55 protein-coding genes (2 of these 55 running past the window's edge) are annotated in these 57671 nt (G+C 48.3%); 5 read left to right on the forward strand and 50 right to left on the reverse strand.

Going from position 1 to position 57671, the window contains the following annotated elements; all coding sequences use genetic code 11:
• The 20 genes from ribF to LBCZ_RS07525 form a co-directional block, all read right to left on the reverse strand.
• Positions 1–685, reverse strand: the 5' portion of a protein-coding gene (gene ribF, locus LBCZ_RS07430; RefSeq protein WP_025012471.1) for a riboflavin biosynthesis protein RibF. The gene continues 260 nt to the left of window position 1, outside the view; 685 of the gene's 945 nt are visible here — the first part of the coding sequence; it begins with the start codon at positions 683–685; its stop codon lies off the left edge, out of view.
• Between the two features lie 5 nt (positions 686–690).
• Complete coding sequence (truB, locus tag LBCZ_RS07435; protein ID WP_039639072.1) at positions 691–1599, reverse strand: tRNA pseudouridine(55) synthase TruB; 909 nt, start codon at positions 1597–1599, stop codon at positions 691–693.
• A gap of 54 nt (positions 1600–1653) precedes the next feature.
• A complete protein-coding gene (locus tag LBCZ_RS07440) occupies positions 1654–2445 on the reverse strand; it encodes a TerC family protein (RefSeq protein WP_025012470.1) in 792 nt (263 codons plus the stop codon).
• Positions 2446–2572: 127 nt separating this feature from the next.
• The gene (gene rbfA, locus LBCZ_RS07445; RefSeq protein WP_003565780.1) at positions 2573–2926 is read right to left on the reverse strand and encodes a 30S ribosome-binding factor RbfA; all 354 of its coding nucleotides are present in this window, start codon (positions 2924–2926) and stop codon (positions 2573–2575) included.
• 203 nt (positions 2927–3129) lie between these two features.
• Positions 3130–5913 (reverse strand): translation initiation factor IF-2, encoded by a 2784-nt coding sequence (infB, locus tag LBCZ_RS07450; protein ID WP_025012469.1) that lies wholly within the window; start codon positions 5911–5913, stop codon positions 3130–3132.
• A gap of 20 nt (positions 5914–5933) precedes the next feature.
• Positions 5934–6233: a YlxQ-related RNA-binding protein gene (locus tag LBCZ_RS07455; protein ID WP_025012468.1), complete on the reverse strand. Its 300-nt coding sequence runs from the start codon at positions 6231–6233 to the stop codon at positions 5934–5936.
• 2 nt (positions 6234–6235) lie between these two features.
• Positions 6236–6529, reverse strand: a complete 294-nt coding sequence (rnpM, locus tag LBCZ_RS07460; RefSeq protein WP_010488102.1) for an RNase P modulator RnpM — start codon at positions 6527–6529, stop codon at positions 6236–6238.
• A gap of 11 nt (positions 6530–6540) precedes the next feature.
• On the reverse strand, positions 6541–7752 hold the full coding sequence (gene nusA / locus LBCZ_RS07465) for a transcription termination factor NusA (protein ID WP_025012467.1): 1212 nt from the start codon (positions 7750–7752) through the stop codon (positions 6541–6543).
• Positions 7753–7768: 16 nt separating this feature from the next.
• A complete protein-coding gene (rimP, locus tag LBCZ_RS07470; protein WP_025012466.1) occupies positions 7769–8248 on the reverse strand; it encodes a ribosome maturation factor RimP in 480 nt (159 codons plus the stop codon).
• 252 nt (positions 8249–8500) lie between these two features.
• Positions 8501–12835, reverse strand: coding sequence for a PolC-type DNA polymerase III (locus LBCZ_RS07475; RefSeq protein WP_025012465.1), 4335 nt, complete (start codon positions 12833–12835; stop codon positions 8501–8503).
• A gap of 128 nt (positions 12836–12963) precedes the next feature.
• Positions 12964–14694 carry a proline--tRNA ligase gene (locus LBCZ_RS07480; RefSeq protein WP_039639073.1) on the reverse strand — a complete coding sequence of 577 codons (1731 nt, stop codon included), beginning with the start codon at positions 14692–14694 and terminating at the stop codon, positions 12964–12966.
• A gap of 23 nt (positions 14695–14717) precedes the next feature.
• The gene (gene rseP / locus LBCZ_RS07485; RefSeq protein ID WP_025012464.1) at positions 14718–15959 is read right to left on the reverse strand and encodes an RIP metalloprotease RseP; all 1242 of its coding nucleotides are present in this window, start codon (positions 15957–15959) and stop codon (positions 14718–14720) included.
• A 16-nt stretch (positions 15960–15975) separates the two neighbouring features.
• Positions 15976–16764: a phosphatidate cytidylyltransferase gene (locus LBCZ_RS07490; protein WP_010488089.1), complete on the reverse strand. Its 789-nt coding sequence runs from the start codon at positions 16762–16764 to the stop codon at positions 15976–15978.
• A 35-nt stretch (positions 16765–16799) separates the two neighbouring features.
• Positions 16800–17552 (reverse strand): isoprenyl transferase, encoded by a 753-nt coding sequence (locus LBCZ_RS07495; RefSeq protein WP_025012463.1) that lies wholly within the window; start codon positions 17550–17552, stop codon positions 16800–16802.
• A gap of 513 nt (positions 17553–18065) precedes the next feature.
• Positions 18066–18623, reverse strand: a complete 558-nt coding sequence (gene frr, locus LBCZ_RS07500; RefSeq protein WP_025012462.1) for a ribosome recycling factor — start codon at positions 18621–18623, stop codon at positions 18066–18068.
• The gene (gene pyrH, locus LBCZ_RS07505; RefSeq protein WP_010488080.1) at positions 18623–19342 is read right to left on the reverse strand and encodes a UMP kinase; all 720 of its coding nucleotides are present in this window, start codon (positions 19340–19342) and stop codon (positions 18623–18625) included. Before pyrH ends, frr begins: the two co-directional genes overlap by 1 nt.
• 226 nt (positions 19343–19568) lie before the next feature.
• Complete coding sequence (gene tsf, locus LBCZ_RS07510) at positions 19569–20450, reverse strand: translation elongation factor Ts (RefSeq protein WP_039639079.1); 882 nt, start codon at positions 20448–20450, stop codon at positions 19569–19571.
• Between the two features lie 84 nt (positions 20451–20534).
• Positions 20535–21323 carry a 30S ribosomal protein S2 gene (gene rpsB, locus LBCZ_RS07515; protein WP_010488078.1) on the reverse strand — a complete coding sequence of 263 codons (789 nt, stop codon included), beginning with the start codon at positions 21321–21323 and terminating at the stop codon, positions 20535–20537.
• A 155-nt stretch (positions 21324–21478) separates the two neighbouring features.
• Positions 21479–21745, reverse strand: a complete 267-nt coding sequence (locus tag LBCZ_RS07520; RefSeq protein ID WP_025012461.1) for a GIY-YIG nuclease family protein — start codon at positions 21743–21745, stop codon at positions 21479–21481.
• Positions 21735–22469, reverse strand: coding sequence for a tRNA1(Val) (adenine(37)-N6)-methyltransferase (locus tag LBCZ_RS07525; RefSeq protein ID WP_032958368.1), 735 nt, complete (start codon positions 22467–22469; stop codon positions 21735–21737). The genes LBCZ_RS07520 and LBCZ_RS07525 overlap by 11 nt, the downstream gene beginning before the upstream one ends.
• 82 nt (positions 22470–22551) lie before the next feature.
• Here LBCZ_RS07525 and LBCZ_RS07530 point away from each other — a divergent pair, with 82 nt between their 5' ends.
• The 3 genes from LBCZ_RS07530 to LBCZ_RS07540 all read left to right on the forward strand — a co-directional run bounded on the left by LBCZ_RS07530 (position 22552) and on the right by LBCZ_RS07540 (position 25603).
• Positions 22552–23202, forward strand: a complete 651-nt coding sequence (locus LBCZ_RS07530) for a lysophospholipid acyltransferase family protein (protein WP_025012459.1) — start codon at positions 22552–22554, stop codon at positions 23200–23202.
• A 185-nt stretch (positions 23203–23387) separates the two neighbouring features.
• Positions 23388–24782: an amino acid permease gene (locus LBCZ_RS07535; RefSeq protein ID WP_025012458.1), complete on the forward strand. Its 1395-nt coding sequence runs from the start codon at positions 23388–23390 to the stop codon at positions 24780–24782.
• Positions 24783–24820: 38 nt separating this feature from the next.
• Positions 24821–25603 (forward strand): DUF1003 domain-containing protein, encoded by a 783-nt coding sequence (locus LBCZ_RS07540; protein ID WP_025012457.1) that lies wholly within the window; start codon positions 24821–24823, stop codon positions 25601–25603.
• 82 nt (positions 25604–25685) lie between these two features.
• On the opposite strand, the gene LBCZ_RS07545 is transcribed toward LBCZ_RS07540, so the two are convergent.
• From LBCZ_RS07545 to LBCZ_RS07600, 12 genes are all read right to left on the reverse strand, one after another.
• Complete coding sequence (locus tag LBCZ_RS07545; RefSeq protein ID WP_025012456.1) at positions 25686–27494, reverse strand: ABC transporter ATP-binding protein; 1809 nt, start codon at positions 27492–27494, stop codon at positions 25686–25688.
• Positions 27484–29241 (reverse strand): ABC transporter ATP-binding protein, encoded by a 1758-nt coding sequence (locus LBCZ_RS07550; RefSeq protein ID WP_025012455.1) that lies wholly within the window; start codon positions 29239–29241, stop codon positions 27484–27486. The genes LBCZ_RS07545 and LBCZ_RS07550 overlap by 11 nt, the downstream gene beginning before the upstream one ends.
• A gap of 190 nt (positions 29242–29431) precedes the next feature.
• Positions 29432–29653, reverse strand: a complete 222-nt coding sequence (locus LBCZ_RS07555) for a YneF family protein (protein ID WP_010488061.1) — start codon at positions 29651–29653, stop codon at positions 29432–29434.
• 60 nt (positions 29654–29713) lie between these two features.
• Positions 29714–29959 (reverse strand): DUF896 domain-containing protein, encoded by a 246-nt coding sequence (locus tag LBCZ_RS07560; RefSeq protein WP_010488059.1) that lies wholly within the window; start codon positions 29957–29959, stop codon positions 29714–29716.
• Between the two features lie 31 nt (positions 29960–29990).
• Positions 29991–30167 (reverse strand): hypothetical protein, encoded by a 177-nt coding sequence (locus LBCZ_RS16115; protein WP_010488057.1) that lies wholly within the window; start codon positions 30165–30167, stop codon positions 29991–29993.
• 244 nt (positions 30168–30411) lie between these two features.
• A complete protein-coding gene (gene rplS / locus LBCZ_RS07570) occupies positions 30412–30759 on the reverse strand; it encodes a 50S ribosomal protein L19 (protein ID WP_010488055.1) in 348 nt (115 codons plus the stop codon).
• Positions 30760–30959: 200 nt separating this feature from the next.
• Complete coding sequence (gene trmD / locus LBCZ_RS07575; RefSeq protein WP_025012454.1) at positions 30960–31748, reverse strand: tRNA (guanosine(37)-N1)-methyltransferase TrmD; 789 nt, start codon at positions 31746–31748, stop codon at positions 30960–30962.
• Positions 31738–32256 carry a ribosome maturation factor RimM gene (gene rimM / locus LBCZ_RS07580; protein WP_025012453.1) on the reverse strand — a complete coding sequence of 173 codons (519 nt, stop codon included), beginning with the start codon at positions 32254–32256 and terminating at the stop codon, positions 31738–31740. Before rimM ends, trmD begins: the two co-directional genes overlap by 11 nt.
• Before the next feature lie 69 nt (positions 32257–32325).
• Entirely contained in the window at positions 32326–32580 is a 255-nt protein-coding gene (locus LBCZ_RS07585; RefSeq protein WP_025012452.1) for a KH domain-containing protein, read from the reverse strand.
• A 12-nt stretch (positions 32581–32592) separates the two neighbouring features.
• A complete protein-coding gene (gene rpsP, locus LBCZ_RS07590) occupies positions 32593–32868 on the reverse strand; it encodes a 30S ribosomal protein S16 (protein ID WP_003564756.1) in 276 nt (91 codons plus the stop codon).
• Positions 32869–32963: 95 nt separating this feature from the next.
• A complete protein-coding gene (ffh, locus tag LBCZ_RS07595; RefSeq protein WP_039639084.1) occupies positions 32964–34400 on the reverse strand; it encodes a signal recognition particle protein in 1437 nt (478 codons plus the stop codon).
• A gap of 12 nt (positions 34401–34412) precedes the next feature.
• Positions 34413–34754 carry a putative DNA-binding protein gene (locus LBCZ_RS07600; protein WP_025012451.1) on the reverse strand — a complete coding sequence of 114 codons (342 nt, stop codon included), beginning with the start codon at positions 34752–34754 and terminating at the stop codon, positions 34413–34415.
• A 241-nt stretch (positions 34755–34995) separates the two neighbouring features.
• On the opposite strand from LBCZ_RS07600, the gene LBCZ_RS07605 reads away from it, so the two are divergent.
• Positions 34996–35187 carry a hypothetical protein gene (locus tag LBCZ_RS07605; RefSeq protein WP_025012450.1) on the forward strand — a complete coding sequence of 64 codons (192 nt, stop codon included), beginning with the start codon at positions 34996–34998 and terminating at the stop codon, positions 35185–35187.
• 124 nt (positions 35188–35311) lie between these two features.
• Positions 35312–35626, forward strand: coding sequence for a hypothetical protein (locus tag LBCZ_RS07610; protein WP_010488042.1), 315 nt, complete (start codon positions 35312–35314; stop codon positions 35624–35626).
• 213 nt (positions 35627–35839) lie between these two features.
• On the opposite strand, the gene ftsY is transcribed toward LBCZ_RS07610, so the two are convergent.
• From ftsY to pknB, 18 genes are all read right to left on the reverse strand, one after another.
• Positions 35840–36835, reverse strand: coding sequence for a signal recognition particle-docking protein FtsY (ftsY, locus tag LBCZ_RS07615; RefSeq protein ID WP_025012449.1), 996 nt, complete (start codon positions 36833–36835; stop codon positions 35840–35842).
• Positions 36835–40389, reverse strand: a complete 3555-nt coding sequence (gene smc / locus LBCZ_RS07620; RefSeq protein ID WP_039639086.1) for a chromosome segregation protein SMC — start codon at positions 40387–40389, stop codon at positions 36835–36837. Before smc ends, ftsY begins: the two co-directional genes overlap by 1 nt.
• Before the next feature lie 19 nt (positions 40390–40408).
• Positions 40409–41104 carry a ribonuclease III gene (gene rnc, locus LBCZ_RS07625; RefSeq protein WP_010488038.1) on the reverse strand — a complete coding sequence of 232 codons (696 nt, stop codon included), beginning with the start codon at positions 41102–41104 and terminating at the stop codon, positions 40409–40411.
• A 91-nt stretch (positions 41105–41195) separates the two neighbouring features.
• Positions 41196–42986, reverse strand: coding sequence for an oligopeptide ABC transporter substrate-binding protein (locus LBCZ_RS07630; RefSeq protein WP_025012448.1), 1791 nt, complete (start codon positions 42984–42986; stop codon positions 41196–41198).
• A gap of 192 nt (positions 42987–43178) precedes the next feature.
• On the reverse strand, positions 43179–44090 hold the full coding sequence (locus tag LBCZ_RS07635; RefSeq protein ID WP_025012447.1) for an ABC transporter permease: 912 nt from the start codon (positions 44088–44090) through the stop codon (positions 43179–43181).
• Between the two features lie 16 nt (positions 44091–44106).
• Positions 44107–45069, reverse strand: coding sequence for an oligopeptide ABC transporter permease (gene opp4B / locus LBCZ_RS07640; RefSeq protein ID WP_025012446.1), 963 nt, complete (start codon positions 45067–45069; stop codon positions 44107–44109).
• Positions 45069–46022, reverse strand: coding sequence for an ABC transporter ATP-binding protein (locus LBCZ_RS07645; RefSeq protein WP_025012445.1), 954 nt, complete (start codon positions 46020–46022; stop codon positions 45069–45071). The genes opp4B and LBCZ_RS07645 overlap by 1 nt, the downstream gene beginning before the upstream one ends.
• 2 nt (positions 46023–46024) lie before the next feature.
• A complete protein-coding gene (locus tag LBCZ_RS07650) occupies positions 46025–47047 on the reverse strand; it encodes an ABC transporter ATP-binding protein (RefSeq protein WP_025012444.1) in 1023 nt (340 codons plus the stop codon).
• Between the two features lie 457 nt (positions 47048–47504).
• Entirely contained in the window at positions 47505–47747 is a 243-nt protein-coding gene (acpP, locus tag LBCZ_RS07655) for an acyl carrier protein (RefSeq protein ID WP_025012443.1), read from the reverse strand.
• Positions 47748–47777: 30 nt separating this feature from the next.
• Complete coding sequence (gene plsX / locus LBCZ_RS07660) at positions 47778–48827, reverse strand: phosphate acyltransferase PlsX (RefSeq protein ID WP_025012442.1); 1050 nt, start codon at positions 48825–48827, stop codon at positions 47778–47780.
• A 23-nt stretch (positions 48828–48850) separates the two neighbouring features.
• On the reverse strand, positions 48851–50890 hold the full coding sequence (gene recG, locus LBCZ_RS07665) for an ATP-dependent DNA helicase RecG (protein WP_025012441.1): 2040 nt from the start codon (positions 50888–50890) through the stop codon (positions 48851–48853).
• Positions 50891–50999: 109 nt separating this feature from the next.
• A complete protein-coding gene (locus LBCZ_RS07670; protein WP_025012440.1) occupies positions 51000–52676 on the reverse strand; it encodes a DAK2 domain-containing protein in 1677 nt (558 codons plus the stop codon).
• Between the two features lie 60 nt (positions 52677–52736).
• Positions 52737–53099, reverse strand: a complete 363-nt coding sequence (locus LBCZ_RS07675) for an Asp23/Gls24 family envelope stress response protein (RefSeq protein WP_010488017.1) — start codon at positions 53097–53099, stop codon at positions 52737–52739.
• 222 nt (positions 53100–53321) lie between these two features.
• A complete protein-coding gene (rpmB, locus tag LBCZ_RS07680; protein ID WP_010488015.1) occupies positions 53322–53507 on the reverse strand; it encodes a 50S ribosomal protein L28 in 186 nt (61 codons plus the stop codon).
• A 155-nt stretch (positions 53508–53662) separates the two neighbouring features.
• Positions 53663–54331, reverse strand: coding sequence for a thiamine diphosphokinase (locus LBCZ_RS07685; RefSeq protein ID WP_025012439.1), 669 nt, complete (start codon positions 54329–54331; stop codon positions 53663–53665).
• Positions 54328–54978 (reverse strand): ribulose-phosphate 3-epimerase, encoded by a 651-nt coding sequence (gene rpe / locus LBCZ_RS07690; RefSeq protein ID WP_025012438.1) that lies wholly within the window; start codon positions 54976–54978, stop codon positions 54328–54330. Before rpe ends, LBCZ_RS07685 begins: the two co-directional genes overlap by 4 nt.
• 59 nt (positions 54979–55037) lie before the next feature.
• Positions 55038–55943, reverse strand: a complete 906-nt coding sequence (gene rsgA / locus LBCZ_RS07695) for a ribosome small subunit-dependent GTPase A (protein ID WP_025012437.1) — start codon at positions 55941–55943, stop codon at positions 55038–55040.
• Positions 55940–57671: the 3' portion of a Stk1 family PASTA domain-containing Ser/Thr kinase gene (gene pknB, locus LBCZ_RS07700; RefSeq protein ID WP_025012436.1), read on the reverse strand. The gene runs 260 nt beyond the window's last position; the window shows 1732 of its 1992 coding nt (coding positions 261–1992); its start codon lies beyond the right edge, outside the window; its stop codon occupies positions 55940–55942. The genes rsgA and pknB overlap by 4 nt, the downstream gene beginning before the upstream one ends.

The following is a 57671-nucleotide window of genomic DNA, read 5'->3' on the forward strand; positions in this document are numbered from 1 at the left end:
CATAAATCCCGATGCCAGGAAGCCACTGCTGACCTAATGTTGCCAGATTAATGGTCGGAAAGCCAAGTTCTCGACCACGGGCTTCGCCATGCACCACTTTGCCAGTCGTTAAATAAGCGTACCCTAATAGCTCGTTTGCCGTATCTATATCACCTTGATCCAACGCATCACGAATCCGGGTCGAACTGACTTTTGCACCATCTTCGGCCAACTTAGGTACGCTAACAACTTCAAACCTGCCATGCGCGTAGTCGGGCAACAACGCCATATTGGCAATCGCGCGTTTACCGTAAGTATAGTCAAAACCGGCCACAACTGTATCGGCTTTCAGGCCCACCAAATACTGATCCACAAACGCTTGCGGCGATAAGGCAGCAAATTCTGGTGTAAAGTGAACAAAATACAACAAATCCACGCCTAATTGCCGCATTAAATCAATCTTTTCGTCACGCGTTGACAGATACTGAATCGTTGTTTTACTAACGCCGCGATAGACAACAGCCGGATGAATATCAAATGTCATCACGGCTAACGGCAATTTTTGGGCTAAAGCAATTTGCTTTCCTGCTTTAATCACGGCTTGATGACCGCGATGTACGCCATCAAAGAAACCCAGCGTTAAAACAATGGGCTGTGGCGGCGCCGCTGATGCTTGCAACGGCGGGTGAATATCAATGACTTCCATCAAAATTATCTCTCATTCTTCTCATTTGCTAAAAACATAATATCCGGGCGATACTGGTGTTTTTCGAACCGATAAATGGCTTTCAAAACGCCATCGTAATGTAGCCGAACCCGTGGTCCATCCAACTGAAGGGTCAAAAATCGGCCGTGTCGGACATCGTCATACTGGTCGTCTGTCAAATCAACTTTCGGCAACTCAGCAAACGCAACATCAATCGGTTGGATCACTGACGCTAAGGTGCCGTCAGCAATATGTTGCCCCAAGGCTTCAAGACTGACCGCTTGGGCTAATGTAAAGCCGCCGCTTTTAATCCGCGTCAATTGGCTCATTACCGCAGCGACGCCTAGCGATTGGCCAACATCAACTGCCAAGGTTCGGATATAGGTCCCCTTAGACACCGCAGCCTCAAAACGAAAACGTTGGATCCCTTGAGTTGCATTGAAAACCGGTTCACTGGTTCGCTCAAACCGTTTTACCGTTACCTGACGTTTTGGCCGTTCAACTGTCTCGCCGGCCCGGGCATATTCATACAGTCGCCTGCCGTTGACTTTGACTGCTGAAAACATTGGCGGTACTTGGGTAATCTCGCCTGTCCATTGCGTGAGCACCTGATCCAGTTCAAGCACCGCGACCGGCTCGACCAGCGGCGTTCGCTTCACCACCTCACCATCAAGATCTTCAGTGGTCGTTGCAAAGCCAAGTGTGATTTCGCCGGTATAAATTTTGCCACTGGCCATTAATTGGGGCACAGCTTTGGTTGCCGCGCCAATCGCGAGCGGCAAAACACCGTCAACGTTTGGGTCAAGCGTGCCGGAATGACCGATTTTTTTAATGTGAAGAAGCTTGCGTGCATGATAAACGGCATCGGCACTGGTCATGCCGGTCGGTTTATACAGCGGAAGAATGCCGTTCATGAATTCGGCTCCTTTCAGTTTTCGGAATTAAAAAACGTTAATTGTTGTATCTCATCAAGCTTTGGGCTTGGTATACATGCTGCGATGGTGCTTGGCATGGACCGCATGGCGCCATCCCGCCCAAATGAAAATCAGCACGACCGAAATCGAAAAGAGCCAGTCCGGCGTTTTAACGTTGATCATAGGCAAACTCAATCCAAGCTTGATGGCAATGAGACCAACAAGGACATACGCCGCGGTTTCCAATTCAGGTACCCGGTCAATGAAGGTCGTGATCACTTGGGCAACGATCCGCATCGCCAAAATACCCAAGCAACCGCCGATTAAAACAATGACCGGATTACTGGAGACGGCCAAAGCTGCCAAGATTGAATCCACCGAGAAAACAATATCGAGGCTTTCAATTTGAAAAACCGTACCCCATAAACCATGGGCACGTTTAGCCTTTTTGTCTGTACTACTTTTAGGATGACGAACCGCATAAAAATAGCTGGCACTCATCCATACCAGATACAAAGCGCCAAGTGCCTTAATCGGCCAAAACTGTAATAAGTAAGTTCCCAGTCCGATGGCAATGAAGCGAAACAGATACGCCCCACCCATGCCATACATCAAGGCCTTTTTACGGTCCGACTCAGCCTTAAGCTGTTCGGTCTGGGCAGCGAGAACAACCGCATTATCAACGGAGAGCATACATTCTAAAAGGATTAAGCTAAAAATCGTGACTAAGCCACTGACCGAAAAAGCCAGCTGCCAGTTGTGGATAGAAAAGAATGGTCCGTATAAGGCCCCTAAAAACTTGATCGTGATTCTTCCCTTCTCAATGCTTATTATTATACCGTTCAAGCCAGGAAAGCTAAAGCGGCTATTGCGAGAAAAAGAAGACTGCTCGTTGCATGATGATGTTATTGAAAATTGGTGCACCAAAAAAGGATCCAGTCTTTGCGACTGAACCCTTTCTGGTTGAACAACGCTATTCTAAATTCTTGCGCCGCACTTCGTTAATTAACTGATCAATACGGGCACCATACTGAACGGATTTGTCTTGAGCAAATTCGATTTCCGGCACCTTGAACAGCCGAATCCGCTGCCCGACTTCACGCCGAATCAGTCCACTGGCTTTATCCAAACCGGTTTGGGCTGCTTCGACTTTATCAGGTGCATCATCGAGAATACTGTAGAAAATGGTGGCATGTTGCAGATCACCGGTCAGTTTGACTCCGGTAATCGTCACGCCTTTGACCCGCGGATCGTTAACATCCTTTAACAAGATATCATCAACTTCACGTTGGATCTGAGTCTCAACTCGACCGATACGATGCTTCATCTGCGAATTACCTCCTGTTGAGCGTGAGCCGGCGCGCTTAGAAGCCGAAGTGTAAGTGGCCTTGGGCGTGATGGCGCTCTTTGCCATTGCGACCAAGGTCCTTACACGCAGGCTTCTGCGCCGGCGAACGCGTTATGGTGGAGCGTTCGTCAACTTTTCACAGCCAGCAAACGCCTTTCCCTTAAATGACTTCCGTACACTGTTTACTTAACCGGTACTTCTTCCATTGTAAAGGCCTCGATCTGATCACCGACTTTAATATCATTATAATTCTCAATGGTCAGCCCGAGTTCAAAGCCTTGGCGAACCTGCTTGACATCATCTTTAAACCGACGAAGTGAACCAAGTTTGCCTTCATACTTGACAATACCATCACGGATGAGGCGAACGCCGGCATCGCGGGTAATATACCCGGAGTCAACGTAACCACCGACAACCGTGCCGACTTTGGAAACCGGAATCGTTTCACGAACGGTGACCGTACCGATAACCTTCTCTTCATAAGTTGGCTCCAGCATACCCTTCATCGCAGACTCGACTTCTTCGATTGCCTTGTAGATGACACTGTGCAAGCGAATATCAACATCATCTTGTTCCGCCTGCGCCTTAGCCATTGCTGTCGGCCGAACATTGAAGCCAATGATGATGGCATTACTTGCTGCAGCCAGTGTCACATCACTTTCATTAATCGCACCAACTGCTTGGTGGATAATGTTGACCCGAACGCCTTTGACTTCAATCTTCTCAAGACTACCTGCCAAAGCTTCAACAGATCCTTGGACATCCGCCTTAATGATGACGTCAACTTCTTTGAGTTGACCCTCTTTCATTGTTTCAAACAGATTATCCAAAGTGACATGGGTCGTGTTCTTACGTTCTTCTTCTTGAGCCCGTTTTGCCCGTTCTTCACCGGCAGCCCGTGCAGTCCGTTCATCCGCAAAGACAACGAACTTATCAGCGGATTGAGGCACGTCGTTAAGCCCAGTAATTTCGACTGGCATGGATGGCAACGCATCCTTGACCCGGCGACCATGATCGTTGGTCATGGCACGTACACGGCCAAAGGTATTTCCGACAACAATCGGATCGCCGGTATGCAAGGTCCCTTGTTGAACCAAAACCGTTGCAACCGGTCCCTTACCTTTATCCAAACGTGCTTCGATGACCGTACCGACAGCTCGCTGATCAGGGTTAGCCTTCAATTCGAGCACATCCGCTTCCAGTAAGATCATTTCCAATAATTCGTCAATGTTCTTACCGAATTTAGCTGAGATTTTGACAAAAATCGTGTCGCCGCCCCAGTCTTCTGGAATCAGCCCATATTCGGTCAATTGCTCCATGACGTGTTCCGGATTAGCACCTGGTTTATCGATTTTGTTGACCGCCACAATGATCGGCGCCTTGGCAGCCTGGGCGTGATGAATCGCTTCAATCGTTTGCGGCATCACACCATCGTCAGCAGCAACCACAAGGACAACAATATCGGTAATATCGGCACCGCGCGCCCGCATGTTGGTGAAGGCCGCATGCCCCGGAGTATCAAGGAACGTAATCAACCGATCGCGTAATTTAACCTGATACGCGCCAATATGCTGCGTAATGCCACCGGCTTCGCCTTCAGTCACGTGCGTATGCCGTAACTTGTCCAGCAAGGTTGTTTTACCATGGTCAACGTGCCCCATGATCGTCACAACTGGCGGCCGTGGCTGCAAGTTGTCTTGGCTCTTGTTTTCTTCTTCGAACACTTTGTCCAAATCGGAAATGTCTTCATGAACCTTTTCCTTCGCGTCAATACCATAATCGGTAGCCAAAAGTTCGATGGTATCTTTGTCCAGACTCTGGTTCTGGTTGACCATCACGCCCAACATAAACAGTTTCTTGATTAATTCAGCTGGTTCACGATGAAGAATCTTGCCCAGTTCCTGAGCATTCATCCCAACTTCATAATTCAAGACTTCTGGTAACGGCCGCTCTTTGCGCTGTGGCATTTCCTTCTTCGGCTGGCTCTGCTGACGGCGCTTGTTCTTCTTGTTGCGCCGGTTGCTGTTGCGGTTAAACCCGTTGCGATTCCCAAAGCTGTTGCCGCGACCAAAGTTGTTATTCCCACCACCGCGCCGACTATTGCGGTTGTCCTGACTGCCGACCGTTGCTGGTTTGGCAGCTGGCGTAACGGCAGCCGGTTTTGTAAAGCGTTGATTGGTTTTTGCAGCTGGTTGTTCGGTGCGAGGACGCTGTTCTGTCCGTTGCGGCCGTTGTTCCGTCTGTGGCCGCTGTTTTGCACGAGTCGATTCAGAGCGTTCAGGACGTTTACTCGCTACAGCCGGTTTAGCTTCTTGTTGACGCTTTGGCTGTTTCCGTTCGGATTCCGGCTTGACGAATTTCCCGCCATTTCCGGCGACCGGACGCGGATTACCGTTAGCTGCGGTCGGGCGGCCGGCACGTGGCATTGGGCCGGTCACACGCTGGTTGTCAAACCGGCGATTACGATCGCGCCGATTGCGATCATTCGGCCGATTGTTATTCGCAGAACGGTTGTTATTGTTGCTGCGATTGGTGTTCCGGTTTCCTGTCTTAGCAGCCGCTGCCGGTTGCTCGCCACCGCGGTTGTGATTCCCGGACTTATGCGCTGTCTGGGTGCCCCGTGGCCGCAAAATCGTTGACTTACTTAAAATGATTTTACCGTCAGCAGTTTTGTTGGACCGTGCCGGCTTATGCTCATGCCGGGTCGGTTTTTCTGCAGCTGCATGCTGATTATCTTTAGCACTTGTAGACGCTGCTGACTTGGTCGGTTTAGCAGCCGCGGATGTTGAAGGTGTTTTAGCTGCTGAAGACTTGCTCAACACCCCTTTGATTTTTGCTTCCTGATCTTGATCGATCGAGGACATGTGATTCTTGACTTCGATACCCAAGTTCTTGGCGATATCGATCACGTCTTTATTATCGACGTGCATTTCTTTGGCAAATTCATAAACGCGTTTTTTGCCCATTTCTTCACGCTCCCTGCAATTTAGGTGAGCAGCTCTTGCATCTTCTTGGCGAAGCCTGCATCTGCCACGGCAATGATTGAACGATCACTACCGATAGCCTGTGATAAGTCCATTTTGGAGAATACTGTCACCAAAGGAACTTTATAGTAGCTGCTTTTATCGGAAAACTTCTTGCGGGTATTGGCACTTGCATCACTGGCGACAAACACCAGCTTTGCATCACCGGAACGAATCACTCCTAACACCAGTTGGTCACCGGTGGTTAAGCGACTGGCGCGGCGGGCCAATCCCAATAAATTCAAAACGGCTTGTTTTTGCATGGTTACTTGCCGAATAGTTCCTGACGCGCCTTTTGGTGATCGACATAAGCAAAAAGATCATCATAAAAGGTCGGGTCAATGGTGATACCGAAGGCTGCGTCAATCAGTTTCTTTCCCTTGGCCTGTTTCACAGCATCAGGATTCAACGCTACATATGCGCCCCGTCCTGCTGCTTTGCCAGTCGGATCGATTGCAACAACATTTTCCTTGTTCTTAACGATGCGAACAAGTTCTTTTTTGGGCATCATCGTATTGCTTAGCAAGTCCTTGCGCATTGGAATCTTACGCTTTTTCATGGCTCGCCTCCTTATGCCTGTGACTGGTCATCAGCGTTTGGGGTGACCGGTGTTGCCTCGGATGTGTCATCCGATTGTTCGGCTTCGGTTGGTTCATCGCTAGCTGCCTCGGTGTTGTCGACCTGATCATCTGACGCCTCTGCTGCTTCAGCTTCCGCCTCTGACAACTCATCGTCATCCACGAATTCAACTTCGGATTCTGGCTTAATATCGATCTTATAACCAGTCAACTTTGCGGCAAGCCGCGCATTTTGACCTTTTTTACCGATGGCCAGTGACAGCTGATAATCAGGAACGATCACGGTTGCCGAACGGTCATTATCTTCATCGTTGAACTGAACCGCGATGACCTGGGCCGGATTCAAGGCATTGGCGATGTAATCGGCAGGATCTTCTTCCCATTGAACAACATCCATATTTTCGCCTGACAACTCATTGACTACCGCCTGCACCCGAGCACCGCGCGGGCCAACCGTTGTGCCGACAGCATCGACAGCATCATTAGTCGCCCGAACCGCAATCTTCGTCCGATCGCCAGGTTCACGCGCAATGTTGACAATTTCAACCGTACCGTCGAAAATCTCCGGAACTTCTTGCTCAAACAAGCGTTTAACCAAGCCCGGATGCGTTCGACTAACGAAGACTTGCGGGCCTTTGCTGGTATTTTCGACCTTGGTCACATAAACCTTGATGCGATCGTGTGCCTCATACTTCTCGTTTGGCATCTGATCTTGGCGGCCTAAAACGGCTTCGATCTTACCTAAGTTAACGTAGATGAACCGATTATCGCGCCGCTCGACGACCCCTTGTAAAATTTCATCTTCATACTGAGAATACTCATCATAGACAATACTGCGTTCGGCTTCCCGCACACGCTGCATAATCACCTGCTTGGCAGTTTGGGCAGCGATTCGTCCGAAGTCCTTCGGGGTGACTTCGAATTTGATTTTGTCGCCGATTTCGTAAGCCTTATTGATTGCCAAAGCTTCCTTGAGGCTTACTTCCAGTCGCGAATCAAAAACTTCATCAGTTACCTCTTTGACAGCATAGACATGGATGTCGCCTTGTTTAGGATCAAATTCCACATCGACATTTTGCGCCTGATTGTAATTACGCTTATACGCGGAAACCAGTGCGGCTTCCAAAGCTTCGATCACAACCTCTTTCTTAACGCCTTTTTCTTGCTCTAAGGCGTCAAGTGCTTGGATCATTTCCTTTGACATGCTTTTCTTACCTCCACTAGAATTCGATCGCCAACCGTGCAGAAGCGATCAATTTTCGGTCGATGACCTGATCGAATTTGCGGCTTTTATCTTTAACCGTTAATGTCAACTGGTCAGGTTTCAGATCTTTCAAAGTACCTTCGAAGATTTTCTTACCGTCCAGCTTCTTGAATAGCGAGACATGAATGTAGTCGCCGACTGCCTGCTCATAATCCATCTCACGTTTCAACGGTCGCTCGGCACCGGGACTGGACACTTCAAGGAAGTATTGTTGCGGAATCGGATCCGGGTCCATACTGTCCAGTTTCTCGGACAAAGCTTCGCTGACCAACACACATTCATCCAGTGTGATGCCACCTGGCTTGTCGATATACACCCGCAAGTACCAGCCGCCGCCTTCCTTCACAAATTCGACATCCGTGAGGTAAAAATGATGGTCGTCCAAAATCGGTTTGACCAAAGCGGTCACGGTTTCAACAACCGATTGCGTACTCAAGCCACCGCCTCCTTTATTGTTCACTCAAGACTTTTGATTCTAACGGTTGCCAGACAAACATCATGACGTTCGCCAATAAAAAGAGTGAGCATCGCTGCTCACTCACCGCCAGAACCTTACTTTACTATTGCTACAATACCATAGATAGCCGCCACTTGCAAACAGGCAGTCCGTTGTGGTAGTAAGCGTCACTACCAACTTCACATGATTTTGCTACTTTTAGGTTATGCCACCATCATATTGCCTGACAATTTAAAATAATCCGTCAAAAAGCGAGAGTTGGTTCTCGTCTGGTAAATCGTCTAGCACATGGTTGGTAGTCATGTAATCAATCAGTGTCTTGGAGACTTTACCACGATTGGCAAGATCTTCTTTAGACAGGAACGGTTTCTCTTCGCGGGCAGCAACAATCTGTTTCGCAACGTTATCGCCCAACCCCGGAACCGCACGGAACGGCGCCAGAATCGTGTGATCATCTTGAATCAGAAAATCATGCGAATCAGACTTAGTGACATCAATCATTTTAATCTTGAAGCCGCGTTCCAGACATTCGTTGGCAATCTCCAGCACGGTCAGGAGTTGCTTCTCTTTCGTCGAAGCATCCATCCCTTTGTCAGTGATTTCCTTCATGGCGGCCTTAACCGCTTCTTTGCCGTGGCTCATCGCGGCCAGGTCAAAGTCTTCCGCACGCACGGAGAAGTAAGCCGTGTAGTACACCAGCGGATAATGAACCTTGAACCAGGCAATTCGTAACGCCATCAAAATATAAGCCGTAGCATGGGCCTTCGGGAACATATACTTGATCTTCAAGCAGGAATCGATGTACCAGTCCGGCACATTTTCATTTTCCCGCATGGTTTTTTGCCAATCATCCGGAATCCCGCGCCCTTTACGTACGTGTTCCATAATCTTAAAAGCCATCGAGTCATCCATGCCCCAATGAATCAAGTCCATCATGATGTTGTCACGACAGCCGATGACTTCTTTTAACGTGACAATGCCCTGCTTGATCAATTCCTCGGCATTACCTAACCACACGTCGGTACCATGTGAAAGACCGGAGATTTGAAGTAATTCGCTGAAGGTTGTCGGTTTGGTTTCTTCGAGCATGCCGCGGACAAACCGAGTACCGAATTCAGGAATGCCCAGTGTGCCCATTTTCGAGTTGATCTGTTCAGGGGTAACCCCGAGACTTTCAGTGCCAGAGAAAAGCGCCATCACACCAGGGTCATCAGTCGGAATTGACTTCGGCTCAACTCCGGATAAATCTTGCAACATGCGGATCATGGTCGGATCATCATGGCCCAGCACATCCATTTTCAAAATGTTGTCATGAATCGAATGGAAATCAAAGTGGGTCGTCATCCAGGCGGCGTTTTGATCGTCAGCCGGATACTGGATCGGGGTAAAGTCGTAAATATCCATATCAGCCGGGACGATTAGAATGCCGGCAGGATGTTGCCCGGTTGTCCGTTTAACCCCCGTATCGCCTTGTGCCAGCCGATCGATTTCGGCTCCGCGCAGTTGCTGGCCAGTGTCACGTTCATAAGCTTTGACATAACCATAAGCCGTTTTGTCAGCAACCGTACCGATTGTTCCGGCCCGGAAACTGTGATCCTCACCAAACATGACCTTGATATAGTTATGGGCGATCGGTTGATAATCACCGGAAAAGTTCAAATCAATATCCGGCACCTTATCGCCGTGGAACCCGAGGAAGGTTTCGAAAGGAATGTCGTGACCGTCTTTGTGCAGCTCAGCGCCACACTTCGGGCAGACCTTATCAGGTAAGTCAAAACCGGACCCGACTTCGCCATGCGTAAAGAATTCACTGTATTGACACTTAGGGCAGCGATAATGCGGCGGCAGCGGATTGACCTCAGTGATGCCCGCCATCGTCGCCGCCAGACTAGAACCAACCGATCCTCGCGAACCAACCAAGTATCCGTCCTTGTTCGACTTTAAAACCAGTCGTTGGGCAATGTTGTAGATGACCGAGAATCCGTTACCAATGATACTTTTTAACTCTTTGTCCAGCCGATGTTCGACGATTTCCGGCAAAGGATCACCATACAATTCATGAGCGGTGGTCATGACATCATGCTTGAGTTTATCTTCCACACCAGGCACATCAGGCGTATAGAGTTTGGTTTTGACTGGCGAAATGTCATCGTCAATCCAGTCCGCAATCAGATTGGAGTTGGTCACAACCAACTCTTTGGCCTTTTCAGCACCTAGCCAGTCAAAATCATCCAGCATTTCCCGAGTTGAGCGAAAATGCACATCAGGCAGACTGTGACGATTCAACGGGTTGGCACCGCCTTGGCTATGAATCAGAATTTTGCGATAAATGGCATCGTGTTCATCAAGGTAATGAGCATCCCCGGTGACCACCACAGGCTTCTCCATGTCTTCGCCGATTTTGATGATTTTTTGCAAAATATCCTTTAGATGCGATTCGCCTTTGATCAAATCTGCTTCCAACAAGGGCTGATAGACCGGTAATGGTTGGATTTCAAGATAATCATAGAAAGCAGCCTTTTCCCGGGCCTCGGCTTCCCCTTTTTGCATCATTGCCGTGAAAACTTCACCATTGGAGCAGGCCGATCCGACAAGCAAACCTTCACGCAATTTTTGCAACTGACTGCGTGGCACCCGTGGTACGCGGTAGAAATATTTAACATTGGAAAGTGAAACCAGCTTGAACAGATTCTTCAATCCCGCCTGCGTCTTAGCCAAAACCACGGCATGACTCGGTCGGGCAGCCTTGTAAGCATCGCCCGCTCCAACCCGATCATTCAGCTGATTAAGCTTGGTCATGCCATAAAGCTTGGCTGCTTCCTTTTCCAACGCGTAAAGCAAATAACCGGTTGCCTCGGCGTCGGCGTTGGCGCGATGGTGGTGTCCCAGACTGACCTTATATAGCTTAGCCAACGTATCGAGCTTATGATTCTTGCGTTCCGGATGCAGCATGCGCGACAATTCCAGCGTATCAATAACAGGATTCTCGATGTCCGGTAGTCCGTGGCGTTCATACCCGTTATCCAGGAAGCCCACGTCAAACGTCACATTGTGGCCAACCATAATGGCCCCGTCACAAAATTGCTGGAAAAGTTTGAAGACTTCTTCTTCCGACTTCGAGCCATGAACCATGTCATCTGTGATATGCGTCAGATTAATCGTCAATTCCGACAATGGAAAACCGGGATCGATCATTTCTTCAAATTGATCAATCACTTGGCCATCTTTCATCTTAACTGCGGCCAATTCAATGACCTTGTCATAGACCGCTGATAATCCGGTTGTTTCAACGTCAAAGACGACATATTCGGAATCGGCAAGGTCGCGGGGTTCGTTTGCACGATAAGCGACAGGTGTGCCATCGTCAACTAGGTTAATTTCAACGCCGTATAGCATTTTTAATCCGGCTTTATCTGCCGCTGTGTGTGCTTCTGGGTACGCCTGCAAGCCGGCGTGATCTGTCACAGCAATGGCTTTATGACCCCATTCTTTTGCGCGGTTAACAAAATCGGTGATCGAATTCGTTGCATCCATTTGACTCATGTTAGTATGCAAATGGAGTTCCACCCGTTTTTCACCGTCCACGTCATCAGTCGGATCGGGGTGTGAAACAGTTTGAATATCCTGGGCATTAATCGTCAATTCACGGGAATAATTGTCTTCTTGAACACTGCCCCGTACGCGCAGCCACTGGCCCTTCTGAATTCGGGCAAACATCGCCTCATCATCAGCGCCATTACTAAACTTCTTGGCGATGAAGCTTGAACTATAATCCGTGATCTTAAAGATTAATAATTGCCGTTTGGAACGTAACTCACGCACTTCCACATCAAAAACATAGCCTTCAACGGTAACCGACCGCTCCTCTTGTGTGATGGTCACCATCTGCTGTGGCGGGTCACTCATTTTTAGCTGACGACCCATTTGAACTGGGCCATCAGTGCTTTCTTGTTTCTGCTTGGCGGCTTGGCGTTTAACCACTTCGGCCGCGGCCTGCGCCATTTTGGCCGTTTGGGCGGCTTTTTGGGCTTCGAAGGCGGCCACTGACTGAGCAGCCTGCTCTTCATCAACGTCTGCCTGCATCCGCAAGCCGGTGAATCCGACTTGCTGATAGGTTTCCTCAAGCTTGCTTAAGCCTTGATGAATCAAGTATTGGCGAACCTGTTCGTTTTCCGCGGTGATCACCGCACGACCATTGACCAAGGTCGGAACCTGCTTTTCACACAACTCCCGCACGATCCCGGTACCGATTTCCGCATTTTGCACGACAAATCGCCAATATTGAGCCAGCAATTCATCGGTTAAAACCGGATGAGCCACCGCAATGGTCAAGTTAGTTTTGGCAATTTGTTTAAACGCAAGCGGCAGTTGCGTCGCCAGTGGATTAAAAATCTGAAACGGCAGAATCGCAGGGAATCCCAGCGTAAAGTCATACCGTTGCGATTGCTCGTGGATGGTCACGCCTTGGACCACACCTTCTGCCAGCGCCGGATCATTTTTGACATCCGCTGGCAAATCAAGTTGATCCAGTAATTTTTCAAACATCTCATGTTGGGATAAAGCCAAATTGTGCACCCCTCTTAGATGGCAGAAACTGGGACAACCCGCCGCGTGGTGATCAATGCCATGTCGAAATTGCTTTCGACATGGCGATCATCGGATTGGCGATTTTGCCCCAGCATCATCGTAATCAATTATGCTTTTGCTTGTTCTTGTTTATGCAGCTGGGCCATGAGGATTTTGATCGAACTGATCAGCTCTTCCTTCTTGACTTCAATGGTCTCGCCGGTTTTACGCAACTTCAGTTCAACAATCTCGTCGACCGCTTTTTTCCCGACTGTCACGCGTAATGGTACCCCGATCAAGTCAGAGTCAGCGAATTTACCCCCCGGCCGTTCATTGCGATCATCAACCAAAACACTGTAACCAGCTTCTTCAAGCATACTTTCAATTGAGGCAGTCAGCGTCTTTTGTTCCTCGCGTTTTAGATTAACCGGAATTAAGTGAATGTCAAATGGTGCAATCGTCGTTGGCCAAATCAAGCCATGATCGTCAGCTTGCTGTTCGGCAATCGCTGAAAGCAAGCGCGAAACACCGATCCCATATGAGCCCATGATGATGGGTTGGCTACGGCCATTTTCGTCGAGAAAATTGGCACCCATGGTTTCTGAGTAACGTGTGCCTAACTTAAAGATATGGCCGATTTCGATCCCACGCGTAAACTTAAGCACGCCTTGGCCATCCGGCGAGACTTCGCCTTCCTTGACAAACCGGATATCAGCAAAGCTTTCCGGCGTGACATCGCGATCAAAGTTAACATTTAAAAAATGAGTGTGCGCCTTATTGGCACCTGCCACCAGGTTCGTCAAACCGCTTAAACTGTTATCGGCAATAATCCGCACGTCTTTGTCGACGTTAACCGGACCGATATTGCCAACTTCAGCATGCATGACCGTCTCAACCTGTTCAGGGGTTGCCATTTCAAGAAAGTCCGCACCTAAAATGTTCTTTAGCTTGGTGTCGTTCACTTCATAATCACCACGCACCAAGGCCAGAACCGGCGCGCCATCAGCCATGAACAAAACGGCCTTAATCATTTTTTGCTCAGGCACCTTCAATAATGCTGCGACTTCAGCGATGGTTTTGGCATCTTTGGTATCAACCGGTTTTAATTCCGCCTGGGCTTCCACGCCTTGTTTAGGTAGCGCCATGCTGGTGGCCATTTCCAAATTGGCAGCATAGTCGGAACTATCCGAATAGACGATGGTATCTTCACCAATTGGCGCAATCGCGGAGAACTCCTTGGAATCCTTACCACCCATGGCCCCACCATCACCAATAATGGTGCGGTAGCGCAGCCCTAAGCGATCAAAAATATTGGTGTAAGCATGCTCCATCTGGCGATAAATCGTATCCAGATCCTGATCATTGCTGGTAAACGAATAGGCATCTTTCATAATAAATTCGCGACCCCGCAACACGCCATAACGCGGACGATCTTCATCGCGGAACTTATCCTGAATTTGATAAAGAACCAGCGGCATGCGTTTATAAGATTTTAGTTCATTGCGAACCAAATCCGTAAAGGTTTCTTCATGGGTCGGCCCTAGAATCATTTTACGATCCTGCCGATTTTTCAGCTTAAACAAGTTCGGTCCATAAGTTTCATAACGTCCGGATTCTTCCCAGAGTTCGGCTGGTAACAAGACCGGCATCTTCATCTTAACCGCATCAATCTTCGTCATTTCATCGTCAATGATGGCTTCAATGCGAGTTAGGACGCGTTCGGCGAGCGGCAAATAAGCATAAACACCAGCTTGAACTTGGCGAACAAAGCCAGAACGCAACATCATTTTATGTGACTCTGCTTCCGCCGAACTCGGTACTTCTTTTTCTGTGGGAATAAACATCCGTGATTGTTTCATGTCAGCCTCCAAAGCTAGTTTATTTAAAAGTAACGCATAATGTCATTAATTGTGACGGCGAGCATCAACAAGACCATCAAACCCAGACCGATCATCGTGACCACACCTTCAGTTTCCGGTTTGAGTGGTTTGCGCCGAATGATTTCGATCAGGTTTAATAGAATTTTCCCGCCGTCCAAGACCGGAATCGGCAATAGGTTGGAAATCCCCAAACCAAGGCTTAGGTAACCCATGAAGAACAACAAGCCAGCCAGTCCACCTTTAGCACTTTGGCTGGTCATGGTATAAATACCGACTGGCCCGGCGAGCTTATTAAGTGAAAAACCGCCAGTGACCATTGACTTCAAGACATCCCATGTACGAACAGCTAGATCCCATGTTTGGGTAAACCCATAAGTAAAGGCGCGCGCCGGTGACTTCTCAACGGGCACCATCACGCCAATCTTACCTTTCTTATCCGGTTTAATCGCAATATTTTGCGTTTTGCCATCCTGCTTGACAGTAAACATGACTGATTTGCCGGTATGTTTGCTGACCTGTGTTGAAAGATCCGTAAATGAATGGATCTTTTTGCCGTCAATCGACTCAACTCTAGCATTCGATTTAAGTCCTGCTTGGGCAGCCGGGTAGTCGGGAAGAACGGTTCCAACCTGATTAGTGTTGAAAATCTGCACACCAAAAATCAGGCCATAAATGATGAACGTCAAAATAGCGAGAATAAAGTTATTCATCGGTCCGGCAAAGTTAACCAGTAGTCGTCGCCAAACCGGTGCATTTTGAAATTGCACGTCTTCCGGCGCAATCTGGACTTCTGTGCCATCTTCTTCGATGATAGTGGCGTCATGATCAACCTGCCAACTTTGCAAGGAATCTTCATCACCATTCGGATAGCCTTCGATGATAAGATCCTTGACCAAATCGACACGACTGACCTGAACCGGCATGCCGCCTTCTAATGTTGTTTTGTCACTGGCATTAATGCGGACAACTTTACCGGCATCGTTCAAAATCAGGCTCAGCATTGTGCCTGGTTTGATATCATCTTCATCGTCCTGCCAGCCTGCCATACGCACATAACCGCCCAGTGGCAACAGACGCAATGTATAGGTCGTATTATTTTTATGCGACGCCCAAAGCTTCGGGCCCATGCCAATCGAAAATTCACGCACCAGAATACCGCTGCGTTTTGCAAAGTAGAAATGGCCAAACTCGTGAACCACCACAAGAATGCAGAAGATAACAATAAAGGCAATGATTGTGGTCATATGTGCTCCTTAAAGGTTAGACAATGCCAAAGAGATGCAACATTGGCAATACCAGCAGTAGACTGTCGAATCGATCCAAGATGCCGCCGTGTCCCGGCAAAATTTTCCCGGAATCCTTAACGCCATAAAACCGTTTCAACGCGGATTCAATCAAATCCCCGATTTGCCCGATAACGGATAAACACAGCGCAATGCCCATCATCGGCCAGAATGTATAGTATTGCGGTAAAAACATTAAGTAAATAGCAGCGGTAATCAACGCCAGAACAATGCCGCCGATGCTGCCTTCAATCGTTTTGTTGGGGCTAATCGCCGGCCATAGTTTGTGACGGCCCAACTTACGGCCAATCATATAAGCACCGGTATCGGTGAGCCAGACAATCAGCAGCGCAAACATCAACGTATCCAACCCCGCATCATTCCGCACGCTGATCAGATAATGAAAACCGGTTCCAATGTAAAAGAACGAGAGCACCGAGACGCCGATATCGTCGAAGGTTGTCCGATTTTTGGTCGTGACCGTTAAGAATAGCAACAAGGCAACCGCAACATAAATCAAATCGATACGGCCCAAAAAGGCAGGCAGCCAGCGGAAAAAGCTATTTGGCAAAACCACGACCAAGACACCAAGCGCCGCAATCAGGAAATCCGGCGAAAGAATAATCCGCTTCCGCATAATATAGACTTCTGACAAAGCAATCAATGCCAAGACCGCCCCGGCTGTATCGATCCAACCGCCGCCCAGGATTAAAATCGGAATAAAAATCGCTAAGGCAACGACCGCCGTTATGACCCGTTGTTTCATGATAATAAATCCTCCATCACCATTTCATTAATTGATTATTTTTTTAAACCGCCAAAGCGACGATCGCGCGCTTGATAGGCTGCGATCGCCGACTCAAGGGCAGCCGGTGAGAAGTCCGGCCAATAATCATCCACAAAAACCAGTTCACTGTAAGCAATCTGCCACAGTAAAAAGTTAGAAATCCGCAACTCGCCACTGGTCCGAATCAGCAGGTCCGGATCAGCCAACGGGCCCAGAAATCCTGTCATCAAAGCAGACGAAAAATGGGAATCATCAATTTCCTCTGGCTTGAGTGCACCTTCTTGAACCTGCTTAGCCAACTTTTGAGCGGCGTGAACCAATTCATCACGACCGCCATAGTTTAAAGCAAAGTTGAGGATCATCCCGGTATTATTAGCCGTATCAGCCATTGCCTTTTCACTCGCTTGCCGTGTCGGCTCAGGCAAGTCGGTCAACTCACCCATAACTTCAACTTTAACATTTTCCTTGATTAAATCAGGCATGAAGTCATTAAAAAAGTCCACTGGCAAGCGCATTAAGTAATTGACCTCAGAACCTGGCCGCTTCCAATTTTCGGTTGAAAAAGCATACAAAGTCAAAACCTTAACGCCAAGGCGACTCGCTGCTTTGGTAATGGTTTTAACATTTTGCATGCCCTGCTTATGCCCGGCAACTCGCGGCAAAAACCGCCGCTTCGCCCAGCGGCCATTACCATCCATGATAATCGCAATATGCGCAGGAATACGTGAAAGATCAAGCTTTACTTTAGAACCCTTGGCTGTGGCCAAACTGGCGCCTCCTCACAACGTCCATGGTACCCTCAAGCACCAAATGTCTTAAACGATTGTAGCAGAAAAAAGACAAGAGCGCGAGCCAGCGCGGGTAGAAGCTGGAGTGTAAGTGGGCTTGACCGCGATGGCCGGGCTTTGGCCATCGCGGTCAAGGTCCTTACACGCAAGCTTCTGCGCTGGGGAGCGCGTTTCCGTGCAGCATCGGTTAACAGTGCTTCAGTCAACACCGGCAGTTGAAAGTGAAAAACCTTGTGCCATTGCGACCAAGGTCCTTACACGCAGATTTCTGGGCCAGTGAGCGCGTTTCCATGCAGTATCGGCAAATCTTCCTCGCATGTCAGACGCAAAAGCTTTGGCCATTTGAGCTAGAGGTCCTTACACGCAGACTTCTGCGCCAGTGAGCGCGTTTCCATGCAGCATCGGCAAATTCTCCTCACGTTGCACCACCAAAAAAACAAAAACCCCAGATTTCCTCTGAGGTTTGCCCACAACCATTAAGCTTCAGTGATCTCAAACTTCGGTAATTTCTTTTTCCTTCGCTGCGGCAATATCATCAATGCGCTTGGTTGCTTCATCCGTAACTTTTTGCATGTCTTTTTCAAGCCGATGCAATTCGTCTTCGGTGATATCACCGTCTTTTTCCTGACGTTTCAGCTTGTCAAGTCCTTCACGCCGGATATTGCGCACTGCAATTTTGGCATTTTCGGAAAATTTACCGACTTCTTTAGCAATTTCCTTCCGGCGCTCGCCTGTGAGTTGCGGAATCACCAGACGAATCACGTCGCCATCATTAGCCGGATTAATGCCCAAATCACTAGCATTAATGGCCGTTTCAATGTTTTTCAGCGCAGATTTGTCATAAGGGCTAATTTGTAAGACCCGCGCTTCAGGAACAGTGATGGCTGCCATCTGGTTCAACGGCGTCGGTGCACCATAATATTCCACCGTAATCTGATTAAGTAAACTGGCGTTGGCGCGACCTGCGCGAATATTGCCTAGTTCGCGCTGCAATGATTCTTCGGTTTTGCCCATATTGGTTTTTGCGTGTTCGATAATTTGATTTGCCATTAGCTTCTCCCTTCGATTGTGGTGCCGATCTTTTGGCCTTCCACAACCCGTTTGATATTACCGGGCTCATTCAAGTTAAAGACAACTAAGTCGATGTCATTGTCCATTGACAACGTGCTGGCGGTTGAGTCCATGACTTTCAGATCCTTGTTGATGATATCCATGTGCGTGAGACTTTCGTACTTCACGGCGTGGGTATCTTTATTAGGATCAGCCGAGTATACGCCATCGACGTTGTTCTTCGCCATCAAAATGACATCAGCACCGATTTCTGCAGCACGTAACGCTGCCGTTGTGTCTGTACTGAAGTACGGGTTGCCGGTACCGCCAGCGAAGATCACCACTCGGCCCTTTTCTAAATGGCGAATGGCCTTGCGTCGAATGTAAGGTTCCGCAATCTGCCGCATCTCGATCGACGTTTGTACCCGAGTCGGGACACCTTGGCTTTCCAGATTATCCTGCAAGGCCAATGCATTCATGACGGTAGCTAACATGCCCATGTAATCGGCTTGCGCGCGTTCCATACCCATTTCGGCACCGGTTTCGCCGCGCCAGATATTGCCCCCGCCGCAAACAATGGCGATTTGCACACCCAGTTCATGCACCTGCTTGATTTGTTCAGCGATCGTCGCGATGACGGGCGGCTTAATCCCAAAACCAGCCTCTCCTGCCAGCGCTTCTCCGCTGATTTTTAAAACGATCCGATTATATTTGACCATGTATCTTATCCCTCCGTTGGTTGCTGGCACTATTTTACCATAGTCGCAGCATTTCTGCGGCAAGAAGCTGCAGACAACTGCCCTGTTTTACCAGCTCTTCAACTGGATGGCTAAAAATTCATGACGCCCGCTGACATCCAACTTTCCTTTGTCCAAAACGTGGCGCCTTCATTTTGCCATAGAAAAGGGGCCCTGCCTCGTCGACAGTCCCCCTTTTGTTGGGCCATTAACCCTTGATTTGGTCCATGACCTCATCAGCAAAGTTTTCTTGTTTCTTTTCAATACCTTCGCCGACTTCATAACGAACGTAACCCTTGACGGTGCCACCCTTAGCAGCAACGTACTTGGCAACGGTTTGGTCCGGATCCTTAACAAATTCCTGATCAACCAATGAAATCTCGCTCAACCACTTGTTAACCCGGCCTTCAACGATACGAGGGACAATCTTTTCTGGCTTGCCTTCGTTCTTGGTTTCTTCGGTGAAAATATCTGTCTGATGCTTCAATTCATCAGCTGGGACCTTGCTGCGATCCAGATATTCAGGGTTGATAGCAGCAACATGCATCGCAACATCTTTTGCAGTATCGTCATCGGCACCATCCAGAACCGTCAAGGCAGCAATTTGGCCACCGTTATGCAAGTAGGCACCAAAATGTTCATTGTCTGTTTTGGTAACGACTTGGAAACGCCGCAAACTGATCTTTTCACCAATAACCGCGGTCAACGCGATGGCACCTTCATCGATTGTCTGGCCATCGCTCATCTTGGTTGCCTTGGCAGCGTCAAGATCAGCTGGCTTGTTAGCAGCAATCGCCGCTGCTACTTTGTTGACATAGTCTTTAAACTGATCATTCGAAGCCACAAAATCGGTTTCCGAGTTCACTTCGACAATTGCAGCAGTGTTGCCATCAACGGCGATTTCTGCCAAACCTTCAGCCGCAATGTTGCCGCTCTTCTTAGCCGCTTTTGCCAAACCTTTTTCGCGCAAGACATCAATCGCCTTGTCCATATCGCCGTCAGCTGCGACCAACGCCTTCTTGGCATCCATCATCCCAACCTGGGTGCGGTCACGTAATTCTTTAACTTGTGCAGCAGTAATTTGAGCCATGGATCTGATCCTCCTTGATTGTAAAAAAGCTGCCTGCAGATCTTGCAGTATGCGAAACCCTCAGACAGCTTAATGTTTAATTAATTAGTTAGCGCTCTTGTTGTCGCCTTCAACGGCTTCCACGATATCTTCCATGGAGTCAGCCTTCTTATCGGCAGCTGGCTGCTGGTCCTGGTCGTCGCCTTGGTCTTCACCCTGGTTGCCTTCAATGATTGCATCAGCCATCTTGGAAGTAATCAGACGAACGGCACGAATCGCGTCATCGTTAGAAGGAATGATGACATCAATATCATCAGGATCGGTGTTTGTATCAACCATCGCAACGATCGGAATGTTCAGCTTTTGTGCTTCCTGAACCGCAATCTTTTCCTTGCGTGGGTCAACAATGAACAGCACATCCGGAATCCGTGGCATGTCTTCGATGCCGCCAAGGAATTTTTCAAGCTTTTCTTGTTGCTTCTTCAGAAGTGAAACTTCTTTCTTAGGAAGGACATCAAAAGTGCCATCTGTAGCCATCTTCTTGATGTCTTTAAGCCGCTTGATCCGGGTTTGAATCGTGTTCCAGTTGGTCAGCGTACCACCGAGCCAACGGTGATTAACGTAGTATTGACCAGCGCGGGTTGCTTCTTCAGCAATGGCATCTTGAGCCTGCTTCTTTGTTCCGACAAACAAGAAAACGCCGCCGTTTTGGGCTTCTTCCTTAACGAAATTATAAGCATCGTCAATCATCTTAACGGTCTTTTGCAGATCGATGATGTAGATACCGTTTCTTTCCGTAAAGATATACGGCTTCATCTTAGGATTCCAACGACGGGTTTGATGCCCGAAATGTACACCAGCTTCAAGAAGCTGTTTCATGCTTAATACTGCCATCTGTTTGTTCCTCCATTATGGTTTTATTCCTCTTGACAACGTCAGCTCGCAGGTGGACTTCAAAGGAAGCACCCCACTCACGATCAGTCAGTCAATGTGGTTTGTGCATACCGCACTCGATAAAGTATACAGACTTTCCACGACTTTGACAAGCCCTACCACTTGACATGATGTGCGGTTAAAAATTGCTCTTTTTTGTGACGACTTTGATGTTTAAAATGCCATTCCGCCGACAGTGCTTCGTGCTTTTCGGGAAACGCTTCCTGGTACAACAACCGAACCGGTCGCCGCGATGCCGTATACTTCGCACCCTTACCGGCATTGTGCGTGGCTAATCGCGCTTCAACATCATCAGTAAAGCCGCCATAGAAGGTTCCATCGGCGCATAAGAGTACGTAAAAGTAATAATACTTACTCACCATGCAAGAACCTCCTGACGACTGGCGTATAGCTGCCATCTGCCTCATGCACAATCAATGGCGGCATGATTCGCAAGCCATCCGGTCGTCCGGCTTTGATGGCTGCAATCAAAACCATGTTTGCCTCTCGATCCTCGCGCGGATGAATGAATTGCAACTGCTTAGGCGCCAAACCGGCCGCGGTCAAGGTTGCTAACAATTCCACCAAGCGTTCCGGGCGGTGAACAAAATAGGCTTTGCCTTGATACTTCAATAAATCGGCGCTGACTTTTGTCACAGTAGCGAAGTCAGTGGTTAATTCATGTCGCGCCAAAGCAAGATGATCATTCGGGTTGGTGATACTTTGGTCACTCACCTTAAAATAGGGAGGATTACACGTCACAACATCAACTGAATCCTTTGCGACCACCTGAGTTGTCTGTGCTAAATCACCCACGTGCACATCAACATTTGTTAAATAATTCAATTCAACACTGCGACGCGCCATATCTGCCAACCGCGGTTGTAATTCCACCATGGTCACCTGGCCATCTGTTTCGCGTGCCAAAAAAAGCCCGACCGCACCATTGCCAGCTGCTAAGTCCACTATTCGGCTGTGACGCTTGACTTGGGCGAAATTGGCCAGTAAAACTGCATCTAATGAAAACGAGAATACAGCGGCACTTTGTATGATTTTAATGTTGCGACTGGCCAGCACGTCGACCCGTTCACCTGGCAATAATGACATCTCCAACACCTTTTTCCTCCGAAAGCTGGTTTACAATGGTATAATTTACCACAAAAGTTTAACCATGAAGGAAGAATAAGCCATGTTTTATAGTTTTCTACGTTATGTCGTAGCCGGTTTACTCTGGCTCATTAATGGACACGTAAAGACTCAGGATAAGCAACAATTGCCTGACGGGCCATTTGTCCTGGTTGCGCCTCACCGCTCCTGGCTCGACCCGGTTTTCCTCGCACTTGCCTCTTGGCCGCACCATTTTTCATTTATGGCAAAAAGCGAATTGTTTAAAAATCCCCTGTTGCGCTGGTTACTTGTTAAAGTTGGGGCTTTCCCGGTTGATCGTGCGCATCCCGGTCCCAGTGCCATCAAGGTTCCGGTCCGTGCTTTAAAGCAGGAAAATAAGGCGCTAATGATTTTCCCTACCGGCTCGCGTTACTCCGCGGATATGAAAGGCGGGGCGATTCTGATTGCCAAGTTGGCAAAAGCGCCGATTGTACCGGCTGTCTATCAAGGCCCGGGAACTTTTTGGTCATTGTTTAAACGTAAACCTGCAATTGTCCGTTTCGGATCACCGGTTGAGCCTCCAAAAGGTCGGCTGACTGACGAAGCGCTCGCAACCTTTAGCGATCAGTTGCAAGAAAAGTTTGCGGCGTTAGATCACGCGATCAATCCGGATTATAAGTACATCCCTGATAAGAAGAAATATCTGGAAGAAAAAGAACATGGTGACGTTTGAGGTTCGCTTGTCGAACCTTTTTCGTTGGATGGGCTTGTGTTGAACCGTTTGATGTTATGTGCTTTTGGGTGTAGTACCCGGTGAACGTTCAGCCCCCTCAACGCGTTCGCCGATACAGGAGTTGGCTCACGCTCACTTCTTCATAACGCGCTCCCCGGCGCAGAATAGAAAGGACAAGTATCCTTATGAATCTTTGGAAAAGAATGACCCGTAAGCCAGACTTGGCGGCCGCACTTAAAGCTGATGATTTACTGACACGAAGCTTAACGACGCGAGATTTGATTGCATTAGGCATTGGTGCCGTTATCGGTACTGGGATTTTTATTTTGCCTGGTACCGTTGCCGCTACAACGAGTGGCCCGGCAATCACGATAGCGTTCATTTTGGCGGCGGTTGTGTGTTCATTGGCTGCCATGTGTTATGCGGAATTTGCCTCGGCACTGCCGGTGGCGGGTTCGGCTTATGCGTATGGCAATATTGTTTTCGGTCAGGTTTTTGGTTGGATCATTGGTTGGGCTTTGATTCTTGAATACATGTTGGCGGTTGCCGCGGTTTCGACTAGTTTTTCTGCCTACTTTGCCAGTTTGCTGACCGGTTTTCATATCCATCTGCCCGCAGCGATTGCCGGACCGTTCTCACCTAGCCACGGTACTTATGTCAATCTGATTGCCGTTCTTGTCGTTTTGTTAATCGGCATTATGCTTTCGCGTGGCATGCAGTCTTCGATGGCGATCAATCGACTCATGGTTTTAGTTAAATTGCTTATCATTCTTATTTTTGTGATCGTCGGTTTCTTTTACGTTCAGCCGGCGAATTGGCATCCTTACCTGCCATTTGGTGCCAAAGGCGTTCTCGCCGGGGCCGCCATGGTTTTCTTTGCCTACCTTGGCTTTGATGCGGTGTCGGCCTCAGCTCCTGAAGTAAAGCAGCCTCAACGCACCTTGCCTCGGGGAATTATCGGTACCTTGATCATCGCCACGATCTTATATGTTTTAGTCGCCATTGTCTTGACAGGGATGGTGCCATTTACCAAACTGGACGTAGCTGATCCGGTTGCGTTTGCGCTCGGTGCGGTTCGTTTACGCGGTCTTGGCGGTTTCATTTCGGTGGGTGCACTGGCAGGTATGTTCACCATGATGGTCACGATGATTTACAGCTCATCCCGATTGATTTATGCTATTGGCCGTGATGGCTTGCTTCCCCGTTGGTTCGGTCATATTAGCGGACATCTACCGGAAAATGCCCTCTGGACAGTGGTTGCGATTATCGCGATCATGGGCGGGCTGGTGCCGCTAAACCAGCTGGTCAACCTTGTTAACATCGGCACGCTGATTGCATTCGCGTTTGTGTCCATCGGCATCATCCCGTTACGGCGACATAAAGCCATCACTAACGACGGCTTTCACGTCCCTGGTTACCCAGTGACGCCAATCGTGTCGTTTCTCTTTTGCCTGTTGCTCATGACCCAATTAAGTGTTGAAACCTGGCTTATGAGTCTCGCGTGGTTTGCGTTTGGCTTGGTCATTTATTTCAGCTATGGCATCAGACACGGGCACGTTTCCGAAGCAAAAATCAGGTAACAATCAACATCATATTTACTTAAGAGAGGAAAATAATATTGGTCAATAAACAAACAGCAACCTGCCTTGTTGATGGTCAAGTATATGCCATCAGTGATGGGCTTTTCTTAAGTGATCTGGAAACTAAACTTGTCAATATCATCAAAAATGATTATCCCAAGGCCACTAAGAACAGTTTTATCTGCAATTCGCATTTATTAAATTATCGGCTTGAACGGATGCGACGCCAACAACGCCAAGATGAGCGGGCACATGAAAAGATCAACCGCAAAATGTCGCAAGCGTTGGTCAAGGATGATTTTCAACTGACCGATGTTTACGACAACATGGAAGCAACGAACACATTCGGCGAACGAATTGCTGACGCGGTTGCCAAGTATACCGGCTCATGGCCGTTTATCATCATCTTCTCCGGCTTCATGGTGGTTTGGATGATTCTCAACACTGTGGGCATCTTTGGCCATAAGTTTGATCCGTTCCCGTTCATTTTATTAAACCTCTTTTTGAGTATGGTAGCAGCATTACAGGCACCGCTCATTATGATGAGTCAGAACCGGGCGGCTGAGTATGATCGACTCGAAGCCAAGAATGACTATCATGTTAATCTTAAGTCGGAAGAAGAGATTCGCTTACTTCATTCCAAACTGGACCACATTATTGCCGATGACAACCCGAATTTATTTGAAAGTCAGCGCCTGACAGTTGAGGTTATGGGCGAAATGGTCAACCAGTTGACGGAAACCCGCCAACAGCTTGAACTACTTAAAGCCAGTCAGGATGAAACCGACAAGGCCGTGCACGAGGAAAAATCGAAAAAATAAAACATCCCTATTTGGCGTGGCATGTGATGCCCACTCACCAAGCAGCGGATGTTCTTTTTTACACCAAATTTTCGGATAACCATCATTTGTCAGTGGATTCAGCGCCACTGTCACCGACTTGCAGATGATACATTTCATAATAGCGACCATGTTTAGCCAATAAGGATTCATGCGTCCCACGTTCGACAATTCGCCCGGCATTCAGTACCAAAATAAGGTTGGCATCCTGAATAGTCGAAAGACGATGGGCAATGGCGATCGTCGTCCGTCCCTGTCGAATACGCCGCAAGCCCTCCTGAATCACTGACTCGGTTTCTGTGTCGATATTGGCAGTTGCCTCATCCAAGACGAGAATCTTGGGATTCGTCACAACCGTGCGGGCGAATGAAATGAGCTGCCGTTCGCCGCTGGAAAACTCGCTCCCGCCTTCAATAACCTTGGCATGATAACGATCCGGTAATTTGTTGATGAAGCGATCCGCCTGAACGAATTCTGCCGCTTGCTGAACCTGCTGATCCGTAATCTGATCATTGAACAAGCGAATATTGCTACTGATATCCCCATAAAACATGAAGGAATCCTGCAGCACCAAACCAAGCTTCTTCCGCAATTCTTCCATCGGGTAATCACGAATGTCGACATCATCAATCAAAATCTGCCCTTTGCCAAACTCGTAAAAGCGCATCATGACATTGATAATCGAACTTTTACCTGATCCGGTATGCCCGACTAATGCCACCGTCTCACCGGGGTTGGCGACAAAACTGATATCATGCAGAATATCGTGCTTACCATCATAAGCAAAACTAACGTGACGGAATTCGATTTTCCCTTGCTGAATCACCGCATGGGCATTAGGGTGCTGTGCAGGCGCGTATTCTTTGCTGTCCAAAATCCGGAAAATTCGGCTGCCGGCAACCACCCCGTCTTGTAGAAACGAGAGACTATCCATCATGTTCACCATCGGATTGAAGAAATTGGCAGTATACGTGGTGAATGCGTATACCAAACCTGCTTCGACGTAACTATGCATGGAAATCAGCCCGAACGTCCACAAAACCGCAATCAATGCGAATGAATATAACAAGTTGATCACAGACGACAGCAGCAAGGAGTTCACTCGAATCATGGCCTTACGAGCATCCAGGTATTCCTGATTAGTTGCCTCAAACTCACGGCTGATCCGATTCTCCTGCCGAAATTGCTGAATAATGCTGATGCCTTCAATCGACTCATTTAGCTGGGTATTCAACTCGGAAAGCTTTTCGCGCATGTGCCGATAAACTTTGGAACTATACGTGCTGTAATACCAGACGACCACTAGCAAAATAGGTAAGAACGCCGCCACCAACAGGGCAATTTTAGGATTAGCCGCAAACATGACAGCAAAGCTACTGATGACCGAGAACAAGCCGACAATGACCGCTAAAATAACGTTCCAGAAATCAGAAAAGGTCATGGTATCATTCGTGACCCGCGAGACAATCGAGCCAGCCGGTGTCTGATCAAAATACCGCATGCCAAGTGTGTGCAGTTTGGCAAACAACTGCCGCCGTGCATCTTCAAGTCCGCGTTCAGCGCCCATGTTGAATAAAAAGGTCTGGAAGAACTGAAAGACGGCTTTGACCAAGGTGGCGAATGCATATAAGACCGCAAACAATAGGAGAATTTTGACGGTCGCACTTTGATTCGCCAAATACCGATCCATAAAAATCTGCAGGATCTTTGGCAGTAAGACGTTCATACCTGCCAATAACGCCGCAGCAACTATCGCACCGATGAATTGACGTTTGTACGGTCGGGTAAAGCCCATGAGTCGACGCATAATCTTAATCTGTTGCCGCACCGGGATACTTTTAGACCATGCACTTTCGTAACCTTTACTTGCCACGTACGTCACCTTCCTCCGCTGCTTCCATTTCCTGCTTTGCCCACATTTCGGCATACCAACCATGTTTGGCCAACAATTGGGCATGTGTACCACGCTCAATGACTTGGCCGTTTTCCAAAACAATAATTTCATCGGCATGCATCACTGAGCTCAAGCGATGAGCCGCAATGATCGTTGTTTTATGCGCGCGATCACGTTTCATGTTGGTCAGAATTTCTTCTTCGGTTTTCGCATCCACTGCTGACAAGGCATCATCCAGGATCAACAATTCAGGCGCATTGATGACCGCTCGAGCGATGGCCAAGCGTTGTTTCTGTCCGCCAGATAAGCTGACGCCTTTTTCGCCAACCAAGGTTTCATAGCCTGATGTAAATTTTTTGATATCATCATGCACCGCACTTTCCTTGGCGGCATTTTCTACGTCTTGCTGGCCCTTTTCAAAGGCGGAAAAACGAATGTTGTCGGCTACTGTGGTTGAAAACAAAAAATTGTCTTGCGGCACATATCCGATCGAATCAAGCAGCGCATCGAGCGAATAATCTTTGATATTATGGCCGCCAAACTCAATGAACCCATCGTAATTATCGAATTCACGCAACAGAAGTTTGAAAATCGTACTCTTGCCGGCGCCGACCTTCCCGACAATCCCGAGCGTGTTGCCTTCCAACAAGGTAAAATGAACCCGACTCAAGGCCACTTGCTGATCATTGGGGTAACTAAACTTGTTGATCTGATACCGGATATTACCATGCGCCGGCGTGGTAATCGCGTCTTTGGCTTCGAGAATCGTCGAACGTTCCTGAAGCAGTTCGTTGACCCGATCATAGCTGGCATTCCCACGTTCAAGAATGTTAAACAGGCGGCCAATTGCAAACATAGGCCAGACTAACGCCGAAACATAGGTCACAAATGAAACTAACTGGCCAATTGAAATTTGCCCGTGCACTACTTGCCAGCCGCCGTAAATGATCGTAATGACATAAGTAAGCCCCATAATCAGACTAGTCGTCGGATCAAACAATGCATCAATAAAATTAACCCGGCGATTAATTTGCACGGTTCGATCGACAATCCGGTTAAAGTCGGCGGTATCCTCTGCTTCCTGGCCAAATGTCTTGATCACTTTGATGCCGCTGACACTTTCCTGCGTTTTATCATTCAACCGCGAAAATGCCGCCTGCGACTCGGAAAACGCCGCATGCAGTCTGGTGCCTAACTTACGCGCCATCACGGCCAGCAGAGGCATCGGCAAAATCGCCACAATCGTCAGACGCCAATCAACGACCAAAATCATCGCGATAATGGTCGTGCCTCCGGTAATGAACGAATCAAATAAGGTCAAAATTCCGGCACCAGCCACGTTTTGCACCGCGTTTAAATCATTGGTAGCATGTGCCATCAAATCCCCGGTGCGATGTTTTTGATAAAAAGTCGCGTCCATTTTCATAAAATGCCAAAATAAACGGGTCCGCAACGTGCGCTCCAACTTTACGGCCCCGCCCCAGATTGCATTCCGCCACCCATAACGGAAGAGATATTGCGCAATCCCGGAGAACAGCAGCAGCCCCAGCATAAGGGCAAGATAATCGCCTGTCAGCCGTGATTTACTCATTGCATCAACCAGATCACCGATGACCTTTGGCGGAATTAAATTAACCAACGCGACTAATAGTAAAAAAGTCACACCTAACAGATAACGCCGCCACTCCTGTTTGAAATACCACCCTAATTTTCTAAAAATTCCCACAACCATGCTCCTTAAATTGCCAGCCTGATTCGCGCGTTCAGAAACAGGCTTTTTGCTTTATGAAATAAATGACTTATGTTTTCTCATAAGCGCCGTTAGTTATGAATATTCTCTCATGATAGCACAAACATCGTTAGGACGCGAAAACGCGATGACAGAAAAGATCTCTGTCACCGCGTTTCCTTAGCAATTACTTAGCATTACGTTGGGCTTGTTTCATTTGCGCCATCATTTGGTTCAGTTTCTTAGCAGATGGCTTTTGCCCCATTTGCATCATCATGGTGCGCAGCATGTCTTCGTTCACAGGCGGATTATCTTGAAAATACTTTTTCATATATGCCCGTGCGCCGAAGAATCCGCCTGCCAAGCCGACCAGTAACGCAATGATCCCCACAAGTATTGTGATTAGCAATGTGCGGCCTCCTTCAAGTTTCATTTCTCATTGTACTAAAGCGCTTTGTTGTTGAAAAGACTAATCTTTTCGCCAACCATGTTCGCGTTGAATTTTTTGGACTTTCTTGCTGGTAATTTCATGTCCTTTTTTATCAAAAACCTGCGTGTGCTCGATTTGATCGCGTAAACCGGCACGAAAATCTTTTAAATAAGCTTCACGTAGCTGTTGACGTTCGATTTTTTCCTCAGGTGTCAACCCTACGCTACGATCTTTCTTGGCTAATTCATTGATCCGATCCAGTCGTTCTTGTGGTTGTTGTGCCATCATGTTGCCCCCTAAGTTTTACTAGCATCACTTAATTTAGTTGAACCGCGTGGTAGTGATAATTTGCGGCTTCATGATCAGGATACGGCGCATTTTGTAACATCGCAACATATTCTGCGGCACGGCGCCGAGAAGAGAAGGCTTTGAGCAACTCGATAGGTGCCAAGCGGTCCGCGTAGTAGACAACATAAATCAACTGATCGTTCATGAGCCTTCACCTCGAGTCTGTCGTGGCGCGGTGATCGAGTGTTTTTTCTCTGGTGTGGCGAAGTTGGGCTAGAAATTTCGATGAGTCTCATAACGCGTTCACCGGCGCAGAAGTCTGCGTGTAAGGACCTTGGTCGCAATGGCCAAAGCCCGGCCATTACGCCCAAGGCCACTTACACTCCGACTTCTAAACGCGCCGGTTCACGCTCAAAACAAAAAAAGACCGTTTCCGGCCTTTTCCAAGATTAACGACGCTTTTCGCGGATACGTGCTGCTTTGCCGCGGAGTGCGCGTAGGTAGTAGAGTTTTGCCCGACGAACTTGGCCGTGACGGGTGACTTCAATCTTTTCGACCCGCGGGGAGTGTAATGGGAATGTCCGTTCCACACCGACACCGTTTGAGATTTTACGAACAGTGTAGGTAGCGGAAATGCCAACACCGCGACGTTTGATTACAACGCCTTCAAAGAGCTGAATACGTTCGCGTTCGCCTTCGACAATCTTAGCGTGGACGCGGACGTTATCGCCTGCACGGAAGTCAGGAATATCGTCGCGTAACTGTTTCTTGGTAATTTCTTGAATCAATGGGTTCATTGGTCTTTCTCCTTTGCCGACATTCATAATCATCCCGAACAGCGGAATGCCGTTGATATGTGACGTATCACAATCAATAAGTTTAGCATGTCCGGTGATGCGTGTAAAGATAAAATTCTTTACAAGATTGTCCAGCCACTATGCACCGACACAACAATACAGATTCCGCCAAAAACGTCCTATCATTTCGCGCTTTATTCTCAATCGGTATCCTCTGTGTTCTGTTCGAAAGCGTTCAATCGTCTTTCTGCTGCTTTTGTGGCCTCTTCTGTTTTAACCTCGCGTAACAGTTTTTTGGCGGCATCATCAAGTTCGACCCGCTCAAGCAAATCCGGTCGCCGCAGATAGGTTCGGCGCAGGCTTTCCTTTAACCGCCAACGGGCAATCAGCTGATGGTTGCCATTTTGGAGGACTTCAGGCACCTTCATACCGCGATATTCAGGCGGGCGGGTGTATTGCGGGTACTCGAGCAGGCCATTTTCAAAACTGTCGGTGTGGGCGCTTTCGTCATTACCCAAAACACCTGGCAAAAGCCGGACAATGGCATCAATCATGACCATTGCCGGCAGCTCGCCGCCGGTTAGGACATAGTCGCCAAGTGAATATTCATCGGTGACAAGTGTCCGAATCCGTTCATCATAACCTTCGTAATGCCCACAAATGAAGACCAGGTGGCTTTCTTGCGAGAGTTCCCGGGCGGCTTGCTGGTCGAACTTTTTGCCTGCCGGATCCATCAAAATAACCCGCTTAGGCCCCGGATGGCGTTGATTGACCCCATCCATGGCCTCAAACAGCGGTTCCGGCTTGAGCAACATGCCAGAACCGCCACCATAAGGCGTGTCATCTACGTGATGGTGTTTGTCATGGCTATAACTGCGATAATCAACCACATCAAAGTTAAGCAGGTGGCGTTCAAGCGCCTTCCCGATCATGCTTTCGCGCAATGGCTCAAACATATTTGGAAACAAGCTTAAAACGTCAATCTGCATCGTCAATCAACCCTTCCGGCACGATGACGTGCGCTTCCTTGCGTTCCAGATCAATCGACTGTACCACAGACTTTAAAAACGGCAACAAAATCTCACTTTTACCGGCGCGGGGAATTACCCAGACATCATTAGGACCGGGGCTGAGAATCTCACTGACTTTGCCGAGTGTCTGACCATGCTCATCAATCACCGTCAAGCCGATAATATCTTTATAATAATAGCTACCGGCTTCAAGCGGCTGTAAGGCAGCATCCGTGACCTGCATTTTTTTCCCTTTGAACGGTAAAACCTGGTTAATATCCGTATAGCCTTTAAACGTCAGCATTGTGAGGCCTTTATGTTCGCGAACCGATTGAATCGTCAGCGCCGTTTTGGGCGAAGTCGCAACATAGACCGTCTTCCCCACCTGAAACCGCTGCTCCGGAAAATCCGTCGTCACAAGCACACGGACTTCACCGCGGATGCCATGGGTATTCACAATCGTGCCAATATCATAATACTCGGGCATACATTTCCTCCTTATGTCTCCACCAGTCAGGTCAAAATAAAAAGACCGACGCGGTATGCGCCAGCCTTTTTATTTTGTATGCGGCGCATCCAAAATATTGAGCCGCACCCGCTTATCGTACGGGCTTTTAACACTGTATACAATGGTTCGGATTGCCTGGGCAACCCGGCCCTGTTTGCCGATCACGCGGCCGACATCTTCAGGCGCAACAGCCAGATCAAAGGCCATATACTCGCCTGTTTCATGCGCCGTCACCTTTACGGCTTCTGGCTTGGTAACCAGCGGGGTAACAATGGCTTTGATCAAACTACCGATATCCACCATTTAAGACCGCCTTTATTTCTTAGCAAAGCGCGCTTCGTGATACTTCTGCATGATGCCCTTGCTGCCAAGCAAGTTACGTACAGTATCTGAAGGTTGTGCGCCTTTTTGAAGCCAATTCAAAATATCTTCTTCATTTAACTTTAAATCGACTGGATTAGTCAACGGGTTGTAATAGCCCACGGCTTCGATGAAACGACCGTCACGCGGCGAGCGTGAGTCTGCTACAACGATCCGGTAGAAAGGCTTACGCTTTGAACCCATCCGCTTTAAACGAATTTTAACTGCCACTAAGTCCACCTCCTGCTCATTTATCAACCTTGATAGCATAGCAAAAAAAAATTAAGCTGTAAAGCCTTTTTTCTTTACACGGAAAATTGTTCGGCTTATGAATGGAATCGCTTGGCCTTTTTAAGCCGCTTCTTCTTGTTGCGTTTTTGCTTGCGGACCATGGAGTTCATCGCCATTTTTCCTAGCTTACCGGAAACACCGCCACCCATGAGCCCGTCAAGACCCTTCATATTGCCTTTGCTCATCTGGTTCATCATTTGTTTACTTTGGTTGAACTGCTTGATCATTCGATTGACTTCAACAACCGGCCGGCCGGAACCACCGGCAATCCGCCGCCGCCGACTCGGATTCAGCAAATCCGGATTTTCCCGTTCCTGCGGGGTCATCGAATAAACAATAGCCTTCATGTGGGCAATGTCCTTAGGATCCATTTTGACATTTGCCAGCGCCTTATTATTCGCCATCCCGGGAATCATCTTCATGATGTCCTCAAGCGGCCCCATTTTGCTAATTTGATCCATCTGATCGAGGAAATCGTTAAAATCAAACGAATTCTCACGGATCTTCTCAGCGACTTCCTGAGCTTGCTTTTCATCATAGTTCTTTTGGGCTTTGTCAATCAGCGTCAGCATGTCACCCATGCCAAGAATCCGATTGGCCATCCGGTCCGGATAAAAGACATCCAAGGCGTCCATCTTTTCGCCTTGCCCGATGAACTTGATCGGCTTGCCAGTGACCGCGCGAATTGACAGTGCTGCCCCGCCACGGGTATCACCATCCAACTTCGTCAAAACAACTCCGGTAATATCCAGCTGTTCATTGAAGCCTTTGGCAACATCAACCGCCGCTTGACCGGTCATGGCATCCACGACCAGCAAAATGTCATTCGGATGCGCAAGTGCTTTGATGTTCTTAAGCTCGTTCATGAGCTTTTCATCAATTTGCAATCGGCCAGCCGTATCAATGAGCACGTAATCGTTCTTGTTTTCTTTGGCGGTGGCCAAGCCTTGCCGCACAATTTCAGCCGGATCGGTATCGGTGCCCATCTCGAACACCGGCACATTTAGTTGCTTGCCGATGGTTTGCAGCTGATCAATCGCTGCCGGTCGATAAACGTCGGCCGCGATCAGCAAAGGCCGCGCCTTCTCGTTGTCCATCAAATACTTGGCCAGCTTGCCGACCGTTGTAGTTTTCCCGGCCCCTTGCAACCCAGCCATCATAATAACGGTTGGAATATGCGGCGCCTTGTTCAGCGGCACCGCGGCCTCGCCCATGGTTTTGACTAACTCGCCGTTGACAATCTTAATGATTTGTTGGGCGGGGGTCAGGCTTTCGAGTACTTCTGTACCAACTGCTTTAGTGCGGACGTTTTTGATGAACGTCTTAACCACATCAAAATTGACATCGGCTTCCAGCAACGCCAGCCGAATTTCCCGCATGGCCTCGCGAACGTCGCTTTCACTGACCTTGCCTTTACGCCGTAATCCGCTAAAGGCTTTCTGTAACCGTTCCGATAATCCTTCAAATGCCATAGTATCCCCCTGCTATTTCGCGGTTTGATCCGCGACTCGTTCTAATAATGTGCTCAAAGCCTTGTCGTCCGGGTAATGGGCGCGGACATAGCCCACCAGCGCATCCACTGCCTCATTTTGCGCTTGGTAGTTGGCAAAAAGATGCAGCTTCTTTTCATATTCTTCCAAGCTAGCTTCGGTTCGCCGAATATTGTCGTAAACCGCCTGGCGCGACACGTTAAATTCAGTCGCAATTTCACCCAGCGAATAATCATCACCGTAATACAAAGCCAAATACGCATGTTGTTTATCCGTTAATAACGGGCCATAAAACTCAAACAATGAGTTCATGCGATAATTTTTTTCGATTTCCATCATGTCATTCCTTTGATCCCATGATTGCCGGTACATCAGTTCTCCGGCCGCTTGAACATGGTCCTTGTATAAGGATACCGGTATCGTTGGAAATGGTCAATTGTCACCGGAAAATAGTCAGCGCATCTCACGGTCCAGCACGTTTATAAAAAACGGCAACCTAGACGAGCGTTCATTAAGTATTTAAAATGTAATCGGTTACAACCGCCTTATCGTCATTTAGGAAAGGACAAGATTTCACATGCAAAAAACGGATCTAAAAATGACAGCAGCTGGTTTTAAAACTACCGATGATTTAGTTGACGCTACCATCAATCTGCTTGATGAGAACGACTATCACTTTCTGGCGATCGCACTAGCGCAAGAGCTGGTGTATCATCGTAGCGACCAAGATAAAGTGACGTTGATTAAAGAATATGTCCAACTTGTGTAGATATAGAGCTACATTCGCACATTGTCTGTTCTCTAACAGGACGGATCTACGAAAGCGGATTCACATTTCCAGTTTTGCCTCATTTCGTGGTACACTGAACATGTGAAAAATTGGAGGGAAGAATATGGTCGCAACCTTTATTTACTGGGCCGTGTTTGCTGTCCTTGCTGCTTGGGGATTGTGGAGTTTGGTTTTCTCATGTGTTTACCTGAGCAACCATGAAAACGGCAATTTATGGTTCTTTGCTATTATCAACACCATTTTCGGTCTTTTAGGCTGGTTATTTGCGTGGATCATGAGCAATACGGCATGGCAACAATACTGGTTTGCAAGTAAAGTCCAACCATCCGCTTGGTTCACCTACCTGCTAATCGGCTACCTTGTCTTGGTTATCTTACAAGTCATTTTTGGCCGGGAAAAGAAAGTCCAGACAGCCTAAATCATCAACGCGCTGGATTGACGCACCTTAACGCGTTCGCCGGAGCAGGAGTCTGCGTGTAAGGACCTCGGTCGCAATGGCAAAGTTCGCCATCACGCCCAAGGCCACTTACACTCCGACTCCTAAGCGCGCCGGCTCACGCTCATATAAAAAAGCGTTGCACTTGAACGAACAGGTGCAGCGCTTTTTTTCAGTTCCTTTGATTGCCTTGAGTTAGGCTTTTACTTCAATCAAGCCCTTAAACAGGCCGGTCACGAACTTTGTTGGATCAAATGCCTGCAAGTCATCCATTTTTTCGCCCAGCCCCACTAACTTGACCGGTACATGCAGCTCATTGCGGATTGCCAAGACAATGCCGCCTTTGCCAGAGCCGTCTAGCTTGGTTAACACAATGCCGGTAATTTGGGTCGTCTGGTTAAACTCTTTCGCCTGATTCAGCGCATTCTGGCCGGTCGTGGCATCCAGCACTAACAAGACTTCTTGTGGCGCATCCGGCAATTCGCGGACGATCACGCGTTTAATCTTGTTCAACTCATTCATCAGGTTGACTTTGTTTTGCAAGCGGCCAGCGGTGTCGACCAACACCACATCATAGCCTTTTTCTTTTGCCCGCTTAACACCATCAAAAACAACGGCTGCGGGATCGCCGCCTTCTTTCGTGGCCACCACCGGCACATCAACGCGGCGGCCCCATTCTTGCAATTGCTGAATAGCGCCCGCTCGAAAGGTATCGGCTGCCACTAGCAAGACGCGCTTGCCTTCTTCTTTGAGCTGATGCGCTAGCTTGCCAACAGTGGTCGTCTTGCCGGCGCCATTAACACCCACAAACAGAAAGACAGTTGGCCCTTCTTCGGCAAAGTGGATCTGGTTATCTTCACCTTTACCGGCCTCACCATACATATCTACCAGCTTCTCAACGATAACTCGCGAAACGGCCTTGGGATCCTTTGCATTTTTAAGCTTAACTTCTTCGCGCAATTCATCGCTCAACCGAACCGCTGTTTCAAAACCGACATCTGATTCGATAAGCATCTCTTCAAGGTCATCGAAAAAGTCTTCATCCACCGTCCGAAAATTGGCAAATAACGCATTAAGCTTTTCGCCAAAACTACTGCGGCTTTTCTCAAGACCTTCGTCATATTTATTTTCTTCAGGCGTTTCCGGCTCTTCCCCGGTGAATGCCTTTTTAATCGCATCAAAAAGTCCCATTAACTTGTCGCCTCTTTCTGTGATTGATCCAGACTGACTGCCATAATCCGACTCACTCCGGATTCCTGCATGGTCACGCCGTACAAGACATTGGCCGCAACCATCGTGCCGTGACGGTGCGTGATCACGATAAATTGGGTCGCGCTGGCATAATGGCGTAAGAACTCGCCAAACCGGTTAACGTTGACATCATCCAGTGACGCCTCAACTTCATCCAAAATCGAAAATGGTACCGGACGGACTTTTAGAATCGCGAAAAGCAACACAATCGCGGTTAACGCCCGTTCGCCACCTGACAGCAATGACAGTCGCGTCAGCTTCTTGCCAGGCGGTTGTGCGGAAATCTCGATCCCGGTTGCCAACAGATCATCTGGATCAGTCAAGCTGAGATGGGCATGCCCACCGCCAAACATTTGCGGGAAAATCGCTTCAAACGCACTATTCGTCTGGTCAAACATATTTTTGAATCGTGTTTTGACGGTTTCATCCAATTCGTGCATCGTCTCTTCAAGCTGCTGTTTAGCGGCCAAAAGATCGTCTTGCTGCTTGGTGAGAAATTCGTAACGCTGATTCACCTCTTTGAACTGTTCAATTGCATTCAGATTAACCGGCCCTAGTTCATCGATCCCGCGTTTCAAGAGCTTTAACTTGCTCTTTAATTCGGGAATCGGCGCGTGATCCGGCGCCACGGCAGCTTTGGCCGCTTCGTAAGTGAGCTGATAATCCTCGGCTAACGTGTTCAGACGAGCATCCAGGCCCAACTTCACCCGGTTAAGGGCCACCGCCTGTTGTTCGGAGGTCGCCATCGCCTGATGCTGTTGTTCATAGGTCGTTGTAATTCTGGCAGAAATCTCGCTTAACTTGCCACGATTGGCCGCCTTGGTTTGAGTCACTTTGGTTTGCTCGGCCTTCAGCTGCTTCAGTTCCTCTTGTAACTTGGCAATCGTAGCTGTACGACTGGCTTTTTCAGCCGCCGTTTCCTTAGCCGTGGCCGTAATGTGCTCAATGCGTTGCTGGAGTTCAGTAATTTGTTCATTTGCATCCCTGGCCTGCGTTTGCCATTGCTGATGCTGATCATGCAGCGTCTGCAAGTCATTGGTCACCACGGCCAGCTTCGTCTTCAACGCATTTTCGGCTGCTGCTTGCTTCGACCGGGAATCGGCCGCAGCGGCAGCGGCAGCTTTCAGTTGTTCAATTTCTGCCTGAGCCTCTTCGATGTCACGAGCAATTTTTTTGCCAGCTTGATGAAGCTCGGTCATTTTAGCACTCAAATCAGCCTGAGCCGTATTAGCCTGTTGTGCGGCAGCCAACTGTCGCCGCGCCTGCCGTAGCGTCTCTGCCTGCGCAGTGTGCTGACTGGTAATGGCCGTTAGATCGGCTGCTAACGCCTGAGACTGCGCCTGAGCGTCTTGCCATGCAGTTTGGGCGGTGTTCTCCTGCTTGGTCAGTTCGGTCAAGGCGGTTTGCTTCTTTTTGAGATCTTCGACTAATTCCTGCAGTTGGGTTTTAAGATGGCGGGCTTCCTGATTGCGTGCCAGCGGTGAAGCTTGCCGGCCTTGCTTGACCTGGCCGCCTGTCAGTGAGCCACCTGGATTCAAAATATCCCCAGCCGTCGTTACAATACGATAACGGTGATGAGTGGTGTTGGCAATGGTAATCGCGTGAGGCAGGGTGTCGACAATCAAGACACTGCCTAGCAGATTAGCCATCACGGACTTTAGATCAGCCGGATATTGGGCAAGCTGCAGCCCTGTACCTAAAAAGCCGTCTGCGCCTTTGACAAGTTGCAAAACCGCACTTGGCAGCTCACGTGGCCGCATCACAGCAGCAGGTAGAAAAGTCGCCCGCCCAGCCCGCTGTTGCTTTAACAGGCTGATGGCGCGTTGGGCCGCTGCTTCGTCGCGGGTGACAATGGCCTGTAGATTGCTACCTAAGGCCAAATCAAACGCTTGCTGGTAAGCGGTCGGTACTTCCAACAATTCAGCCACCGCACCAATCACCCCTGGCAAGGTTGCTTTATGCTTCAGCACAACCCGAACGCCGTTATAAAAGCCCGCATAGTCTTCATTCAATTCAGATAGCGTCTCATACCGTGCGCGTGCGCGTTGATAAGTCGCCATTTCGTCTTGATAAGTTTGCTGCTGGGCACTGCGGTTTTGTTGCAGCTGATTCAACTTGGTTTTAGCTTCTTCAACGGCAGTTTGTTGCGTTTCTGCTTTGGCCTGTAACTTTTGCTGCTGGCTTAACAGCGTATTGACCTTGGCCTCCTGATCCTGCGCCTGCTTGCTCAGCTCATAGATGCGCCGATCATGAGCCGCGTTTTGACTCGCCGCAAGTTGCTGGTCTTTTTGTAAGGCAGCCTGAGCATTTTTATTGTCCGCTTGGGTTTTCAACAGATCAATATAGTGATTCTGGACAGACTCCAACTGACGATTCAAAGCAGCCGGGTCTTGGCTGGCTTGCTTTTGTTGGGCCAGCTGTTCCTTGAGGTCTTGCTGTTTTTTCTGGGAGGCATCAAGCTGCTTGGTTAAGTCGGCCAGTCGCTGATTTGCCTCTGCTAGCGCCTGCTGAGCGTGGGTCAACCGATCTTTTAAATCAGCCAAGGCTGCCGCCGCGTTGGCCGAGCGTTCGCTAGAGAGGTTCGCTTCACCGCTTAGATTTTCCAGCTTCATCGAGCGACTCAAGACCTGGTCATTCAGCTGGTTCAGCCGTTCTTCATGCTGATGATCCACCGCACTCAACTGTTCGGACTGATTTTCCAGATCCTTAACCTTTGCCGTCAGCGCCGCAATGGTCGCCTTGGTCACTTTGGCTTCACCTTGGGTCTTCTCCTGCTCCGCCGCTAGCTGTTCGATTTCCAGCGCCAAAAGTGTTTGGTGAATCTTCTTATAGTCAGCAGTTTGCTGCTGATAGTCCTTGGCCAGTGAGGCTTGCTCTCGCAGTGGTTCAACCTGATGCTTCAACTCGACAATAATGTCATTAATTCGCGCCAGATTATCGTCATTGCTGGCTAATTCGCGCTCAGCTTTGGTTTTCTGTTGCTTATATTTATAAACGCCAGCGGCTTCTTCGATGATGCCCCGGCGTTCTTCTGGTTTGCTATTAAAAATCGCTTCAACCCGGCCTTGCGAGATAAACGAAAAACTCTCACGCCCCAAGCCGGAATCCATGAACAGATCGACAATGTCCTTCAATCGAACATCTTGATTATTGAGCAGAAATTCCGAGGTGCCATCGCGATACAATCGGCGCGTCACCGAAACTTCGGCTGGCTGATTTTTGAGATAACCATCGCTGTTGTCGAAGGTCATGGTAACCGCCGCACGATTCAAAGCAGGTCGGCTGTCCGTACCTGCAAAGATAACATCACCCATTCGCTCGCCGCGCAGGCTTTTGGCACTTTGCTCGCCTAATGCCCAGCGAATCGCCTCGGTGATGTTACTTTTTCCACTACCATTTGGCCCAACAATCCCAGTCAGACCGGATACAAAATCAATTTCGGTTTTATCTGCAAATGATTTGAAGCCATTAATGATCAAACGCTTTAATTCCATGATGACCCCATTCTAGTTCTTACTTTTTCAAGCGGGCTAAAGCCGCCTTGGCTGCAGCTTGCTCAGCCGCTTTTTTATTCTTACCGAACCCGGTCCCTAATACTCGGCCTTCAACTTCAACATCAACGTGAAATTGCCGTTCATGGGCAGGACCTTTTTCATCCAGGAGGTGATACACAATCGCCACATCACCATTTTGCTGCAGGGTTTCCTGTAATGCAGTCTTATGATCCTGGTTAGCCGAAAACTCACCGGCATCAATCTTAGGAAAAATGATCTGTTCGGCAAATTTGATATTGGCTTTACGGCCTTGATCCAAGTACAAGGCACCGTTAAATGCTTCAAACAAGTCTTCCAGCAACGTCAATCGCTTGCGGGCACCGGCTTTTTCTTCACCTTTTCCCAGCTTAATATAGCGATCAAAATGCGCCTCTTTTGAAAACGCCGAAAAGGCTGCAGTTTGAACCGCGGCAGCACGGATACGGGTCAGATCACCTTCCGGCTTATCCGGAAACTTACGATATAGATAGTCAGAAACGGTCAGTTCAAGCACCGCGTCACCAAGAAATTCAAGTCGCTCGTTATCTTTTAACCCTAATTCTTTGTGTTCATTAACATACGAGGAATGCGTGAAGGCTTCATCCAATAGACTGAGATCGTGAAATTCAATCCCATAACGCTGACGCAATTCACTCACAAACTCTGAGGCAACCATGAAGAGCCCTCCTTTTTATCACCTTCTAATTATACAAGAGCGCACCAAAAAAGACACCTGCGATTGCAGATGCCTTTTAGAGGTACTTTGACTAGTTCTTCGCTGTGCTGGTGCTGGTAACAGCAATCTTAGCCCAGTTCAGGTTGTTAGCCGAAGCATAGTCAACGCTAGCATTCTTCACGCGCTTGTTAACCGGGAAGATTTGCTGACGATACAGTGTTGGGATAACAAAGGCTTCATCTTGGGCGTATTCTTGCCATGCCCGGAAGGCCTTGTTCCGATAACTCTGATTCATTGCCTTTGAGCCATCAATGTCATTTAACAATTGCGTGTTCTTGTCCGAAACGAAACGCGTGTAGTTAAATGGTGCCTTTTGTGAGTAGAGATCCATTGGTGATGGGTCAGATGACAATTGCCATGCAGCTTGATAAACATCGACGCTCTTATCATCCTTCTGAACCTTGTCATAGAAGGAATTGAATTCCATTGGACGACCGGTTGTTAACTTGACACGTAAGCCGATCTTCTTCCATTGCTGAACATAATCTTGAGCCAACGGTGTAGCCGTTGAACCACCGGCCATGGTAGCAAAGTTAATAGTCAACTTCTTACCATTCGGATCGGTCCGATAACCATCTTTGCCTTTCTTGTAGCCAGCCTTGTCAAGTAAGCTATTAGCTTTCTTGATATTAAGATCATAACCCTTGAGGTCAGCATGAGCTTTACCAAAGATAGGAGGAATCAACGTTGTTGCACGAGAACGGGTACCATTGTAGAACTTAGAAGCAACCTCATCATTGTTGAGCGCATAACCCATGGCCTGACGTAGGCTCTTGTTGGCCATCTTTGCCTTAGGATTATAAACATTTTCGCTCTTACTATCGTCCCATTTACCTAACTTAAAGCCGATGTAAGTATAAATCAGACCTTGACGACCTAAGTTTTGATAACCCTTAACACTCTTCCAATCGTTCCATGTATCAGTTGGCATTTCATAAACCAGATCGTACTTGTGATTTTTAAGCGCAGATGCACTGGAAGCAGAAGAAACATTCTCAAAGGTGATCTTGTCCAATTTAGGCTTGCCATTCCAATAATACTTGTTAGGCGTATATTGAACGCTTTGGCCTGCAACAATCTTGCTCATCTTGTATGGGCCAAAGAAAAGCGGATGCTTACGAATCTTGTCGCTTGATTCCAGCTTATCGAAAGCCACGTCATGCAAGTAGTGATAAGGTGCGGCACTTTCTAGGAAGTAACCATTGCCGGATGTGTTGAACGAAGGTTTCATTTCCTTGAAATGAATAACCAGCGTGTCGCCATTGTCACCTTTAGGCATGGTTAATCCAGAAATCGAATCGGCTTTACCTTCATGGTATTCGGTTAAGCCTTCAATATTCTGGAGAGATTCAGTATAACGTTGACTCTTGGTTGCTTTGTTCGCAATGATCTCGTATGCATAAACCAAATCACGTGCAACAACCGGTTGGCCATCCGACCACTTGACATTTGGCTTAATCGTTACAGTGACTGTTTTGGCATTATTGTCTTGCTTCAATGTGGCAGCACCTTTGTTGTTGAACTTAAAGGTGCTGTTGTAAGCAAAAAGACTTTCAGCCGCAGGATACATATAATCATTATCATATGCATCCGTATAAAGCTCCTCGTTGAAAACCCCCTTAAATGGTGAGTCGTCAACGACACCGACATTAAGAGTACCACCCTTAATTGCCTTTTTGGTGTTGTTATAAGAGATCGGTAATTTCACAGCCTTATTAGATGTACTTGAGCTGGAGTTCGAACTCTTACTGCCACAGGCTACCAAGGTGATGGATAAAGCGGTAGCGAGCGTGATCATTCCGAGCACAGAACGCTTTTTCATACTTTTTCCCCCTTCCGCGCCGTCATCGCAATATGTAAGCGAGGCAACGCTTCATGTGAGTTAAATGATAGCATAATTAGAGCGGAATGGCCAATGTTTCGCCACAAATTTTTCTTTTTTTCTTCAAAAATAAAGAGCCACCCAGTTTTGTCTGAGTGTCTCTTCATGAAATTTCAGAAAAAGTAAATCAACTTAACCACGCCGCTGCCGTGAATCCGCCGCGCGCCGCAAAGCCTGGCCCACAAAGTTAATTGATAGTGACAGTGTCAGCAAGACCAGCACTGCAGGGAACCAAACCCACCAACGATCAAAGATCAAATCAGGATTTGAAGCGTAACCGATTAAGGTCCCCAAACTAGGTGTATCCATTGGTAGCCCAAAGCCCAAGAAAGAAAGTGCCGTCTCAATCCCAATAGAACTGGCAATCGTCAAGGTTAAGTCGGTTATAATCAATGAACTTATATTTGGCAAAACACCGGTAAACATGATTTTGAAGTTCGATGTTCCTGATGTTTTTGAGGCCATGACGTATTCACTACGCGCTTCCGATAGCACTAACGAGCGCATTAGTCGAGTCGTGGTCATCCAGTAAAAAGCAGACATAATTAAAATGATGCTAATAACGTTATACTGCGGAACGATGGTGACTAACACAATGATAACTAGCAACGACGGAATAATCATCCAAAAGTCAACTAGTCGCATGATCACAGAATCGATCCAACCACCGAAATATCCAGAAATTGTTCCAAGCACGACGCCAACAAACTCGATGATTAAAGCAACGGAAATCCCGATAGTAATTGAGTTGCGGGCAGCAAAGAACAAATATTTGAACATATCCCGGCCACCTTCATCGGTTCCGAGAATATACCCATTGACACCAGGTGCCGTATAACGATCCATGATACTAACCTGTGTTGCACCGCCAACGTTAAACAGCATTGAGCCAATAAACGCAGCTAGAATAATGGCTACCGCTAAGAATAGTGAGACCACAGCAACCCTGTCTTTGCGGAATTCGTTCAGAATCACCTTGAAGTTAGAAGGTGATTGTCCAATTTTTGTGGTGTTAGCCGCCACTTCATTTGCATTGTTTTGCATAAACTTTCCCCACCTTCTACTCGATCCGGATCCGCGGATCCACGATACTCATGATGATATCTGACAGTAAGTTACCAAGCAACGTCAGGAAGCCGAACAAAAGCACCAGCGAGATAACCACCGGATAATCACGGCTGGTCATCGACGAAACAAAGAGTTGACCCATTCCAGGATAACTGAAGACTGTTTCCAAGATGACGGAGCCGCCCAGCAGGCTGGTAATTTGATTACCCATGAACGCTGCAATCGGCAATAAGGAATTACGCAAAATATGTTTATCAAAAATAACGCGGGCCGGCACACCTTTAGAACGAGCGGTCCGAACAAAGTCCTGGTGAGTATTATCGATGACCCCGGTACGCAGATACTGAATCGTACTTGGCGTCGTGATAATCCCCGCGACTAACGCCGGTAGAATCATGTGATAGATCCGATCCCAGACATAGCCCAGTGTTCCCGGATTATACGTTGACGACACACTCCCGCCGGTTGGGAACCATTGTAAGAAGAAGCCGAAGAAAATGAGCCCTAACAGATAGAAAACAAATGGTGGTACGGCCATCAAAATGAAGGATGCAACCGAAATTGCAGAATCTCGTTTACTGCCTTCATAACGGCCGGCAATCACACCGGCTGGAATGGCGATAACATAGAGAATCACCGTTGACATCAATGCCAGCCAGAATGTGTTCACAGCCCGTTCACCGATCAGACCAGTTACCGACCGTTTATAAACGAAGCTCTGACCCAAATCACCATGGAACATGTTGCCAACCCATTTGACATATTGAATATACCACGGGTCATTCAAGCCATATTGTTGACGTAAGGCCGCCATCTGCGCTGCGCTTTGCCCTTGCTGAAAATTACCGGATAACGGATCCCCTGGCATCATTTTCGACAGGACGAAAACCAGCACACTCAGTAAAATCAATTGCGGGATCATGATTAAGATCCGGCGTAGAATTGTTTTCCACATTAATCATGCACTCCCTTCATCGTTGAATCTGGCAGCGCAACGTAATGTGTATCGGAAATCTTCTGGAGATCCAAAACGCGGCCTTCCTTTGAATAATATTTAGATTCCTCTTCTTTAAAAATGCGTTCAACTTCACGCCGATGCTCTTTGTTCTTTTCCCGATCGTCAGGGTTAACATCAGGAATCGCGGATAAAAGCCGTTGCGTGTAAATATGTTGCGGATGGTTATAAATATCTTCGCGCGTTCCGATTTCAACGAAGCGGCCACGATGCATGATCGCCATCTTTTTACACATGTGCTTCACAACGCCCAAGTCATGTGAAATAAACAAATAAGAAATGTTGTACTCTTCCTGAATGCGTTTCATAAAGTTCAGCACTTGCGCTTGAACGGACAAATCCAGTGCCGATACGGGTTCGTCGGCGATAATCAACTTAGGATTCGTCGCCATGGCCCGGGCAACCCCGATCCGCTGACGCTGGCCGCCGGAAAATTCATGCGGATACTTGTACAAAGCATCACTCGGCATCCCAACGATATCCAGTAATTCCTGAACACGATGACGCTCCTCGTCTTTGGTCAGGTTCTGAAAATTACGAATCGGCTCAGCAATGATATCTTCAATGCGCTTACGGGGATTCAGGCTGGATAGCGAATCCTGGAAAATCATCTGCACGTCCTTGTTGTACTGCATGTGCTTGCGAACGCTGCGCTTGGTGATGTCCTGACCTTTGTACATGATCGAACCGGACGTCACCGGCTCCAGTCCAACAATCGCTTTGCCGGTTGTCGATTTGCCTGAACCGGACTCGCCAATCAGGCCATATGTTTCGCCTTGCTCAATGTCAAAATCGATCCCATCGACTGCCAGCACGTGATCTGTCACCCGGTTAAAGAAGCCGGAACGAATGGGATAATGTATTTTTAGATTTCTAACTTCAATCATTGCCATAATTACTCACCTTTTTCAGCCGCTCGGTCGTCATCCGGGAAATAGAAGTCTTTGTAGCACGTGCACTGAACAAAATGATCAGGTGCGACTTCATGCATGGTCGGATGCTCTTCGTGAGCAGATGCCGGAATCCATGGAATTCGGGGAGCAAATCGGCAGCCTTCCATCTGCATATTCTTCAATGACGGCACCACGCCTTGAATAACGTGTAACTCGTCATCATCGGAGTCGGCTTGCGGCATCGACCGCAACAGACTGCGCGTATACGGGTGGGTCGGATGTTTGAAGACATCCATCACTGAGCCACTTTCAACAATCTGTCCCGCATACATCACCGCCACGCGATCAGCGGTTTCGGCCACAACGCCGAGGTCATGGGTAATTAAAATAATGCCGGAATGCATTTCCCGCTGAATGTCTTCCAACAAATCCAAAATTTGTGCCTGAATCGTGACATCCAAAGCGGTAGTTGGTTCGTCGGCAATGATAATCGGTGGTTTGCAGGCAATCGCAATCGCAATGACAATCCGTTGCCGCATCCCGCCAGACAGTTCATGCGGATAAGAACGTGCCGTCCGTTCAGGATTAGGAATTCCAACTTGATTCAGCAGTTCCAGCACCCTTTTATCACGTTCTTCTTTGTTCATCTTGGTATGGTAAACCAGCGTCTCTTCAATTTGCTCGCCAATCCGCATCAACGGATTCAACGCAGCTAACGGATCCTGGAAAATCATGCCAATATCCTTACCACGAATCCGATCAAAGAGGGTTTCATTTAACCCGACCAGATTCAGGTTGTTATACAAGATATCACCGGTCACTTTTGTATTACGCGGATCATGAAGCCCGATAATACTGGTTGCCAAAGTACTCTTGCCGGAGCCTGATTCACCTACAATCGCCAGAATCTCATCTTTTCGTAACGTGATGCTGACATCATCGACAGCATCATAAAAAGCATCTCCAAGTCTGAATCCGGTGTGCAGATGTTGCACATCTAGCAGCAAATCTTCAGGTTTATCCAAACGAACTCCTCCTTTGCGTCCTTGACGCAAGATTAAAACAAGATGAGATTTTCGAAATAATTGTCTCTAAGTATAAAGAAATTATAGTGGTTATGCAAGCCAAAAATGCGTCCCAACGCCATTGAAGCGCGAAATTTACGAATAAATCCATCAATGATTCGTGCACAAGGATGGCGAGCTTTAAAGAAAATCGAGCATCCTCAACATGATGCTGCAAGCAGATCATATCAGAAAATTCGGTTTGTTTGAAGAAAACGTCCTTTATAGTCTGCGTGCGGCTCGTAAAAACGAAAGTGAGTCGCGCTCACCATAACGCGCTCCCCGGCGCAAGAGCCTGCATGTAAGGATCTTGGTCGCAATGCCATTACTCCAAAGACCACTTACACTCCGGCTCCTAACCGCGCCGGCTCGCGCTCACAAATAAAAAAGCCGCCATCACTGGCAGCTCACGCATTCACTATTTTTGATGTGCTTTGATGTAATCAACCGCATCTTGAACTGTTTGGATCTTTTCCGCATCGTCATCTGGAATTTCCGCGCCGAATGCATCTTCGAGTTCCAAAACAAATTCGACAATGTCAATCGAATCTGCATCAAGGTCTTGCTTGAAATTCAAGCTTGGACTGATTTTGTCAGGACTTAACTGAAAATGGTCCTGAATCAAGCCTGCGATCTTTTGATAAATTTCGTCTTTACTCATGCCGCTCCTCCATTCATCTGCCAATTTAGTTTACTTGTTTCCAGCGTTGTTGTCTACGGCTTTATCAGTGGTTTTCGCTTCGGCAATTTCAGGGTGAGCGTCAAAATAATCCACCACTTTGGCTACCGTGCCATTTTTAACCATTTTGGCTGTCTGCAGCAAGGTGTAATAAACCGTATCCGCATCAGCCGCGCCGTGAGCTTTGACCAGCGGCGCTTTAAGCCCAAGCAAGACTGCACCGCCGTATGACGAAATGTCGAAGGTTTGCGCCATTGACTTGAGGTTGTTTTTCAAAAACAGACCACCTAATTTTCCAGAAACACCGCCATCATAAATGGCACCCTTTAACATGTGCATAACAGTGCGGACAGTGCCTTCAATTGCCTTCAACGTTGCGTTGCCGGTAAAGCCATCAGTGACGACCACATCGGCAGGTCCGTTGAGAATGTTGCTAGACTCGACGTTGCCCACAAAGTTGATTCCGGGAGCCGCAGCCAAAAGATCGTGTGCTTCCTGGTGCAGTTTGTCGCCTTTGTTTGCTTCTGTGCCGTTGTTTAAAAGACCCACGCGCGGATTGGCGACGCCGCGAACGTCTTTAGCGTAGTAGCTGCCCATGATCGCGTATTGCAACAAATGATACGGGCGATTTTCAGCATTGGCACCAACGTCCAACATCACAAAGCCTTTGCCGTCAATAGTCGGCAACGTTGGCAACAAACCCGGCCGTTCAATGGCCTTGATCCGGCCGATAATGAATAAACCAGCTGCCAATAACGCCCCGGTGGATCCTAGTGAAACCATCGCGGCCGCGTCGCCTTGTTTAACTGCTTGCGCCGCCAACACCATCGAAGCTTGTTTCTTGCGCCGAATCGCCCGAACCGGTTCATCGTCACTGTTAATCTTCTCGGCCGTGTGCACGATCGTCAGCCGATCCTGATTATGAATCAAAGGTTTGATTTTCGCTTCATCCCCATAGAGGATAAATTCTAAATCCGCGTCATGGTCGCGTGCTTTTTCCGTTCCGGCAATCACAACTTCCGGAGCGTGGTCACCGCCCATTGCATCAATTGCAATTTTCATAAAATCCTTCGTTCCTTTCGCATTTAATCCAAACTGCCGTTCATCTGCCGACTAGCAGCCAGATAAGCGGCTAGCGGTTGATGCTCAGGTTCCAGCAAGTGCGGATCAGTTTTAAAAATCCGGGCCACAATCTGTTGGGCAGCTTCCATAGTTGGAAAATCCCCGACAGGATCGGCCACTTTAAATTCGGGCAGTCCTGACTGCTTATCTCCAAAAATATCACCCGAACCGCGCATTTCCAAATCTTTTTGGGCTAACAAGAAGCCGTCATTGGTTTTGGTCATGATTTGCATGCGCGCGATCCCTTGCTCATTTTTAGGGTCAGCAATCAACAAACACTGTGCTGCTTTGCTGCCACGACCCACGCGGCCACGGAGCTGGTGAAGTTGCGATAGGCCGAAGCGATCAGCATCGAAAATGGCCATCACCGTCGCATTGGGGACGTCCACCCCAACTTCAACGACCGTCGTCGACACCAGCACTGCAATGTCACCCTGACTAAACGCCCGCATGATTCGATCTTTTTCATCTGGCTTCATTTTGCCGTGCAATAACGCAACCTGTCCAAGATTGCCAACTGCTTTTTGCATATCTGCAAAAAGCTGCTCGGCATTTTGCAAGTCGATCTTTTCCGATTCCGCAATCAGCGGGGTAATGGCAAACACCTGACTTCCTGCCTGCACCTGACTGCGAATCAGCCGATAAACCTGACCGACTTGATTCTTGCGCAGCCAGGTAGTCGTGATAGGCTTGCGTCCGGCCGGCAATTCATCAATGGTGGAGACATCCATTTCACCGTATGCCGTAATCGCTAGCGTTCTAGGAATCGGCGTCGCGGTCATGGACAGTAAATCTGGCTTCTGCCCTTTTTCCTGAAGCACCTTGCGTTGATTAACGCCAAAACGATGCTGCTCATCGATAACCACCAACCCCAAGGCTTTAAAATCGACACCTTTTTGAATCAGCGCATGGGTCCCGATGATCAAATTAAGTGTGCCCATTCGCAGGTCGGTCAGCAGTTCACGCCGCCTCTTCGCGGTTGTGGATCCCGTCAAGAGCCCCAGCTTAACCGGAAAATTGGCGAAAAGTTTTTGCAGCTTAGCAAAATGTTGCTCCGCCAGCACTTCTGTCGGCACCATCAAGGCAGCCTGATAGCCGGCTGTGACCGCCGCATACAAGACAATCGCTGCAACAATCGTTTTCCCGCTGCCCACGTCCCCTTGCAACAGGCGATTCATATGATTGGGCCGGCGCATGTCCGCACAGATCTCATTCACAACCCGCTTTTGCGCATTGGTCAATGAAAACGGCAGCGTCGCAATCAGTGCGCGCAACGCCTGATTGTCGTACGGAATAGCAAGGCCGTTGCTGCTGTTGGTATTAAGCTGTTTTAGGGCCTGTATTTGCAGTTGAAACAGGAAAAACTCGCGAAAAACACCGGTTCGGCGCGCTGCCTTGGCTTCTTGCGGCGTGTTGGGAAAATGCATTCCGTGGACCAGCTGTTCATCCGTCATTAACCGATAATGCTCACGAATGCTGGCAGGGATCAGGTCACGGATATGCTGATGATCGCGCGCCCACGCCGCTTTAATCAGGTCGAGTAACGTACCCATCCGGATGTTTTTATTCACGGTATAAATCGCCGCCATGGACGGCTGATCCTGTGACTGCGTGGCCAGAATTTTCATCCCGGTCAGACTGCGGCGCTGAGCATCCCACTTGCCAAAAATTGCTGCTTCATCACCCATCTGAAAGCGATCTTTTAGCCAAGGCTGATTGAAGAAAGTGACCAGAATGACACTGCGTTCGACCTGCAACTTGACATTCACCCGGCTTCGATGCGGACCAAAACGGCTAATGACAGGATCGGCAACCACGACGCCTTTGATCGTCAGCTTTTCTTGATCGGCTGCTTCAGCAAGGTCTTTAACTTTAAGGTCATCATAGCGATATGGAAAATAAAACAGAACATCACCGACCGTATGAATGCCTAAACTGGCCAAGCCTTCTTCACGCTTAGGACCAACACCGGGTAAAACGCTAACCGGGTCCGTGAGCGCCATCATCATCCCTCCCTTCGCAATAAGATGGTAAACGACAAACTGTGCTTAGCCTTTCATGTCGCAAAAAAGTGCCCCGCATGCGGGACACCTTGGCAGTAAAGCAACTTGTTTACTCGACTGAGACAAGATAAGGATAAACCGGCTGATCGCCTTGGTGAATTTCAAATTCCAGATCCGGATGCGCTTTGCCGACCGCATCCGCAATTTTCTTCGCTTCGCCTTGATTAGCATCGGCGCCCACAATGATCGTGACAATTTCGCTGTCGTCATTGATCATCTTGTTTACCATGGCAATCGCTGCTTGTTGGCGATCCTGATCAGTGACGCTAATCGTGCCGTCAATGATCCCCATCCAATCGTGATTTTTGATAGCCAGTCCATTAATGGTGGTATCGCGAATTGCTTGCGTAATAGAACCGCTAATCACATTCGGTAGTTGTGCGGTCATTTCGCTTTGATTGGTAGCCAAATCGGCGTCTGGATTATACCCAAGCATAGCGGTCATGCCTTGATTGATGGTCTTACTTTTCACGACAGCTACTTCTACGTCAGTTGCGGCCTTAGCAGCAGCTTCTGCCGCCATGAAAATATTGCCGTTATTTGGTAAGACGATCACATGCTTAGCGTAAGCGGCCTTCACCGCATCCAAAATGTCATTGGTGCTTGGATTCATGGTTTGCCCGCCATTTAGCACGTAAGTCACGCCCAGACTCTTGAATAACTCGCCGAGTCCCTCACCGGCAGCGATGGCAACAACACCCATTTCCGCTAGTGGTTGGTCATTGGCATGAGCATCTAGAGAGCCTTCCCGTTCGATAATGCTTTCCTGTTGTAAGCGCATGTTATCGACTTTGATTTTCATAAGCTCACCGAACTGCTGGCCGTAACGAAAAACCGTACCAGGATGTTCCGTATGAACGTGAACTTTAACCACTTCTTCATCAGCAACCACCAATGTCGAGTCACCAAGGGTATTCAAATAATTACGAAACGGTTCATAATCAAAGTGCTTGAAATGATCGCCGGTTTCGAGTTCAACCATCATTTCGGTACAATAACCATAAACAATGTCGGCCGGATCCAGTTGGGTTTGGGCGCTCTGGTGGTGGACGGCATTAATCATTTCGGTCATTTCTTCATCCGTGACATCATGAACATCCGAACTGACTTCGCCGGATAAGCCTTCACGAAATCCTTCATAGATGAAAACGAGTCCCTGACCGCCTGAATCAACCACACCGACTTCTTTCAAAACAGCCAGCAGATCCGGCGTCTTGGCTAATGTACGCTTAGCACCCTTAACAACGGCCGTCATCACGACCAAAGCGTCATCTGAGCCATTAGCGGCTTTTAGTCCGGCTTTAGCTGCTTCGCGGGCAACGGTCAGGATGGTGCCTTCAACCGGCTTCATTACCGCTTTATACGCCGTTTCGACGCCATGAGCAAACGCGTCAGCCAAGTCCTGAGCAGTCAGACTCTTTTTACCTTCTACGCTCTTGGCAAAGCCACGAAAAAGCTGGGAACTGATAACCCCCGAATTACCGCGGGCGCCCATCAGCAGGCCCTTACCTAAATGCTTGGCGAGATCGCCAACGCCAGCGTCGTTAGATTCCAACACTGCTTTGGCACCGGTTTGAAACGTCAGATTCATATTGGTCCCGGTATCGCCATCAGGCACCGGAAAAACATTTAATGAATTCACAAAATCAGCATTTTTATTGATGCGATGTGCGGCTACCCGGATCATGTCCTGGAATTTAGTCGCCGTTATTTCGGTTACTGCCACGAAACATCCTCCTCGAAGAACTTTAATATCGTCACACCGTCAAATGACAGTGCCTTAATGTCAGTCGCCTAATACCTTGACGCCTTGGACGATGACGGTCACTTCGTCGGTTGTGACCCCCAACATCGTTTCGAGGTTGTATTTTACTTTGTCTTGGACATTTCGGCAAACTTCGGATATTTTGGTACCATAACTGACAATGATGTTGACTTCAATCTTGACGCCATTGTCAGTTTGGCGTACCACAACACCGCGCGCATAATTTTCACGCTTCAAAATGTCATTGAGATTATCCCGAATCTGGTTACGGCTTGCCATCCCGACAATCCCGTAAATCGATGTCGCGGCACCACCAACCACTGTTGCAATGACATTGTTGGAAATGTCGATAATCCCATACTTGGTTTTGATTTTGACCGCCATGCTGAATCCTCCTAGCCATTCACGATGCGCTTTCACACCGCGTACAATTCTACCAGTTAGTGTAGCATAGGCACGAAAGCATTAAAAGCGCCCCCGCTTGTGGATTCCTGCCTAGGCCTTCTCACTGACGGATGCTTCGACTTCCGCGCTGAAGAAGCAAAAAGATCCTGACAATGATGGATGCATCACATTCATTGTCAGGATCTTTTTGTATTTATGGGATCAAACCCGGGTCAGTTTACCTGATTTAAGGGCACGTGCAGAAACCCATACCCGCTTTGGTTTACCATCAACAAGGATACGAACCTTGTGCAGGTTGGCTTTCCATGTGCGCCGGCTTGAATTCAAAGCATGTGAACGCTTGTTGCCAAACGTGGTATGACGACCTGTAATAACATCTTTAGCCACAATATGACCTCCTTTTTTTCAAGGTCACCCTCGAATTTTTCACTCAACTAACTTATCATAGCCCCGCGGCGAATGCAAGAAGTTTTGCAAAGTAAAATTACTTGACAGCCTCGATTCGCCGCGACAATGATTACACACTGACTGTCATTTGGTAGCTAGTTGTCGACTTTTTGACCGATACGATCGCGGCTGTAGATGATCGCAACTTGGCCTGCTGTCCAACTGACCGTAAACGGTTCGTTTCCAATGAATTCGTTTGACGCCCATGCGTAAGGAAACGCACCATCCCATGCTTTCAGAGGATACTTGGCACCGGTGATTGTCAAAGCCGTCACCGGCGTCAAATTAATAACGGCCACGTAGCGATAACCCGATACTGGCCGAATGGTATGGGTTCCCGGTCCGTAATAATCGACGTGATTTTGCTCGTCCAGAAGATGGATCCGTTCAATGTCATCAAGAAAACGCGGCTGAAGCGGCAAAAACAGGTTGGACAAAAAATGATCCAGCCGTCCGCCGGTAGCCCCGATCAGTGTCACTTTATCTGCGGAAAAGTCCGTTAAGGCCGCCTTCACCGCCAGTTCGGTATCCGTATCGTCTTTTGCCGACGGGACTTGCTCAATCTTTTGAACACGCTCCCGAACTAATTGAAATTCGCTCGCTGTCAATGAGTCAAAATCGCCGACTGCCAATACTGGCTTAATACCTGCTTTGACCAATCGCAGGGTGCCCCGATCAACCCCGATCCATTCGCCGGCTAATTGTTGCCAGTCCTCTGAGAGATTCTCATGCGGTCCGCCAGCCATGATATTGACGTCTGTCATTTGACCGCCTCGCGCAGTGCCGTGATTGCGTCACCGACATTTGGCGCGCCGAACACATAGGAACCTGCTACAAAGATATCGGTGCCGGCTGCTGCGGCCGTCTTCACTGTCTGGTCGTTAATCCCACCATCAACTTCGATCGCAAAATGTAAATCTCGTTCCTGCCGAATTTTGTGCAATCGCGCAACCTTATCAACCATTGGCGTCAGGAACTTCTGCCCACCGAATCCGGGATTGACCGTCATCACCAAAACCTGGTCGACAAGGGGCAACACTTCATCCAGACTGCTCAGTGACGTACCGGGATTCACCACCACTCCGGCACGAACCCCGGCAGCGCGAATATGTTGCAAGACACCATAAAGATGACTGGTTGCTTCTTCGTGCACCAAAATCGTATCGGCACCGGCCTCGGCAAACTCCGGTGCCCAAACACCCGGATCACTCACCATAAGATGCACTTCCAGCGGCAGATTCGTCACCGGACGCAACGCCTGAATGACCAAGGGACCAAACGTCAGATTACCGACAAAGTGGCCATCCATAACATCCACATGCAACAAATCCGCCCCTGCTTCCTCGACTTTTTCAACATCGCGAGCTAAATGAGCAAAATCAGCACTTAAAATTGATGGGGCAATTTTCATAGTAATCCCTCCGTGTGAGCGTGAACCGCGCGCTTAAAAGCCGGTCCTCGCATGATCGATTACTTTTTCTTATAAACCGGGCGCTTACCGCTTAATTCTTCGCGAAATTGCAAATAATTTTCATAGCGACTCGCCATGATCTTACCAGCGGCCAAAGCTGCCTTGACTGCACAATGGGGCTCGCTGACATGTTGACACCCGCGAAACTTACAGTTGGGTGCCAAGGCAACAAATTCAGGGAATCGGTCGCGTAAATCATCTAGGGTCACGTCTAGCAAGCCAAGCGATGAAAACCCCGGAGTGTCAGCCACTAGCCCGCCATGGATCGGATACAAATCTGTTGTCCGCGTCGTATGCCGCCCGCGGTTCAACGCACGACTGATAGACGCAGTCGCCAAATCCAGTCCCGGCACCAAATGATTGATCAAAGTCGACTTCCCCGACCCTGTTTGACCGGTGAAAATCGTCAATTTATCCGCAAAACTGGCCTGAACCTGCTTCAAAACCGTTTGATCAAAAACATGCTCCGGCGCAAAAACAGCGTAGCCGATCGCTTGGTAGCCTGTCAATGATGTTCGAATCTTTTCCAGTAACTTGGCAGGGGTCAAATCGGTTTTGGTCAAATAAATTTCAGCGTGAATCGCATGGCCTTCAAGATAAACCAGAAAGCGATCCAATAAATTCAAGGAAAAGTCCGGTTCAACGGCAGAGGTAATCAGTAAAGCCTGATCCACATTAGCGACTGGCGGACGGGCCAGCGCATTTTGGCGTGGCAGGATCCGTAAAAGATAACCTTCATCATCCCCATGACCGGGTTGGAAGGCCGCAAAGTCGCCAACCAGCGGTGTGATGTTATCATTGCGCAGACTTCCACGGCCACGGGTGCGATAAACTGTCTCACCGACCGCAATATCATAGTACCCACTAATTTGTTTAATGATTCTTCCGGTTAATTCATCACTCATTGGGTAATATTTGCCTCCTGCGCAATCACTGTGCCATCCCGCACAACGCGGTAGCTGCCGGGATACTTCTTGCTAACTTGCAACGTAATCGTGACTTGGTCATCTGCCGTGATATTGAATGTTTTATTGATGTCACTGATATTGTGTGTCTTATCACCAATAAAGACCTGAATGCCATTTGGCGTCACGCCACTGCTGCTTGCACTGGCACTCGCGCTACCGGAAGCAGCAGATGGTGCCTGGTACGGAATCGAAATAGTTTTTGAAACGGTTTTGACTTCATCAGGGTCTGCACCTTGGGAAATGGTGACATTCACGGTGGCTCCGGATTGAACCTGTGTCCCTGCAGCCGGGTTCTGACTAATCACCATGCCAGTATCGACCGTGTCGGAGTAAGCTTGACTGATGACAATCTTTAAACCAACCTCATTAGCATAGTCACGTAAACTCTTTTCTGTATATCCGGTAAGGTCACGCAACGCAAACGACGTGTTGACCTTCTTGACTCTAACCGGCTCGGCAACTTCAAACGTGATGGTTGTCTTGCTGGCAATCACTTTTTTCCCGGCTTTGATACTTTGAGACAGAATCTTGCCTGCAGCCGCTTCGTTTGTTTTAATCAGCTTCTCTTTTACAGTCACGCCCCGTTTTTGCAGATCAGACTTGGCATCGCTGTAATCCTGCCCGACATAATTATCCAGCGTGATCCGCGGTTGTCCCCGACTTAAAATCAGGTTGACGCTCGACGACTCTTTCACGCTGACTTGCCGTTTCGGATCAGAATCGATGACTAAATCCTTATCCACCTTGGTTGAGTATGCATAGCGGTACTTTCCGACCTTCAACCGCGCACTTTTTAGCGCTGTCTTGGCCTGAGTAGTTGTCATGCCGCGTAAATCAGGTACAGCAACATCTGCTTTTTGATTGGCTGTCACAACGCCAATCCCGATCAGCAACAAAAGAACCACGGCTGCACTGATAGCCACAATAAGCCAGCGGCGGCGCTTCTTTTTAGGCCGGTTCTCAGGAGCAGCTTGACTAGCGGGCTGATCCGCCCCGCCATCAGAATTGTGCGGCGGAGTTGGGCCATTAGGAACGATCGGCACAACTCGCGTTTCATCCAAATCGTCCTTAGGAATCACGTACTTGGCTTCATGCGCTCGGGCAGGACTCAAGGCAGTGTTCAAATCGCTTGCCATGGCCTCGGCACTGGTATACCGATTGGCAGGATTCTTGGCAGTCGCTTTGAAGACAACATTCTCGAGGGCTTGCGGAATATGAGGATCAAACGCTCGAACTGAAGGAACCTCTTCCTGAAAATGCTTCAACGCAATTGAGACCGCTGAATCACCTTCAAACGGAACCGACCCCGTCAGCATTTCAAAAAGAATGATCCCGAGCGCATAAATGTCGCTTTGTCGCGTGGGCATACTCCCCCGAGCCTGCTCAGGGGAAAGATAATGAACCGATCCCAATAACGAATTGGTCATCGTCATGGAATTTTCCGATAGCGCGACAGCAATCCCGAAATCAGTAATTTTGGCATGCCCGTTTGCATCAATCAAAATATTCTGCGGTTTTAAATCGCGGTGAATAATATTGTGATCATGGGCCGTCTGAACGGCGGACAGAATTTCTTCCATCATATCGACAACGCGCTGATACGGAATCGGAAAATGCTCAACGATATAATGCTTTAAATCAGAGCCTTTAACATACTCCATGACC

Origin of the sequence: Lacticaseibacillus casei DSM 20011 = JCM 1134 = ATCC 393 (genome assembly GCF_000829055.1) — a bacterium.
GTDB classification, from domain to species: domain Bacteria; phylum Bacillota; class Bacilli; order Lactobacillales; family Lactobacillaceae; genus Lacticaseibacillus; species Lacticaseibacillus casei.

Excerpts from the sequence above, each read along its gene's own strand:
- truB (WP_039639072.1), bottom strand. The coding sequence starts at position 1,599 with ATGAACGGCATTCTTCCGCTGTATAAACCGACCGGCATGACCAGTGCC.
- rbfA (WP_003565780.1), bottom strand. The coding sequence starts at position 2,926 with ATGAAGCATCGTATCGGTCGAGTTGAGACTCAGATCCAACGTGAAGTT.
- infB (WP_025012469.1), bottom strand. The coding sequence starts at position 5,913 with ATGGGCAAAAAACGCGTTTATGAATTTGCCAAAGAAATGCACGTCGAT.
- LBCZ_RS07455 (WP_025012468.1), bottom strand. The coding sequence starts at position 6,233 with ATGCAAAAACAAGCCGTTTTGAATTTATTGGGATTGGCCCGCCGCGCC.
- rnpM (WP_010488102.1), bottom strand. The coding sequence starts at position 6,529 with ATGAAAAAGCGTAAGATTCCAATGCGCAAGGACTTGCTAAGCAATACG.
- nusA (WP_025012467.1), bottom strand. The coding sequence starts at position 7,752 with ATGTCAAAGGAAATGATCCAAGCACTTGACGCCTTAGAGCAAGAAAAA.
- LBCZ_RS07480 (WP_039639073.1), bottom strand. The coding sequence starts at position 14,694 with ATGAAACAATCACGGATGTTTATTCCCACAGAAAAAGAAGTACCGAGT.
- rseP (WP_025012464.1), bottom strand. The coding sequence starts at position 15,959 with ATGACCACAATCATTGCCTTTATTGTTATCTTCTGCATTCTTGTGGTG.
- LBCZ_RS07490 (WP_010488089.1), bottom strand. The coding sequence starts at position 16,764 with ATGAAACAACGGGTCATAACGGCGGTCGTTGCCTTAGCGATTTTTATT.
- frr (WP_025012462.1), bottom strand. The coding sequence starts at position 18,623 with ATGGCAAATCAAATTATCGAACACGCAAAAACCAATATGGGCAAAACC.
- pyrH (WP_010488080.1), bottom strand. The coding sequence starts at position 19,342 with ATGGTCAAATATAATCGGATCGTTTTAAAAATCAGCGGAGAAGCGCTG.
- tsf (WP_039639079.1), bottom strand. The coding sequence starts at position 20,450 with ATGGCTCAAATTACTGCTGCACAAGTTAAAGAATTACGTGACCGCACC.
- rpsB (WP_010488078.1), bottom strand. The coding sequence starts at position 21,323 with ATGGCAGTATTAAGCATGAAACAGCTTCTTGAAGCTGGTGTACATTTC.
- LBCZ_RS07520 (WP_025012461.1), bottom strand. The coding sequence starts at position 21,745 with ATGGTGAGTAAGTATTATTACTTTTACGTACTCTTATGCGCCGATGGA.
- LBCZ_RS07525 (WP_032958368.1), bottom strand. The coding sequence starts at position 22,469 with ATGTCATTATTGCCAGGTGAACGGGTCGACGTGCTGGCCAGTCGCAAC.
- LBCZ_RS07530 (WP_025012459.1), top strand. The coding sequence starts at position 22,552 with ATGTTTTATAGTTTTCTACGTTATGTCGTAGCCGGTTTACTCTGGCTC.
- LBCZ_RS07535 (WP_025012458.1), top strand. The coding sequence starts at position 23,388 with ATGAATCTTTGGAAAAGAATGACCCGTAAGCCAGACTTGGCGGCCGCA.
- LBCZ_RS07560 (WP_010488059.1), bottom strand. The coding sequence starts at position 29,959 with ATGGCACAACAACCACAAGAACGACTGGATCGGATCAATGAATTAGCC.
- LBCZ_RS16115 (WP_010488057.1), bottom strand. The coding sequence starts at position 30,167 with ATGAACGATCAGTTGATTTATGTTGTCTACTACGCGGACCGCTTGGCA.
- rplS (WP_010488055.1), bottom strand. The coding sequence starts at position 30,759 with ATGAACCCATTGATTCAAGAAATTACCAAGAAACAGTTACGCGACGAT.
- trmD (WP_025012454.1), bottom strand. The coding sequence starts at position 31,748 with ATGCAGATTGACGTTTTAAGCTTGTTTCCAAATATGTTTGAGCCATTG.
- rimM (WP_025012453.1), bottom strand. The coding sequence starts at position 32,256 with ATGCCCGAGTATTATGATATTGGCACGATTGTGAATACCCATGGCATC.
- LBCZ_RS07585 (WP_025012452.1), bottom strand. The coding sequence starts at position 32,580 with ATGGTGGATATCGGTAGTTTGATCAAAGCCATTGTTACCCCGCTGGTT.
- ffh (WP_039639084.1), bottom strand. The coding sequence starts at position 34,400 with ATGGCATTTGAAGGATTATCGGAACGGTTACAGAAAGCCTTTAGCGGA.
- LBCZ_RS07600 (WP_025012451.1), bottom strand. The coding sequence starts at position 34,754 with ATGGAAATCGAAAAAAATTATCGCATGAACTCATTGTTTGAGTTTTAT.
- LBCZ_RS07605 (WP_025012450.1), top strand. The coding sequence starts at position 34,996 with ATGCAAAAAACGGATCTAAAAATGACAGCAGCTGGTTTTAAAACTACC.
- LBCZ_RS07610 (WP_010488042.1), top strand. The coding sequence starts at position 35,312 with ATGGTCGCAACCTTTATTTACTGGGCCGTGTTTGCTGTCCTTGCTGCT.
- ftsY (WP_025012449.1), bottom strand. The coding sequence starts at position 36,835 with ATGGGACTTTTTGATGCGATTAAAAAGGCATTCACCGGGGAAGAGCCG.
- smc (WP_039639086.1), bottom strand. The coding sequence starts at position 40,389 with ATGGAATTAAAGCGTTTGATCATTAATGGCTTCAAATCATTTGCAGAT.
- rnc (WP_010488038.1), bottom strand. The coding sequence starts at position 41,104 with ATGGTTGCCTCAGAGTTTGTGAGTGAATTGCGTCAGCGTTATGGGATT.
- LBCZ_RS07630 (WP_025012448.1), bottom strand. The coding sequence starts at position 42,986 with ATGAAAAAGCGTTCTGTGCTCGGAATGATCACGCTCGCTACCGCTTTA.
- LBCZ_RS07635 (WP_025012447.1), bottom strand. The coding sequence starts at position 44,090 with ATGCAAAACAATGCAAATGAAGTGGCGGCTAACACCACAAAAATTGGA.
- opp4B (WP_025012446.1), bottom strand. The coding sequence starts at position 45,069 with ATGTGGAAAACAATTCTACGCCGGATCTTAATCATGATCCCGCAATTG.
- LBCZ_RS07645 (WP_025012445.1), bottom strand. The coding sequence starts at position 46,022 with ATGGCAATGATTGAAGTTAGAAATCTAAAAATACATTATCCCATTCGT.
- acpP (WP_025012443.1), bottom strand. The coding sequence starts at position 47,747 with ATGAGTAAAGACGAAATTTATCAAAAGATCGCAGGCTTGATTCAGGAC.
- plsX (WP_025012442.1), bottom strand. The coding sequence starts at position 48,827 with ATGAAAATTGCAATTGATGCAATGGGCGGTGACCACGCTCCGGAAGTT.
- recG (WP_025012441.1), bottom strand. The coding sequence starts at position 50,890 with ATGGCGCTCACGGACCCGGTTAGCGTTTTACCCGGTGTTGGTCCTAAG.
- LBCZ_RS07675 (WP_010488017.1), bottom strand. The coding sequence starts at position 53,099 with ATGGCGGTCAAAATCAAAACCAAGTATGGGATTATCGACATTTCCAAC.
- LBCZ_RS07685 (WP_025012439.1), bottom strand. The coding sequence starts at position 54,331 with ATGACAGACGTCAATATCATGGCTGGCGGACCGCATGAGAATCTCTCA.
- rpe (WP_025012438.1), bottom strand. The coding sequence starts at position 54,978 with ATGAAAATTGCCCCATCAATTTTAAGTGCTGATTTTGCTCATTTAGCT.
- rsgA (WP_025012437.1), bottom strand. The coding sequence starts at position 55,943 with ATGAGTGATGAATTAACCGGAAGAATCATTAAACAAATTAGTGGGTAC.